Source organism: Pseudomonas sp. S30 (assembly GCF_016518545.1).
GTDB lineage: Bacteria > Pseudomonadota > Gammaproteobacteria > Pseudomonadales > Pseudomonadaceae > Aquipseudomonas.
This window is the reverse complement of sequence record NZ_JACVTO010000004.1, coordinates 173,014-230,684: the sequence shown is the minus strand read 5'-3', so window position 1 is coordinate 230,684 and position 57,671 is coordinate 173,014. Positions and strand designations below refer to the sequence as shown.

Genomic DNA, 57,671 nt, shown 5'->3' with positions numbered 1-57,671 from the left:
CGGATTCGAACCAGTGCATCATCCACGTCCAACTCCTCGTCTGAATATTTGAACCGCATGGGCTCAGGCCCTCGGGTCGAAGGCGTCGCGACACGCCTCGCCCATGAACACCAGCAGCGACAGGATCAACGCCAGTGAGAAGAACGCAGTGAGCGCCAGCCAGGGCGCTTGCAGATTGTTCTTGCCCTGACTGATCAGCTCGCCCAGCGAGGCCGTGCCCAAAGGCATGCCGAAACCCAGAAAATCCAGCGCCGTGAGCGTCGAGATCGCGCCGGTCACAATGAAGGGCAGATAGCTCAGGGTTGCGGTCATCGCGTTGGGCAGGATGTGGCGCAGCATGATCTGGAGGTTACCAACCCCCAGGGCCTTGGCCGCCTTGACATACTCCAGGTTACGCCCGCGCAGGAACTCGGCGCGCACGACATCGACCAGGGCCAGCCAGGAAAACAGTGCCATGATGCCCAGCAACCACCAGAAACCAGGCTCGACGAAGCCTGAAAGGATGATCAGCAGGTACAGCACTGGCAAGCCTGCCCAGACCTCTTGCAGTCGCTGCCCGAAGAGGTCGACGCAACCGGCGAAATAGCCCTGGAGGGCGCCTGCCAGGACACCGATCACGGTACTGATCGCAGTCAGTGCCAGGGCGAACAGCAACGACACCCGCGTTCCGAAGATCACCCTGGCCAGCACGTCACGCGCTTGATCGTCGGTGCCCAGCCAGTTCTGGGCCGAGGGTGGCGTGGGTGCTGGCGTGGTCAGATCGTAATTAACGGTGTCGTAGCTGAACGGCACTGGCGGGAACAGCATCCAGCCGCCCTGCCCTTCGATCAGCTCACGCACGTAGCTGTCGCGGTAATCCGGTTGAAATGGCAGCTCGCCGCCGAAATCCTGTTCGGTGTAGCGCTGCACGACCGGAAAGAACAGCGAGCCTTTGTAGGCGATCAGCAGCGGCTTGTCGTTGGCGATCAGCTCGCCCGCCAGACACACGACGAACAACCCGACGAACAGGCACATCGACCACCAGCCTCGGCGGTTGCGTCGAAAATGCAACCAGCGTCGGCGAGTGGGAGCGGACAATACGAACATCAGTGTTTCCTTGCCGAGAAGTCCAGACGGGGATCGAGCCACTGGTAGCAGAGGTCGCCGAGCAACTTGATCACCAGGCCGACCAGCGTGAAGATGAACAGCGTGCCGAACACCACCGGATAATCACGCGATACCGCGGCGTCGTAGCTCAGGCGCCCGAGGCCGTCGAGCGAAAAGATCACCTCGATGAGCAACGAGCCACCGAACAGCAGGTTGATCAGGGCCTGGGGCAAGCCTGCCACCACCATCAACATGGCGTTGCGCATCACGTGCCGGCGCAGCACCTGCCGCTCGCTGAACCCCTTGGCCCGTGCGGTGACCACGTACTGACGGCTGATTTCGTCGAGAACGCTGTTCTTGGTCAGAATGGTCAGGGTCGCGAAACTGCCGATCACCAGTGCCAGTACAGGCAGTACCAAGTGCCAGAAATAATCGACGACCTGCCCCGGCCATGACATCTGGGCGAAGTTCTCCGACACCAGACCTCGCACCGGAAACCAGTGCAACAGACTGCCGCCACCGAACACCACGATCAGCAACAGCGCGAACAGAAATGCCGGTATGGCGTGACCTATGATGATCGCCACACTGCTCCACACATCGAACCGGCTACCGTGGCGCACGGCCTTGCGAATGCCCAACGGAATCGAAATCAGGTAGCTCAGCGCAGTGGCCCAGAAGCCCAGGGAAAGCGTGACCGGCATTTTTTCAAGGATCAGGTCGGTGACCTTGGCGCCGCGAAAGAAGCTTTCACCGAAGTCCAGCTGCGCGTAGTTCTTCAGCATCAGCCACAGACGCTGCCCCAGCGGCTTGTCGAAGCCATACTGGCGCTCGATCTCGGCGATCAGCGCCGGATCCAGACCCCGGTCGGAACGCCCAGGCTGCCCCACCGACTCCACATGGCCGCCCCCCACCGACGCTTGGCTGCCAATGCCCTGAAGACGCGCAATGGCCTGCTCCACCGGCCCCCCGGGTGCCGCCTGCACAATGAAGAAATTGACCAGCAGGATGCACAGCAGCGTCGGCACGATCAATAGCAGGCGTCGCGCACTATAGGCCAGCATGACGGGACGCCTCGTGCTGCTCGCGCATCTGCGCGGTGGTCAGGGGGGTGGCGCTGACTTGCCACCAGGTGTCGATGCCCACATCGAAGAGCGGCGCGATCTTCGGCCGCCCGAAGCGGTTCCACCATACCGACGACGAGCCAGGCGGATAGTAATTGGAAATCCAGTAGTACCCCCATTGCAACACCCGATCCAGGGCATGGGCGTAGCGCACCATCGTCGGCCGGTCGCTGGCGTGCACCAGCCCGTCGAGCAGAATGTCGACCGCTGGGTCCTTGAGCGACATGTAGTTATTGGAGCCTGGATCGTCGGCGCTTTGCGAGCTGTAGTAGTTCAACAGCTCTGCGCCCGGTGACGGGCTGACGGGGTAACCGGTGACGATCATGTCGTAATCCCGGGCACGTACCCGGTTGGTGTATTGCGCCGAATCGACCATGCGAATGTCGAAACCGATACCGATCTGCGCCAGGTTGCGCTTGAAGGGCAGCAGCAGCCGCTCGAAACCTTTCTGATCGACCAGAAACGTGAAGTGCAGCGGTTCGCCCTCGGCATTGACCAACTGATCGCCTTGGGGCCGCCAGCCTGCCGCTTCGAGCAGTTCGAGCGCCTGCAGCTGTTGCGGCCGAATATGCCCGGAGCCACTGGTTACCGGAGGCTGGTACACCTGATCGAACACTTCAGGCGCAACCAAGCCCCGCAATGGCTGCAGAATCGAGCGTTCATCGGCGTCCGGCAGTTGCGTGGCCGCCAGCTCGCTGCGGGAAAAGAAGCTGCGTTGACGCAGGTACATCCCGTGCATGATCTGCCGATTGGTCCAGTCGAAATCCCACAACAGGCTCAGCGCCTGACGCACGCGACGGTCCTGGAACTTGGGCTTGTGCAGATTGAAGACGAAGCCTTGAGTGCCCTGCACGGCCTGGGGCGCCAGGTGCTCGCGCTGCAGACGCCCATCGGCCAGCGCCTGGCCCGCATACCCGGTCATGTAGTTGGTGGCGGAGAACTCGCGATTGAAGTCGTAGCCCTGCGCGCGAAGCAATTGCCGGGACACGTCCGTGTCGGCGAAAAACTCCAGGCGCAGGCTGTCGAAGTTGTACAGGCCGCGGCTGACCGGCAGATCGCGCGCCCACCAGTCCTTGACCCGCTCGAACGTCACGCTGCGGCCATTGTCGACCGCGCTGATGCGGTACGGACCGCTACCCAGCGGGGCTTCGAAGCCACCGCCGCTGGCGAAATCGCGCGTGCGCCACCAGTGTTCCGGCAGCACAGGCAGCGAAGCGATGTCCAGGGGCAAGGTGCGGTTGTCCGCGCTCTTGAAGGTGAAGCGCACCTGGGTCGGCGATTCGACGATCACCTGATCGACATCGGCAAAGCGCTGGCGGTAGCTCAGGCTCCCCTGCGTGTTGAGCAGCTCGAACGTGTACTTCACATCCTCGGCCGTAATGGCCGATCCGTCGTCGAAGCGGGCACGGGGGTCGAGGTTGAAGCGCAACCAGGTCCGGTCGGGGGCCAGTTCCATGGTCTGCGCCACCAGGCCATACACGGTGTAGGGCTCATCCAGGGAACGGTAGGCGAGCGGGCTGTACAACCAGCCTTGGATCTGGGCAACGCCAGTGCCTTTGTCTACGTAGGGAATCAGGTGATCGAACGAGCCGCTTTCCATCGATGAACGCCGGAAGCTGCCGCCCTTGGGGGCCGCGGGGTTGACGTAGTCGAAATAGCTGAAGGCCGCGCGGTACTTGGGTGGCTCGCCATAAACGGTCAGCGCGTGAACAGGTCGAGCGAATGACGGCGTCACCTGGGCCAGCAGGCAGGCGATCAGCAGGATGCATCGAAACAGCATGGAACGTAGCTCCTTGGCGGCAGCGACTCGCTTTGGATACATCAGCGCGCTTGCACGCGCTGACGCCGCGCGCATCAGAAGTTGTAGGACACGCGGGTGTACAGGGTGCGTCCGAACGGGTCCGAGTAACGGGGGTCGTATCCGCTCTGGAAGGTCGAAGTCTGGTTGCTGAACGGCGGCTCGCGGTCGAACAGGTTCTGTACGCCTACCGTCACTTGCGCGGTGTCGCGCCAGGTGTAGGTACCTGCCAGGTCCCAGACATTCCACGACCCCACCTTGCCGTGGGTGGAGCGATCGTCGTCGTTGTAGCCCGAGGAGAAGCGGTTGGTCAGCGTGGCGCCCAGGGGGCCCTTGCTCCAGGTGCCGTTGAGGCTGTGGCGCCAGCGAGTCGCTACCCCGGCCGAGGCGAAGGTGCCGCCGCGATAGTCGCCCAGCTTGTCGATGTACTGGCCGTCGAGGTCCTGCTGGTAATCGTACCGGGTGACATAAGTGCCTTGGAGGTTGGCGCCGAACTGGCCCCAAGGCGTTTGCGGGAAGCGGTAGTCGAAGCTCACGTCCACGCCGCTGGTTTTCACCTTGCCCAGGTTCGCCAGGCCCGTGACGATGTGGTCGATGGAGCCATCGGGCTTGCGCACGATACGCTCGGGGTAGAGATCAGGCTGGTCGAACACGGCGTTTTCGGGGAATTCGGAAATCTGGTTGGCGATCTTGATCCACCAGAAATCCAGGCCCAGCGACAGTGTGTCGACAGGTTGATAGACAACGCCGAGGGTGACGTTACGTGCGGTTTCCGGTTTCAGATCGGAATTGCCACCGGTCCGGTTGAAGAACTGCTGTGCGCAGTCACGATTGGCCAGGCCGCCGTTGGAAGGCGATCCCCCCGAGCACAGGCGAGGGTCGTTGTAGTTGGCCACGGTGTAGCCCGTGGATATCGGGTTGTACAGCTCGTACAGCGACGGTGCGCGGAACCCTTCGCTGTAGGCACCGCGAACCACCACCTGTTTGAAAGGCTGAAAGCGGAACGAGTACTTGGGGTTGGTGGTGCTGCCAAAGTCGCTGTACTTGTCATGGCGCACAGCGGCCGACAGTTCCAGGCTATCGAGCACCGGCACGTTCAGCTCCGCGTACTGGGCCTGCACCGACCGGTCACCGGAAACGGCCGCGTTGGGGTCCACGCCCAGGCTCTGGATGTTGGCGTCGAACGCCGAGAAATCCTGGTGAAATTCTTCCTTGCGGTATTCGCCCCCCAACGCCAGGGCGGCCGGTCCTGCCCCGAACCAGTCGCCGACATCCCGGCTGACGCGCCCATCGAGGCTCTTCACGCGGCCGACGGCGACGCCGTAGTCGCCATCGATGTTGTTCGCTGCCAGCAATGCCTGACCCGCCGCACTCTGCGGGCCGAAGGGGTTGACCACGCCGTTGGCGATGCCCTGCGCCACCGCGCGATCGTCCACATAGCCGCCGAGGATGGTATTGGTGACCTTGCTCTGGTTGTAGGCGGCACCCAGGTTGTAGTCCCATCCGCCGACGTTGCCATCGAAGGTCAACAGCAAGCGCTGATTGACGTTGTCATCGCGATGCCGACGTGCACCGATTTCGCTTTCGCGCCAGTTCACATCCACAGGTTGCGACGGATCGAGCGTGAAGTTCGTGGGCCCCGGGGTGATACCGTTGCCGGGGTAGAAGGTGGTCCCTGGGTTGACCTGCAGGCCGGTGAGCAAACCTGGGCCGATTTGCGTCCAGTTCCTGTTGCGCGCCCAGAAGTACTCCAGGCTCACGCTATGGTCATCCGAGAGTTTGCCCGTCGCCTTGCCGAAGAAGGCGTCCTTCTCGGTTTCCGGCACCAGGTCCAGATAGCTCCATACCGACTGACGACAGATCCCGTTGCGGGCGATCAGACCAGGACCGTTGCAGCCTGATGCCGCCAGCGGGTTGGTCGCATTGGCGCCCTGACTCCAGTTGGCCGGCGATGCGGTACCGGACGAATAATCCAGCCCCCTGCCCGGCTGGTAGTTGTAGGTGTAGTCCCGGTCCTTGGCTTCGAGGCTTTGTTGTTTGTCATGGCTGTACACGCCAAAGACGTTGAAGCGGTCGTCGTCCAGATCGCCGAATCCCCAACTGCCACTGAAATTGCGGGTATCGCCGCCGCCGGCGTGGGTCGGCGAACTGCCCCCGGCGGTCAACTGGCCCTGTGTCACGCTCTTTTTGGTGATGAAATTGATCACCCCCCCAATGGCGTCGGTGCCATACAGCGCCGAGGCGCCATCGCGCAGTACCTCGACCCGCTCGATCGCCGCGAAGGGAATGGTGTTCAGGTCGACGCCTGATCCGGCACTCGAACTGGTGGCGTTGTTGCTCAGCCGTCGCCCGTTCAGCAGTACCAGCGTCTTGTTGGCACCAATGCCGCGCAGATCGGCGAACGATGCCCCGCCGCTGCTGCTGCCCACCGAGCGGCCCGCGCCGACCGAAGACTGGTTGGCGGCGATCCGGTTCATGAGTTGCTCGGTCGTCGTCACGCCCTGTTTGCGCAGGTCCTCGGTACGCAGAATGGTGACCGGCACGGCGGTCTCCGCATCCACGCGGCGAATGGCGCTCCCGGTCACCTCTATTCGCGCCAGTTGCGGTGCGGCTGACGAAGACGGCACGGCCGGCTGGACTGCGCGGGTGGCAGGCGCCGCGCTCAGAACGATACCTTCGCCTTGGTCGGTCTCCTGCACCCCCGTGCCCTGGAGCGCAATCTCGAGCGCCTGTGCGGGGGTGAGTTCTCCCTTGATGGCCGGGGCCTGGTAACCGCGTACCAGGGACTGATCGAATGAGATGGCCTTGCTGCTTTGCCGGGAAATGCTCAGCAGCGTCTGATCCAGAGGACCGGGCGGGATGTCGAAAGTGGCGGCGTTGACGTTGCCGATGACGCTGGCAGCGAATGTCAGCGCGAACGGCGTTGAAAAGGTTCGGGTGGATCTCATCGGCTGCGGGCTCCCTGTCCTGCTCTGTTCGGGTTATGCAGGTTTGTGCAGCGAGAGCCGCTATTTTATAGAGCGTCGTTATATGGATTGGGCATGAGCTTATGCTGTTGCACCAGGTCGAAGGCCCGTCCGATGGACGAGCCGACAGCCCGGCCCCTCAGCTTCCGAAGTGATAGCTGACGTCCAGCCAGACTTGCCGACCGTAGGGGTCATAGTTGCCAGTTGGGTAATACGGCCAACCCGCCGAGTCGTCTTTCTTGATGCGATTGAGCAGGTTGTTGACCGTCACGCCCACGCTGGCCTTCTTGCTGACCTGGTAGCGCGCGCTGGCATTGAACGTGGTCCACGGCGACAGGCGACCATCGCCTGCGGCATTGGTGACGCTGCCATAGCGGATCCCGGCCAGCGTCGCGCTCAGACGGTCGTAGTCCCAGGTGATGCTGGCGTTGACCTTGCTGCGCCAGTCGTAATTGCTGTTGCTGCTGCGCAGGTTCTGCGTGTCGGCGCCTTCGGATTCCTTGTAATAGTGCGACAGCACGGCGCTGTACCCAAGCTGCGAACTGAATGCCCCATACTGGCCGGCTCCCCAGCGGATGTTGCTCTTGAGGTCCAGGCCACTGACCCGCTCACTGGCGGCGTTGATCGCATTGACCTGTACACGCTGCAACCTGTTCGGGTCTACGGCAGCATCACTGGTGTTGCGTTGCACGCGCGCGAGCACGTCCTCGCAAGTGGCCGCGTCGAGCTGTCCATTGCGGCACTGGTTCTCCTGCTGCAGCAATCGGTTGGCGTCGACGGTGGTCAGCAGGTCGGTGATTTCCACCCGCCAGAAATCTGCGGAGAAATCGAACTGGTTGGACGGTGACCAGACGAAGCCATAGGTCCACGACTTGCCCCGCTCCGATTGCAGGTCGGGGGTGCCACTCTGGGTGTAGTCCACCCGGCCACGATCGCATGCCCCTTCCACGCCCTTGCTGCAACCGTAGTAGTCGATCTGATCCGGGTAGTAGCCGTTGGTGTCCGCCTGGTACAGGTAATTCAGGTCAGGTGCCCTGAAACTCGTGCCGTAACTGCCGCGAATCAGCAGACTGTTGACCGGGCGCCATTCCAGACCCAGGTTGTAGGTGTTCTGCTGCTCGGTGCGCCCACTGAACTTGTATTGGTCCCAACGCCCTGCCGCAGAAGCGAGCAGCGTGTCGGTCAGCGGGATGCTGAGTTCACCTCCCACGGCATAACGGTCGCGGGAGCCACCTGAGTTGGAGCCCGGGGTGGTGTTGTAGAAGGTGCCGTCATTGAGGTGGTCGTCGACATCGATGTGATACGACTGCCTGCCCACCTCGGCAATGCCGGCGAAACCGACCGGCCCGGCCGGGAGATCGAACAGATCGCCGTTGATGCCGGCGCTGAAGGTTTGCGAAACCGACTTGCTGCGTTGCGTGAGGCTACCGCGAAATTGGCGCCACTGCTCCGGCGTGAGCGGCGTGTCGAGCCGCGACGGGTCGGGTGCGAACACCGGGTAACCGCCCTGGGTGCCCAGTTGTGGCCCTAGAAAATAATCCCTGATACTGCTCAGCGGCGTGTACCGAGTATCACGGGTGCTGGTGTACTCCGAGCGGTTGGCCGCCAGCTGATAGCCCCAGTCGCTGTTGGCGAAGGTGTCTTCGATCCCGAGCGTACCGGTCCAGGACACTTCTCGCCACTTGCTGTTGTTGCTGGTCTTGCCGCCTATTTCTTCACTGGCGAAGCTGCGATACCAGCGCTCCAGGTCACCGGTGTCCTGATTGATGAAGTCCGGGGAGGTAAAGCTGGGCCCACGGGTGTTGTTCTGCGTGTGATCGAATCCGAACATCAGGTCGGCGAACGCTTTGCCGGTGTCGCTGAAATGCCAGGTGCCGCGGGTGTAACCGTCGTAGTTCTCTTTTTGCGCCTGTACCGTCCAGTAGTCGTTGTAGTACTGGTGCGTGGTGCATCGGCCGTTGGCATTTTCGAGCTTGCCACCGTAGACGCCACCATAGGAGCTGCAGTCAGGGCCCAGGTAGTTGCCAGTGTCCAGGTTCCGTCGATAGCCCACGTTGGTCACTGGGCCGTCCTGCATGAAGCTGCGCTGGTTGGCCCAGATCGGCTGGCGCTGGCTCAATTCAAGCCCGAAGATCCCGTCGAAGTCGCCCCAGGTATCCCCGCCGGTGATCTGCACGCGCTGGTTGTCACCGCCCCCACGCTGCGTGTAGCCGCCTCGCACATTGACATCCACGCCCTGGGTCTTGTCCTTGAGAATGATGTTGACCACCCCCGCGATCGCATCCGAGCCATAGACGGCCGACGCACCGCTGCTGAGAATCTCGATGCGCTCGATCATCATCGACGGGATGTTGGCCAGGTTCGTGAAGTTGACGGTGCCGCCGTAGGCTGTGGGGTAATCGGCGATCCGGCGACCGTTGACCAGCACCAACGTGTGGTTCGGACCCAGGCCCCGCAGGTTCAAAGCACTGGCCGCAGGCTGGAAGGTATTGCCATAGTCTTCCCCCTGGGTCATGCCGGTGTTCTGAGTTTGGGAAGCCAGTGCATCGTACACATTGCGGTAGCCGCGCGCGGCGATCTCCTCGCTGGTGATCACGTTCACAGGCGAAGGCCCTTCCACTTGAGCGCGCGGAATGCGCGAGCCAGTGACAGTGACTTTCTCCAATGCGACATCGCCTGGCACGCCGGCGCGGGTGGCAGGATTGCCGACGGACTGGACGGCAGGTGCCACCGCTGCCGCGGGTACGGGCGCACGCTGCAGAGTCCACCCGCCATCACCGCTGGGCAACGCCTCAAGCCCCGAGCCTCGCAGCGCCGAGTGCAACGCCTCGGGGGTGGTCAGGGCACCCTGGATCGGACCACTGGTCAAGCCTTGCACAAGATCCTGCTGGAACGAAATGATGGTACCGCTGGTGCGGGAAATGCTCAGCAGCACGTCATCCAGCGCTGCGCGCTCTATCGCAAAGTCGAATGCGCGCGCCCCCGCGCCTGGCGCCTCCACGGACGGCTGCGCCTCGGCCTGGCGCACGCCTGCGGGTCCGAAGGCGAGGATGGCAGTGGCCAGCGCCAGCGTGCCGAATACGGGACGTTTCGAGTGAGTCAGTTGCATGCATTGGCCTCCCACCAACGGTTTCAGTTGATGGGAATGAGCAACTGATCGGGTGTTTTTATAGGCCGTGCTTAAACCATTGGGGTATTTGCTTATGCCGTGCGATAGCGGCCGCCTCCGGCTTTCCAGGCACCATCACTCTGTCAACTCGCTTTGATGATGTATAGAGCCCTGGGCATTTATTCTTTCATCCTCGCGCCGGTTTCGCGCAGATCGATGCTGACCCAGTAGGGACTGTGATAGTCGACGCGCAGCGGTAACGAGCTGGCCAGCAGTTGCAACGCGCGATCGGTGTCATCCAGCGGATAGCGCCCGCTGAGTCGCAACTGGGCGGCCTGCGGACTGACTCGAATGATTCCGCGGCGATAGCTGCGCAGGGTATCGATGACCTGTTCCAGTCGCTGGTTTCTCGCCTCCAGCATGCCTTGCATCCAGGCTGAATCGCCGTCTGTGCAGGGTTGCACGGCGAGTACGCGCTCGGCATCGAAGATCGCTCGCTCGCCGGCCTGAATCACGCGTGTCGAACCGCTGCCCGTGGTGATGCGGACCTGCGAGTGAAGCATCGAGACTCGCGTCTGCTCCGCGCCCTGCTCCACCAGAAAACGCGTGCCCAATGCGCGCATCCGGCCCTGGGAGGTCTGGACGATGAACGGCCTCGACGCGTCACGCGCCACATCGATCCAGAGCCGACCGTCCAGCAATTGCAGCAGGCGTTGCGCTCCATCGAAACGATCGAGTACCCGGGTGCGCGCATCGAGCATCAGCGCGCTGCCATCGTCCAGGCTCAGGCTCAGCCGCTCGCCCGTACCGGTGCTGATCACCCCGGACATCGGCCACCGCTGAGTCAGTTGGCCAATGAGTCCTGCCGTCGAGACCACACCGACCAATGACAGGACATTTCGCACGAAACGCCTGCGCCCCGACGGTGCGTTGATAGTGTGCAGCAAGCTCTCTCTGGGCATGTCGCGCAATGCGTCGCTGCCCAGGGTCCCGGCACTGGCCCCCATGGCTTCGAAGATGGCTGCCCGGCGTGGGTCGGTACTGCGCCACTGGCGAAATGCCTGATGCTCCTGCGCACTCGCGTGCCCGGAATGCAACACCGCCATCCACTGCGCGGCCTCGTCGATGATGGCCTCATCGGACACTGCGCCGCTCATGGCTGGGCGATCGCCAGATAACAGCGCTTGAACCCATCGACCATGTATTGCTGGACACGGCTGACCGAGACCTCCAGGTGCGCGGCGATCTGCGCATAGGTCAGGCCATCGATCTGGTGATACAGAAATGCAGCCTTGGCTTTGGTAGACAGGCCATCGAGCAGGCGATCGACCTGTATCAGCGTTTCGATCACGAGCAGCCGCTCCTCGGGCGACGGATGTGCCGCCAGGGGCGCCTGTGCGAGGGTCTCCAGATAGGCGCGTTCCAGGTCCTGACGCCGCCAGCCCTCGTACACCAGGCGTTTGGCAATCGTGGTCAACAGCGCCCGAGGCTCGCGAATCGCCGAGGGATCCGGAAGTGCCAACACTCGCAGAAACGTCTCCGACGCGATGTCTTGCGCACTGTGGGGGCACCCCAATGCTTGGCTCACGCGCGTGCAGAGCCAGGCGTAATCGCTTTTGAAGATTTGACCGATCAGACCGAACTGCAGGTTCTGACTCACGCTCACCCCATGCCTCGCGCCAAGTCCATCTTGAGCTCCCTAGTGAAAGAACCCTCCGTTGGTGGCGACTGTGCCTTAGTCTCCTCAAGTCTAGGAAAGAATAAAAAAATACAAATTACAGTCCGAATGGAATATGAACCCGTTCCATGGATCGTCAATGGCATCGATGATGCAACGTGCGCTTCTTCGGGCTGAACGTTGGATGCTGAAGCGACCGCCTTCCCCTCGCCCCGTCTGCCCTTAAAACGGGCCGCAATGAATCCGCGGACACCCCAGGGCACTGACGCTCCCAGCGACCCGCCAGGCGTCCAGCTCGAACGCCTCGGCGCCGATAAGCAGCACCGTTTCGGCGATACCGGCAGCGATCAGGCCGGTGGCTGTCGCCAGCCCGTAGACGAAGCCGCAGCAGGCGGTGGTCATGTTGCAGGCGGCGATGTCACCGAGCTCCAGCGCAGTGGCAACTTCCGGCGCTACGGCCCGGCAGATCCGTTCCGGCGAAGTGGTCGCGACCACCAGCGCATCGATGCGCCGGCCTCCGGAAGAGGCGATGGCACGCGCACCTGCTTTGATAGCCAGCTCTCGCACGCCGATGCCGGCACTGACCCTGCGTCGCTCACGAATGCCGGTCCGCGATTCGATCCACTCGGGAGTCGTATCCAGCCCGCTCGAAATCTGCTGATTGTCTACGGCCTGCGGCGGCAGTCAGCCCCCAGACCACACAGGATCACAGCCACGATCAACCCCCGTGCTTAGATGATGGACTGCCCAGCCCGGTGCCAGTGCGCCGTAGCGTCCAGCCGAAGTTCATGCCTGCCGCGGCCAGCAGGATCGCCGCCGCGCCGGTCAGTTGCAGGAGCCCCAGGGGGTGGCCGAAGGCGATCCAGTCGACGAGAATGGCGACGATCGGATAGATGTAGGAAAGAGCGCCGACCAGTGCCGTGGGGATCTTCTGAATGGCGCTGTAGAGCAAGGTGGACATGATGCCGGTATGGACCACCCCGATGATCACCAGGTAGCTCCAGGTGTCGACGGCCATATCAGCGGTGGCCACGTCCACGAAGGGCGTGAGCAGCAGCACGCCGACCACCATCTGGATCAGCACGATCAGGTGAGCGGGCACTGCCTTCAGGCGCTTGGTGATGGCCGCGGCCACGGCGTAGAAGAAGGCCGAGGCGAGCGCCAGACCGATACCGAGCAGGTAATCCGAACCTGTTGCCTGCCCGCCATGTCGGGCGAGAACGATCAGCACCAGGCCGGCAAAGGCCGTCAGCAGCCAGCCCACCTTGGTCGCGCTCAGCCGTTCGGCGAAAAAGACCACCCCCAACCCCACCAGCATGAACGGCTGGACGTGGTAGACAACCGTGGCGATGGCAATCGAGGCATGGTTATAGGCGCTGAACAACAGCACCCAGTTGAGCATCAGCGCCACGCCGCCGACGCAGACCAGCATGAACTGGCGCACGTCCAGTCGCGAACGCTTGAAGATACCCAGGGCCAGGCAGGCCACCAACATTGCCAGGGCCCCGAACAGGCAGCGCCAGAACACGACGCTGCGCGGCGCCTGTCCGGACATGACGACGAACCAGCCTACCGTGCCGGAGATCATCATGGCCGTTATCATTTCTAGAGTCCCACGGGCTTCTGGCTTCATCAGTACAGCTTCCTTGCTTCATGCAATGACGCGGCCTGCGTCATTTTCGAACCGGCCCCAGGGCGGGTAGAAATGTTTATATAATGAACGAACGATCAGCATACTGAACAGACTAGATTTGATCATCAACCTTTTTGGGGATGATTTAAGGAACGAATGAACCCTATAACGAACAGCTCAACTGCAGCCCCGGTGAGTCGCATCGATCTTCTGGCCCTGGCCATCAAGCGCGAGCGTCAGCTTGCAGGCCTGTCGGTCACCGAGTTGGCCAAACGGGCCGGCGTGGCGAAGTCCACGCTTTCCCAGCTCGAATCCGGCATTGGCAACCCCAGCATCGAAACCCTGTGGTCACTGGCCATGGCCATGGGGCTGCAGGTCACCCGCTTTTTCGAACAACCCCAGCAGCACCTGCGGGTCATTCGGGCGAACGAGGGCATGACCGCCTATGCCGAGGCGTCCAACTATGCCGCCACCCTGCTCGCCGACTGCCCGGCTGGCGTGCAGCGCGATATCTATCGCCTGAAGGTTCAGCCCGGAGAGGCACGGCTCTCGCAGCCGCATCTGCCAGGCACGGTGGAACATGTGGTGCTGTGCACGGGCAGCGCCAATGTCGGCCCCGCCAGCGACCCCATCCTGCTGCAGGCCGGCGACTACATCAGCTACTCGGCCCACCTGCCGCACGTGTTCGAAGCGTTAGAGGCCAATACCACGGCGGTCATGGTGATCGAACATCCCTAGGGTCGCCGAGCTGGCCGCGCAGCCCTGCATCTTCCCGATGGCGGGAAAACCGCTATCCTCGCGTTGACCACTTTCGAGATCGGCCTGAACCGCCGGTCAGCAAGGACCTGAACGATGAATTGGAAAGCCTTGGAACAGGCGTTGTTCGATGCCGCCAGCCAGGCACTGCAAAGGCTGCTCGACGAGAGCGGCAGCCCTGTGTACGCCGCAGCGTTTCATGCCAGCTACCGGGAAGAAGAGGCGCATCTGTCTCTCCCCAGCTTCGCCGCGAACAGCCTGGAGGCACTCAGCGAAGACTCCCCCGACCCCACCGATGAAAGCTTCGATTCGGTGAAGTGGAATCCGGCTGACTGGCGCTGGGACTGGGAGATCTGCGCGCAGGCGCCCTTCCTCCGGCTCGAGGATGAACTGCAAGCCCATGCCAACCGGCTGGGCCCTCGCCAGTGGCGAGCGGCGGAGCGAAGGTTGCTTGTTACCGTCAGCCGGGCCGCCCGCACGCTGGGCCGGCACTTCGCTGGTCACCCCAGTGTGACACCTGGTTTCGTGGTGTTTTTTCACGACTTCGCTGGCGCCATCGCCTTGGCCAAGCGCAGCATGACCCGTCGGCAGTTCGAAGATAATTTTCCGGTCGAGCGGGCCATCGAAAACACCGTGCGCGAGATCGCGCGCCTCCCACTCGCCGAACAGGTCGCGTACTACGTCGGTCGTTTGTCGTGCTTCGACGGGATCACCGGAGAAGAGGCGGAGCGTTGGCTGATTGCCAATGGACTCGCGGCGCAGGAGGTCCTCCTCGAACGCCTCGAAGATTCTGGCAACCCGGCTACCATTGCGCGCATCCTCGGACTGGCCGGCCTGGCTGACGTGCGCGTGATCCAGGCCCTGCGCCGTCAGGCCATCGAGGCCGGTGAGCAGTCGACTCGCCGGTGGTGCAGCACTGCCTTGGGTTACCTTGGCGACCATGACTGGCTCGGGCAGCAAGCGCCCGCCATGGCAGTCAAGGGGACTTGCGCGAACTTCGATGGCTTTCGCTGGCGAGGCAAGCAGCCACCGGTGCTGGACTACCGACCCGTCGAGCGCCTGCTCGAGCGACGGCCGCAGCTTCAGGCCGCGACCGAAGAGGTGCTGGGCAGCGTCTACAGCCAGATCGACACCACCCAGGCCGATGTCACCGAGGCCCTGCGCGGCCTGGCTTCGACTCACGCCATCATTCGCCGTCACGCTGCCGCTGCGCTGAACAACCGCGGGCTCTTGCCCGATGACGCCCAGCGAGCCATCGACGCACTGCGCCTGGCCTCGCAGGATGCCGATGAACAGGTTCGACTGGCCGCGGACCTTGGCCTGAAGGCATTGCAGCGGCGCTAGAAATCCACCCTTCCCCGGCCGGCCTTGACCGTGCCACGCCTGGTCTTGCCGTCCAGGCGGCGGGTCTTGGACCCTAGGGTCGGCTTGGTGGGGCGACGTTTCTTCTCGGTCTTGCCCACCGACACGATCAGCTCGGCCAGACGCATGAGCGCATCCGTGCGGTTCTGTTCCTGGGTCCGGTATCGCTGGGCCTTGATGACCAGCACGCCATCGGCGGTGATGCGACTGTCACGCAACGCCAGCAAGCGCTGCTTGTAGAACTCGGGCAAGGAGCATGCACGGATGTCGAAGCGCAGGTGCACGGCGCTGGACACCTTGTTGACGTTCTGTCCGCCGGCGCCCTGCGCCCGAATGTAGGTGAGTTCGATGTCGGCATCGGGTAGATGCACGGTGTCGGAGATGGTCAGCATCGCAGTGTCCTCATGGCTGCCGGCATTATCGCAGCCACTGGGAGATCTCCAATAGCAGACTTTCCAATCGCCGGCACAGCAGAGCGCATGGCGAAGCTGCAAGCTGGCCCCCCGGTCGACGCCCAGCCCTCTTTTGACTGTGAGCGGCCCGCTCATTGTTGTGCGACTCGCTCGACCCGGCTGCCTGCTCCCCGACTCCATGCGTTAATCGATGCATCCTCCTGCACTCATTCGTCCGACCATGCGCTATCTCCTCGCCCTGCTGACCTGCCTGACCCTTCCCGCCGTCTACGCCGATGATACCCCGCCACTGTCCCGCGACATCAAGGACTGGAACGTCACCTGCGATAATGTACGCACCTGTACCGCCGTATCCACCCGGCCTGCCAGTGCCGAACTCGGTGAGTTGTATTTCCCATTGCGTATCGTGCGCAAGGCCGGGCCCGACGGCGACCTGCGCATCAGTGTCTTCAGCTACAACGACCTGCATGGCGATCCGCTGATCGACGGCAACCCGCTGCGCATGCCCTTGGTCGAACGCAAACGCGCCGAGTTCGACGTTTCCGAAGTGCCCGAACTGCGCAGTGCGACGAATGCGGATGCACTGACGTTCATCCGCGCGCTGCGCGACGCCAACCAGCTGGCGTTCAGCACCTCGGACGGTCCCTCCAGCGCCTCGCTGATCGGCATGGCCGGTGCGCTGTTGCTGATGGATGACGTCCAAGGCCGGGTTGGCACCGTCACCGCACTCGCAAGACCCGCAAACGCCCCGGCCAGCGATGTCCCGCCGGCCCCTCCCGCGCCCACCCTGCCCGCCTGGCGCACGCCGCCGCCTCTGGGCGAGATGCAAAGGCAACAGGTGCTGGACGCCGCCATGGCCGCCAGTCGCTCCGACTGGCAACAGGACGTCATCGAAGGCGACGAGCCCACTGGCGAAGTCCACGCACTGACCGGCGAGCAGGCGCTGTTGATCGTGCGCACTGGGTGCAGCGCCTACAACTGCAGCTATCGCTTGTACCTGGTGCCCCTGGCGCACCCGGAACGCCCACATCCCGCCCCGTTCCAGACGTTCACTCGCTTATCCGACCTCACGCCCGATGGCAGCGTGGAATTCGATGCCACCACGGGCGAGTTGAAAAGCCTGGCATTGGCCAACGGCATGGGCGGCTGCGGCGCCGCCGCGCGCTGGCGCTACGACGGTGAGCGTTTCGTGCTCAGCCACGCGGCGCAGATGACCGCCTGCATGGGTTTGAGCGCCGCCGACTGGCCGGTGCTGTGGGAGACCGCAGTGCAGCCCTGATCGGTCCAACGCCAGGCTGATGGCGAGCGGGGCTGGCGTCGAGTGTGAACAGGCATTCTAAACTTTTCCCCCTCTTCACCACTCAATCGGGCATAGCCTGGGCTCGATGGCCTAGCGCTCCCCTCTCCCTGGTCAGGTAGCCGAATGATCGCTCGCTGGCGCTGGGCCCTGGGTCAGATGACCAAGCGGCTCTGGTTTCGCGCAACACTGTTCTCCGTGGTCGGGGTGCTCACCGCCCTGCTGGCCATCGCCCTGCGCGACTTCGTCCCGCCTGCCCTCCCGGCCAGGATCGGCGCGGACTCGGTCGACAAGATCCTCGGGATCATCGCTTCCAGCATGCTGGCGGTGACGACCTTCTCCCTGAGCACCATCGTGTCGGCCTACGGCGCCGCCAGCAATAGCGCCACCCCCAGGGCGACCACCTTGGTGATGGAAGACACCACCACCCAGAACGCACTGGCCACATTCATCGGCTCGTTCCTGTTCAGTCTGGTGGGCATCATCGCGCTAAGCACCGGTGCCTACGGTGCCCAGGGACGGGTAGTGTTGTTCGCGGTAACCTTGGTGATGATCGTGCTGATCGTCTACACCTTGCTGCGCTGGATCGATCACCTGTCCACGCTGGGCAGGGTCGGTGAGACCATCGACCGGGTCGAGGTCGCCACCCTCACCGCGCTGGCGCGACGTGCCCGCTGGCCCTGCCTGGGTGGCGCACCCTACCCGCTGCACTTCGTGCTGCCTGAGCACGCGATGACATTCCTCAGCCGCGACACGGGCTATGTGCAGCACATCGACGTCAGCGCGCTGGCCGTCGTAGCCAAACGACAGCGGGCGATGATCTACCTGGAGGTGCTGCCGGGCAGCTTCGTGCACCTGGGAGCGCCTCTGGCACGCGTGGTCCTGGAAGACCACACCAGGACGGCTGACGAAACACTCTCCCGCGAGCTGCTCCACGCCTTCACCCTGGGTCTGCGCCGCACCTTCGAGCAGGATCCGCGCTTTGGTCTGTCCGTGCTGGCGGAGGTCGCTTCGCGGGCCTTGTCGCCAGCGACCAACGATTCGGGCACCGCCATCGATGTGATCGGACGGGGCGTTCGGTGTTTCACACAATGGGCGACGCAGGAACCGACCGCCGAGGAGCTGGACGAAGACTGCCGTCGCGTACACGTCCGCTGCCTGGATGTGAACGACCTGTTCGACGACTTCTTCACTTTGATCGCCCGTGATGGGGCAGGATTGCTGGAAATCGACCTGCGCATGGTCAAGGCGCTGATCAGCTTGTCCGACATCGCCCCCGCCCAGTTCGGCGAGCAATGCCGACTGCACGCGGCCCTGCTGGTCAAGCGTGCCGAAACGGCGCTCGTTCTGGAAGAGGAAAAACAACGATTGCGGGCCGTGGCCAGGCCCTTGCTGGAAGGTCAGTGCCGTACGGCGCCCTCTAACCCGATGATCGTCAGCCAGCTCCCCCACCATCCGTAGGGGCAGGTCAGGCTTTCACGACGGACGGCTTGAATCCCAGACTACGCGTCAGGTCATCGACCGCCTCGAAGACCTCTTGTTTGCGGGTTCCAGCCCCACGCGCGGGGCATCGGCCGAGGCCCGCACCGCCCATGCGGGCGGGCCTCGACACTCAGGGCTGCGCCGTGGCCCGCGCCCGTACGGCCATCTGCCGATACAGGATCAGGGTCGCACCGAGCGCGCACACCGCAGCGAAACTTACCCAATAGGCCGGCGCGGCCTTGTCGCCGGTCTCGTGGATCAACCAGGTCGACATGGCCGGCGTGAAGCCACCGAACAACGCAGTCGCCAGACTGTAGGCCAGGGAGAACCCCGCCACCTTCACTTCGGCCGGCATGATTTCGGTGAGTGCCGGAATCATCGCGCCGTTGTACATCGCGTACAGGAACGAGAACCACAGCAGCACTTCGAGCATGTGCGCGAAACTGGCCGCCTGGGCCAGGTACGACAGCGCCGGATAAGCGGTGAAGATGGTCAAGGTGGTCATGGCGATCAACATCGGCTTGCGGCCGATGCGGTCGCTGAGGGTGCCGCCGATGGGCAGCCAGATGAAGTTCGACACCCCGACCAGCAGCGTGACCAGCAAGGCATCGGTGGTACTCAGGTTGAGCACGCTCTTGCCGAAGGTGGGGGCGTAGACCGTGATCAGGTAGAACGCGCTGGTGGTCATCGCCACCATCATCATGCCAGCGATCACGGTGCTCCAGTTCTGCGCCAGCGTGGCCAGCACTTGCTTCATGGTCGGACGATGGGTGCGCTGCTCGAAGGCCTCGGTTTCCTGAAGGTTGCGCCGCAGGAAGAAGATGAACGGGATGATCAGGCAGGCCACGGCGAACGGAATGCGCCAGCCCCACTCGCTGATCTGCAGCGGTTGCAGCGACTGGTTCAGGGCATAGCCCAGTGCAGCGGCGACGATGATCGCCACCTGCTGACTGCCGGACTGCCAGCTGGTATAGAAGCCTTTCTTGCCCGGGGTGGCCATTTCAGCCAGATACACCGAGACGCCTCCCAGCTCGGCGCCGGCCGAGAAGCCCTGGAGCAGTCGGCCGATCAGCACCAGCACGGGCGCCCAATAGCCAATGGTGGCGAAGCCCGGCACCAGTACGATCAGCAGCGTACCGCTGGCCATGATCGACAGGGTGACGATGAGCCCCTTGCGCCGGCCGACATCGTCGATGTACGCGCCCAGCACGATGGCGCCCAACGGGCGCATGAGAAAGCCCGCACCGAACACGGCGAAGGTCATCATCAACGAGGCAAATTCGCTGGAGGCCGGGAAGAAGGCGCCCGCGATCTGGGTGGCATAGAAGCCGAACAGGAAGAAGTCGAATTGTTCGAGGAAGTTACCCGAGGTGACGCGGAACACCGCACCGGCCTTGGACCGGGGGGCGTTAGGTGAAGCAGGCATAGACGGTTCTCCAGCGTGAATCTTCTTGATGTTGTGCGCTTCGGCCATTCGAGTATGCCGGACACATCCTGAAACGATTAGTGAAATATCCTCATGTTGCGGCCGTCCCGCCAGACGGATGTCGAGGCCAGCGAGCTGTCTGGCGCAAGGGTTGCAGGCTCAGCCTCAGGAGAGCGGCGCCCAGGCCCACGCGCTGCGGATCGAATGCCCGCGCCCGCCCTCATCCGACCCTGTGCATCGACGGCGCGACGCCCAACATCGATTGACTCCCCAGGCCATAAAGTGCTCAGATGCGCCCCTTGTTTCAGGTGTCCGCGACCGCCGCGTCGAGGATTAAACGGGAAGCCGGTGCCTCGTTCCCTCGAGCAGTCCGGCGCTGCCCCCGCAACGGTAGGCGAGCGAGCCCTTCGACACACCACTGTGCCCCGGCATGGGAAGGTGAAGGCCTCATGCCCCTCGCAAGCCCGGAGACCGGCCTGACACAGCCCTAGGCAACTCCCGCGGCGGGCGGGCGCTGGCCGGTTTTCGCGAGCGAGCTGCGCGCGGCACCAGCGCGCACCCGAGCACGGGGTTTCATTCCCTGCGACGGTCGGTTTCTGCATGCCCTGCCCCACCCTGCACCTTCACCGCCTGTCCTGGTCGCCCCAGGGCCTGTCCCGGCCCCTGCTCGAAGGCATCGACCTGCACGTCGGCGCGGGCGAATCGGTCGGCCTGATCGGTCCCAACGGCAGCGGCAAGACCAGCCTGCTGCGTTGCGCGTATCGCTACAACCGTCCGGACACCGGGCAGGTGCTGCTCGAAGGCGACGACCTGTGGCAGCACACGCCGCGCTGGGCCGCGCAGCGCATCGCGGTCATGCTGCAAGAATTTCCGGAAGAATTCGGCCTGAGCGTACGCGATGTCGTGGCCATGGGTCGCACGCCGCACCTGGGCTGGTTCGACGCCCACGGCGATGCCGACCTGATCGACCTCACCCTGGAGCGCCTGGACCTGCTCACCCGCGCCCAGGATGCCTTCACCTGCCTCTCCGGCGGCGAGAAGCAGCGGGTACTGCTGGCCCGCGCCCTGGTCCAGCAGCCACGGTTGCTGGTGCTCGACGAGCCGACCAACCATCTCGACCCACGCTTCCAGCTCGCTCTGCTGCAGCAGTTGCGCGACACCGGCCTGAGCCTGCTGGCCAGCTTCCACGACCTGAACCTGGCTGCGGCATTCTGCGATCGCCTCTACGTGCTCGACGCCGGCCGAATAGTCGCCCACGGCACGCCCGAGCAGGTGCTCACCGAACAGCGACTGGCCGAGGTGTTCGGCGTTCATGCGCTGGTCGACACCCACCCGCGCGCCTGCCACCCCCGCATCACCTGGATCAGTCCCGCATGAAAGCGCTGCTCGTCTGTCTTGCCTTGTCGACCGCCCTGCCGCAGATTGTGCAGGCAGCCTCCTACCCGGTCACCGTCCGCAGTTGCGAGCGCGACGTGACCTTCGACCGCGCGCCCCGGCGCGCGGTCAGTCATGACATCAACCTGACCGGCATGCTCCTGGCGCTGGGCTTGCGCGACCACATGGTCGGCTACACCGGCATCAGTGGCTGGAAGACACTGGACCCGAGCCTGCGCGAAGCCTTGAAAGGCTTGCCAGAGCTGGCGGCGCGCTACGCCTCGGTCGAAAACCTGGTGGAGGTGGATGCCGATCTGTTCTTCGCGGGCTGGAACTACGGGATGCGCGTCGGCGGCCCGGTCACGCCCCAGACCCTGGCCCCCTTCGGCATCCCCGTCTACGAGCTGAGCGAGTCCTGCTCGTGGATCATGCCCCAGCGTACAGCCAGCCTGGAAGACCTCTACCGCGACCTGGACAACCTGGGGCGGATCTTCGACGTGCGCGATCGGGCCACCGCGCTGATCGGCCAGCTGCGCGAGCGCATCGCGCGGGTGGCCGAACGCACCGCCCAGGCCGCTCAGCGCCCTCGGGTGTTTCTCTACGACAGCGGCGAGGACCGCCCGACCACTTCCGGGCGACTTGGCATGCCGCAGGTGCTGATCGGGCTGGCCGGAGGCGACAACATCATGGCCGACGTCGCTGCCAGCTGGACGCAAGTCAGTTGGGAAAGTGTGGTGGAGCGGGACCCCGAGGTGATCGTCATCGTCGACTACGGCCCGACCCGCTGGCAGGAAAAACGTGATTTTCTGCTTCGCCAACCGGCACTGCAAAGCGTCGAGGCGATCCGCGAGCGACGCTTCGTGGTGCTGTCGTACCTGCAGGTCACGCCGTCGGTGGAGAACGCCGCTGCAATCGAAACGCTGGCCAAGGCGCTGCACCCGCAACGGGTCGGCCAGGTGCAGCCATGATGCCCGTGCGCAGTCAGGCAGGTTATCGCTGCCTGATGGTGGGGCTGGTGGCCGTGCTGTCGCTGTCCTGCGCGCTGTCGCTGGGCTTTGGTTCGGCCCAGGTGGCGCTGGGCAAGGTGCTGGGGATCCTGAGCCAGCAGCTGGGGCTGGGAGGGCCGGGTGACTGGAGTCATGGCCAGGCGCAGATCGTCTGGCAGATCCGTGCACCGCGGGTGCTGCTGGGGGCCCTGGTCGGCATGGGCTTGGCACTGGTCGGCGCCGCACTGCAGGCGGTGACGCGTAACCCGCTGGCCGATCCGCACCTGCTGGGCGTGAGCGCCGGCGCGGTATTCGGTGCAGTGTCCGTGGTGCTGTTCCTGGGCCCGTTCGCAGGTGCCTTCAGCCTACCGCTGGCTGCCTTCATCGGCGCCCTGGGCAGCATGCTCCTGGTACTGGGCGTGGCCAGCCGAGGCGGCCGACTGGAAAGCGACCGACTGCTGCTGGCCGGCGTCGCGGTCTCGTTCGTGGTCATGGCAGCGGCCAATCTGCTGCTTTATACCGGGGATCCCCACGCGGCAGCCTCGGTCATGTTCTGGATGCTCGGCGGCCTGGGCCTGGCGCAGTGGTCGTTGCTGTGGCTGCCGGTACTGTGCGTGCTGGCAGGCTTGGTCCTGTTGATGAGTCAGGCGCGTGCACTCAATGCCTTGATGAGTGGCGAACAGACTGCGGTGAGCCTGGGTTTCGAGCCCAGGGCGGTCAGGGCCAGGGTCTTCGTCGCCACGGCGCTGCTGACCGGCGTGCTGGTCTCGCTATCCGGCGCCATAGGGTTCGTCGGCCTGATGGTGCCGCACATGGCGCGGCGTCTGGTGGGGGCCGAACACCGTCGGCTGCTGCCAGTCTGCGCCTTGTCAGGCGCGCTGTTCATGGTCTGGGTGGATGTGGGTGCACGAACGCTGATCGCCCCACAGGACCTGCCCATCGGTATCGCCACGGCGGCGCTGGGCGGCCTGTTCTTCATCGTGCTGCTGCGGCGCAAGGCCTGAGCTGCCGCGCCTGATGCACCGCCGCCGCGGCGATGCATCGTCCCGCGGCGGTACTAGAATGCCGCGCTGTAGAACAGAGCGTACGACTCGATACCGTCGTTCGGCTCCTTGATCCCGGCGTTGGAGTAGTGGGTGGCACGGATGCCGACCTTCTGCTGGCCTGGCAGCTTCACGCCGAAGCCGATGCGGTCTTCGAAGTTGAAGGCCGAACCCAGTTTCTGATCGCCCACATCGGTCTTGGAGAACACGGCGATACCGATGCCCGCCTCGATGAACGGCACGTAGCCCGAGTCGCCGAATTCGTAGGTGAACACCGGGCTGAACGAAAGCGAGTGGGCGCCGCTGTAGTCGCCACCTTCCCAGTAGGTGTATCCGGCGTCCCAGTAACCGCTGACGTGGCCGACGCTGCTCTGCAGCCACTTCTTGTCCCAGTCGAAGGACATGCCCAGGCGGTAGGTCATGTCGCCCTGGCTGGTGACGCCGACGGCGCCCGAGACCTGAGCGGCCTGAGCCAGGTTGGTGCCGGCCAAGGCCAGCATTGCCACGGCGAGCGAGGCGGCGAGACGGATCTTCATCAATGACTACTCCAGATGGACTTCACGGACAGGCAGTCGATGGCAGGCGGCCTGCGGCAATGGGGTCCTACCCCTTTTATGTGCCTGTGCCCATCACATCCCATCTGGGCACACGCCGTATACGCTCGGGATTATCATCAGACATCTGCCAATAGGAAAGGCATTTGTCATGAATGCGTGAAAAAAATGTTAGCAAGACATCTATCTGCTCAGTTATCGCTCATTTCTGACTGCCCGGTCTGCTCCTGAAGCAAGCGGATGAACATGCTCAAGCTGCGTGAAACCGTGCCGCGGCGCCACACCAGCCAGGTTCTGAGGTAACGAAAATCCTCGCACAGCGGCCACACGCTGACGGTACTGGCGCCTGGCATGCTGTCGAGCATGCTGCGTGGCATCAGCGCCAATCCGGCACCGGCGCTGACGCAGGCGAGCATGCCGTGGTAAGACTCCATCTCGTGGATCTTGCCGGGCACCGCCTGGTCCTGGACGAACCAGTTCTCGAAATGATGACGATAGGAACAGTTGGCGCGAAACGCGTAGATGCCCTCCCCGTTCACATCCTGAGCCCGGCTGACCGGGGCGTGATTCAGCGGGGCGATCACCACCATCTCCTCTTCGAACACCGCGACGCCCTCGAGGGTCGGGTGCAGCACTGGTCCATCGACGAACGCCGCCACCAGACGCCCGGACAGCACCCCTTCGAGCATGGTCCCCGAAGGCCCGGTGGACAGGTCCAGGTCCACCTTGGGGTAACGCTGGTTGTAGGCGGCCAGCAGTGCCGGAATGCGCACCGCCGCCGTACTCTCCAGTGAGCCCAGGGCGAAGGTGCCCTGAGGATCTTCGCCGGCCACCGTGGCGCGTGCTTCCTGCACCAGGTCGAGGATGCGCCGCGTGTATTCCAGGAAATTCCAGCCTGCCGGGGACAGCCGTAAGCGGCTCTTCTCGCGGATGAACAACTCGACACCCAGGTCTTCCTCGAGCTGCTTGATTCGCGTGGTGAGGTTCGAAGGCACACGGTGGATCTGCTGTGCCGCCGCGCTGATGCTGCCGTGCTCTGCGACGGCCTTGAACATCTCCAGCTGGACCAGATCCATGCCTTTCTCCATTCGTGAACGTTTCGCTCATTATTATTCAGTTTTCATTAAAGCGGTGCACCTTTAGTCTAGCCTCACGCAAAACGCCACCGTCCATCCCTGGAGGAACCGTCATGAGTTCGATCAGCCCTCTGACCCACGCCATTTCCATCGACCCCTACACCGCCGAGCAGATCGCCGCCTACCCCTACGAAACCGAAGCGGCACTAGACGCCGCGCTGCAACGGGCCAAGGGTGGATACGAGCAATGGCGCCGGGTTTCCCTCGCCCAGCGCAGCCAGTACCTGTCGGCACTGGCCGAGGCCCTGCAGAGCCGTCATGAAACCTTCGCGCAGATGATCGCCCGTGAAATCGGCAAGCCGATCGTCCAAGCCCGTGGCGAGGTGAGCAAATGTGTCAATCTGTGCCAGTGGTACGCCGAGCACGGCCCGGCGATGCTCGCCCCGGAGCCCACTCAAGTGGCCAAGGCGCGTATCGAGTATCGCCCGCTCGGTCCGATCCTGGCGGTCATGCCGTGGAATTTCCCCATCTGGCAAGTGCTGCGTGGCGCAGTGCCGGCGCTGCTCGCCGGTAATACCTACGTGCTCAAGCACGCGCCGAACGTGATGGGTAGCGCCTACCTGCTGGCCGATCTGTTCGACCAGGCCGGGCTGCCAGCGGGCGTATTCGAGGTGATCAACGTCACACCCGAAGGTGTGACCCGCGCCATCAACGACTCTCGGGTCGCCGCCGTCACCCTCACCGGCAGCGTGCGCGCCGGGATGGCCATTGGCGCTCAGGCCGGGGCTGCGCTGAAGAAGTGCGTACTCGAACTCGGCGGCTCCGATCCCTTCATCGTTCTGGCCGACGCCGATCTGGACGCGGCCGTGAAGGCCGCGGTGATCGGTCGCTATCAGAATACCGGTCAGGTGTGCGCGGCAGCCAAGCGCTTCATCATCGAAGACAGCATCGTCCAGGCGTTCACCGACAAGTTCGTGGAGGCGACCCGCGCGCTGCAACTGGGCAACCCGCTGGAGGACGCCACCTACATTGGCCCGATGGCCCGTTTCGACCTGCGCGACGAGCTCGACGGCCAGGTCCAGGCGAGCCTGGCCGAAGGCGCCACGCTACTATTGGGCGGTCACAAGATCGAGGGCACGGCCAACTTCTATGCGCCGACCGTGCTGGGCGATGTGACCCCGGACATGACCGCCTTCAAGCAGGAACTCTTCGGCCCGGTAGCTGCGATCATCGCGGCACGCGACGCCGAACACGCGGTGGCATTGGCCAACGACAGCGAGTTCGGCCTCGCCTCGACCCTCTACACCGCCGACCTGGCCTTGGCCGAGCGCATGACCGATGCCCTCGATACCGGCGCGGTGTTCATCAACGGCTACTGCGCCTCGGACCCTCGCGTGGCCTTCGGTGGTGTGAAGAAGAGTGGGTTCGGCCGCGAACTCTCGCACTTTGGCGTGCGCGAGTTCTGCAACGTGCAGACGGTCTGGTCGGACCGTAACTAGACGCCCTGCTGCCTGATCTCTGGCGTCGATTCCCCCACGGCGGTGCAACGCCGCTGTGGGCCTGCCAACCATCTACACTGCTCGTTGTCCAACCACTTGCCCGCCTGTCGCAAAAATGCACGCACGGCGTGCAGATTTGTCGATTGTGCCGGGTAAATACGCATGTCAGGATCCCTCGACCCTCAAGCGTATTTCCAGAATGCTATGGAAAATCAATAACAAAGCAGGGAGAACGCGATGAACGCGCATGCTCGAACCGATGTCGACGACCACGTGCTGACCCACGTCAGCAACCATATCGGCTACCTCACGCTCAACCGCCCTAGTGGCCTCAATGCCCTGACGCTGGACATGGTCCGCAGCCTTCGCCGTCAGCTCGACGCCTGGGCCCAGGATGCGCGGATCAAGGTCGTGGTGCTGCGTGGCAACGGCCCGAAGGGTTTCTGCGCAGGCGGCGACATCCGCGCGCTGCACGACAGCTTCAAGGCCGGCAGCGACCTGCACGAGCAGTTCTTCGTCGAAGAATATGCACTGGACCTGTGCATCCATCATTATCGCAAGCCGATTCTGGCGGTAATGGACGGCTTCACCTTGGGCGGGGGCATGGGCCTGGCCCAGGGTGCCGACCTGCGCCTCGTCACCGAGCGCAGCCGCCTGGGCATGCCGGAAGTGGGTATCGGCTACTTTCCAGACGTAGGCGGCAGCTACTTTCTTTCCCGCCTCCCAGGCGAAATCGGCACCTACCTGGGTGTGAGCGGCACCCAAATCCAGGCCGCCGATGCTTTGTACTGCGGCCTGGCGAACTGGTACATGGCCAGCGACAGGCTGGATTCGCTCCAGCAGGGGCTGGACGACCTGAGCTTCGGCCACAACCCGCTCAAGGATCTGCAGGGGCTGCTCGCCAGGCTGGGCACCCAGGCGCTGGAGGATGCGCCACTGGCGCGGTTACGTCCCGTGATCGACCACTATTTCAGCCAGCCCGACGTGGCCAGCATCGCCGAGCAGCTGCGCGCAGTGCGCATTGGTGACAGCCAGCAATGGGCCCTGAGCACTGCCGATCAACTGGACAGCCGTTCGCCGCTGGCCATGGCGGTGACCCTGGAAATGCTGCGCCGCGGCCGTCACCTGAGCCTGGAAGACTGCTTCGCCATGGAACTGCACCTGGATCGCCAGTGGTTCGCCCATGGCGACATCGTCGAAGGCGTACGCGCCTTGATCGTCGACAAGGACAAACAGCCGCGCTGGAATCCACCCACGCTGGCGGCCCTGCCGCGCGAGCGTGTCGAGCAATTCTTCGAAGGCCTCTGAGCCGGGAGTCGCCCCATGCAAGACCTGGAATTGAGCGAAGAACAGATCATGATCCGCGACATGGCGCGGGATTTCGCCCGAGGCGAAATCGCACCCCATGCACAGGCCTGGGAAAAGGCCGGCTGGATCGATGACACGGTGGTGCGGGCCATGGGTGAGCTGGGCCTGCTGGGCATGGTGGTACCTGACACCTTCGGCGGCAGCTACACCGATTACGTCGCCTATGCCCTGGCGGTGGAGGAGATCTCGGCCGGTGACGGCGCCGCTGGCGCGCTGATGAGCATTCACAACTCAGTAGGCTGCGGGCCGCTGCTGGCCTATGGCACGGACGAGCAACAGCAACGCTGGCTGCCTTGCCTGGCCAGCGGCGAGGTGATCGGCTGCTTCTGCCTGACCGAACCTCAGGCCGGGTCAGAGGCGCACAACCTGCGCACCCGCGCCGAGCTGATCGACGGCCACTGGGTGCTCAACGGTGCCAAGCAGTTCGTCAGCAATGGCCGTCGCGCCGGCCTGGCCATCGTCTTCGCGGTGACCGATCCGGCGCTGGGCAAGAAAGGACTCTCGGCGTTTCTGGTGCAGACCGACAACCCCGGCTTCAAGGTCGATCGCAGCGAGCACAAGATGGGCATTCGTGCCTCGGACACCTGCGCGGTCACCCTGGAACACTGTCGCATCCCCGAGGCCAATCTGCTGGGCGAACGCGGCAAGGGCCTGGCCATCGCCCTGTCCAATCTCGAAGGCGGGCGGATCGGCATTGCCGCCCAGGCCCTGGGCATCGCGCGCGCCGCCTTCGAAGCGGCCCTGGGCTATTCGCGCGATCGCCTGCAATTCGGCAAGCCGATCGGCGAGCACCAGAGCATCGCCAACCTGCTGGCCGACATGCACGTCCAGCTCAATGCCGCGCGCCTGTTGATTCTGCATGCGGCGCGTTTGCGCAGTGCCGGACGCCCCTGCCTGTCGGAAGCCTCCCAGGCCAAGCTGTTCGCCTCGGAAATGGCCGAGCGAGTGTGTTCGATGGCCATTCAGGTGCACGGTGGCTACGGCTATCTGGAGGACTATCCGGTGGAAAAATACTATCGCGATGCGCGCATCACCCAGATCTACGAAGGGTCCAGCGAAATCCAGCGCATGCTCATCGCGCGCGAGCTCAAGCACTATTCGATTTGATCTGCACAAAGGCGTGGGCCCTGTGCGCCGCGCCTGCCGCTGCCCTGACGCACCGACGGTAATCGCTTCAATAGCATTTAACCATTGAACAGCCCATGTGCCGTGCAGTAAGCTCGACCCACTCACTGGAGAACAGCATGTCGAACATCCCCTGCAACCCTGCCCTCGCCACTGGCCGCCCAGCGCGTCCTGTGCTGGCCGTTGCTGGTGAAGAACTGCTGTGCCTCTCCTATTTTGGGTATTGGTTTAGCCACTAGGCGCCGATATCCACACGGCGCCCACCTTCGAGGGGCCGCCGAACATGAGAATACTCAAACCCCCGGTCGGCTCCTCGACCGGGGGTTTTGCATTTCAGGGCTCTCGATTTCACCTATTGCTTCCGAGGACAGCGTCATGAACCACACCTATTACCGCAGCGCCTTCACCTACGCCTGGCGATTTAGCCAATTCCGTTCGGGCCAGCCTGCCGCCTCCGTACGGTCGATCCCCGGTGGCGATGCTGCACACAGTCAATCGACGACCTGTCGAACACCTCGATAGGGCCGGCGCTGCGCGAGCCTCTCGCACCGTCCGCCCAAGGAAAACCATGCCATGCCTTCTTCGAATCTCGCTCTGCCGCTCACCCAGCCCGTCGCTGCCAACGCACCCGTCAGCCAGCGCCTGCCCAGCCCTCATCTGCTCAAGCAGCAGATGCCGCTCTCCAGCGAACTCGCGCAACAGGTCCACACGCATCGTCAGGCCATTCGCGCCATTCTCGAAGGCCGCGATTCGCGCCTGCTGGTAATCGTCGGCCCCTGTTCGATCCACGACCCACGCTCGGCGCTCGAGTATGCCGACCGTCTGGCCGCCTTGAGCCATGAGGTCAACGATCGACTGCTGCTGGTCATGCGCGCCTACGTGGAAAAGCCGCGCACCACGGTAGGCTGGAAAGGCCTGGCCTACGATCCGCATCTGGATGGCAGCGATGACATGCACGCCGGCCTGGGCCTGTCTCGCGGCCTGATGCTGGGCATGCTCGAGCGCGGTCTGCCGATCGCCACCGAGCTGTTGCAGCCCATGGCGGCCGGTTACTTCGACGACGTGCTGAGCTGGGCGGCCATCGGCGCCCGTACCACCGAGTCACAGATCCACCGGGAGATGGTCAGTGGCCTGGAACTGCCGGTCGGGTTCAAGAACGGCACCGACGGCGGCGTGACCATCGCCACCGATGCCATGCGCAGTGCCAGCGCCGGCCATCGCCATTTCGGCATGGATGCCCAGGGCTATCCGGCGATCATCGAGACGTTCGGCAACTCTGATACCCATCTGGTGCTGCGCGGCGGCCATACAGGCCCAAACTACGATGCCGACAGTCTCGCCCTGGCCCGCCAGGGCCTGGCAAAGGCCGGTCTGCCGGCCCGGGTCATGGTCGACTGCAGCCACGCCAACAGCGGCAAGGATCCTGCACGGCAGCCCAGGGTCTTCGAGGACGTGCTCCGGCAACGCCTGGCCGGCGACACGTCGATCATCGGCATGATGATCGAGGGACATCTGTTCGAGGGCTGCCAGTCGCTGGGCAAGGGCGCACTGAAGTACGGCGTGTCCATCACCGATGGTTGCCTGGGATGGGGTAGCACCGAGCAGCTGCTGCAGGCAGCCGCGCAGGACCTTCGCCGGTAATCCTCCAGCAGACATGACGCGCACCCGTGATCTGCCGCAGGTGCGCCCGATCGCCTCGGGTTGCCGGGCCGAACCCGGCAGCCCAGGCCTATGCTCGATTGCCCCGACGCTACACCAGGCTCACTCCACCCGCTGATCATCGAGGTTGTAGGTCACCAGTCGATTCGGCGGGGCCGCGGCATTCAGGTACAGCACTGGCAGGTAGCTGCCCTGGGTGTACTGGACGTACTCGCGCTGGAAGGTCTGCGCGCCGATCCGGTTGGCCGACACCGTGTAGATGAAGGCTTCCAGAGGCAGTTGCGCCGGGACATTCTGCGGCCAGGCGGCGATCATGATCTCGTTCCATACGCCCATGTCGACGCCGGTCGTACGGTTGCGCAGGTTCACCATCGTGGAAAAGGCCGCAGCGCCAGGGCCGAAGGCACAGCCGGGTTCGTTGGTCCCTCGACCATAACGCGCGAACCAGGCCGCCGTGGTGTTGATGCCCAGCGCTTCGCAGCGGTTGCGGAACGTGCACGGATCGTTTGCGGTCCCGGTACCGGCATCGCGTGGATAGCCGCACCGCACCGTCAGGGGCTGGACCACGGGATAACCTGACTCACGCATGATGAACCCTTGGCCGTGGTAGGTCCTGCTGACCGAGGCATCGGCCGAGAACCAGCTGAACGATACGCCGTTCAAGCGTACCGAATTGGGGCTCGGATTCCAGGGCCGGTGTTTGCCGACATCGGCAATATTGATGGTCCTGACCCACACCCCTTGGCAGTAGAAGCGCGCGCGCCCGTCAGGACAGGTAGCCGAGACCGTGGTGTATCGGGAGTTGATCCGCTCGGCGATCTGATAGCCCTCGTAAAGCTGCTCACCTTGATCGAACCCGAACGTCGCACCTGGCCCGCCCTGGTAACGCAGAATAGGCAGCCAGGCGCCGGTAGCCTTGAACCATTGCAGTTGCGAGCGTTGCGCGCGGAACAGGTCATTGCTTGCGGCCGGGTTGTAGTAGAGCGCCTCTATGGCGACGTTGGTGGGCTGCCTTGCGTCCCAGTTGCCGACCTGGACCTGGGCAGGATTGGGCCTTGCTTTCACCTCATAGGCCTTGCCCGCGGCCATGGCTTCCAGGCGCGCCATCAGGATGTAGCCACCGCGCCCGGACAGCGGCCCCTGGTCGAGGTCGCTGCGCAGGTAGACGAACGCCTCGCTGCCACGCGCCGTGGCCTCGGCGTCATGCTCCCAGAACCTGGCCGCATGGTTGGCCGCCATTGGCCGCGCCAACACGCCGCTGCACGTGTAGTCGGGCTGGTTGCGCACACAGGCGGCAGGCGTACTGAGCAGGCGCTGATTGAGGGCCGAAGCGATGACGACCCCCTGGGCCACTGCGTCGGCAGCAGCGGCCAGGTTGTTCTGGTTCAGCACCTCGATCGAATCCGGTGCGGCGACCAGGGCGTGGCCAGACGGGGCGTGCAGGCACGCGGTGGCGAACAGCAGGCAGCACGACAGCATGCCGGCTCGTGGCAGCATCATTCGAAACATCTCGGCGACCCTCGGGTGGATAGGCGGGACCTGCTCAAGCGATGGCGCGATCTCAGTCGATGCCGATGACCTGTCGCAGCTTGTTGGGCTGAACGGCCTCCGACGTCACCGTCAGCTTGATGGGGTCGAGGGTCAGCGCGGTATTGCCCCCGACCGATGCGCCCCATAGCGGCGCGCGTGCGTCCAACACCCGTGACAGCTCAACCCCGTAGGCGTCGATGATGAATCGGAAGTCCCTTTCCTGCGGCATGGCCATGCCCATGGCATCGCACAGATTCTTGGCGCTCTGCCAGTCGACCGGCTGGGCAGACAGCACTTCGAGGCCGCTGATCCCGCTCACGGTCAGCACATAGGACTGAGGTCCGCCCGGCAGATCCGCCGTGATGGTGCTCTGACCGTTGCGCATCAGTGTCACCCGCCCTTTCCCATCGACGGTCGCGACACTTGGGTCGCTGCTGCGGTACGCGCTGGCCCCTGGCAAGGCGCGGTCGTAGAAGGCGTAGGATGGCAGCGACTTGGGCAGGCGCACCTGGCCATTGACGTACAGCGGTTTGTACAGGTGCTTGCTCAGGTCGATCCGCTGCTCGCCGCTGAACCCTTGGTCCACGTCGAACGTCAGCGCCGCACTGGTGCCAACCGATGAGACGCTGTAGAGCACCTGCAGCGCTTCGCCCAGGTGGTCGACGAAATGCTGCCGGGGGATGCGCAGGGTGATCGGTCGACCGCTGGCGCCAATCGGCAGACTGGGGCTGGTGTACAACGGCTGCGCGGTGCGCTGCGCCTGCAGCATGAGGTTCAGCCTGCTTCCGGCGTGGGCGCCGGGTATGGTCATGATCACCGGTGCACCGGAGCTTGGGATCTTCGAGGGATCGAGCTTGCCATCGTCCACGATGGACATCGCAGGCAGGGTCAGGTCGTTCATGAAAGCACTCCTGGTCCGCAGCCCGTCAGGGCTGCGAATCGTCAAAGGACAATGTTCAGGTACGCGAGCGCAGGTCGTTGTCCGCAGCTACGGGGACCAGCCCGCTGGAATCGGGGCGCCCATAGCGAAGCCCTTTACGCAGTTCTGCCTGCACCGATGCGCTGTTGCCACCACCGGATTGATGACCCCAGGTCACGGTACGCCCATCGGCGGTAAGCGCCGTGAAGCTGTTGCTGTTGGCGTAGATGGCGCGAACATCGATCAAGCGCGCCTTGACGTCTGCCGGGATCGTACCGCCCGACTTGGCACTCCCCCAGGCGACCACCGAGCCATCGCTGCACAATGCTGCGAAGCTCCAGGCGCTGCCGACCACCTGGACAACGTTGGACAGGCTCGCAACGGAGGCGGGCAGTGATCCCCCACTGGGCTGATCACCCCACGCCACCACATGGCCATTTCGCCGCCGAGCGCAGAATGCGTACCAGGTGCTGGTGACTTCGAGGATGTCATCGAGCAGCGCAACGGCCGGCGGTACGGTACCGCCGTGGGTATCCGCCCCCCAGGCGAGAACTTGCCCTTTGCTCGTCAGCACGGTGAAGGCTCGGGCAGTTGCGCTTTCCAGGGACTCGATGTCCCGACGGCTGGCGATCGCCGCCGGAAGCGTACCGCCGTAGCCCACGCTGCCCCAGGCGACAAGGCTTTTGTCGGTCAGGCGAGCGACGAACGCCGAGAAATTACCCTTGACATGGATAACCTTTTTCTCCGGGCTCGCAGGGGGGGCGGCGAGAGCTGCTGGTAATGTGGCCCCCCCCGTGGCGTCCCCCCAAGCAATCAGCCGTCCGTCCTCACGCTTGACGATGAAAACTCTGGCGTTGAAGAACAGCGCATCGATATCGGTCAAGCTGGCGACGCTGGCTGGCACTGCCCCACCATAACTGGCGTGCCCCCATGCGCTGACGCCTCCGGAGGCCTTGCCAGGCGTGACTTGAGTCCGACCGGCGAAAGCATGCCGGGTGCTGCGAACTTCGGTGAAGATCTTGCCCTGCAGCGCAACCGGAAAAGCTCCACCTTCAGCGGTGTTACCCCAGCAAATCACGCTGCCATTGTTCAGGCGTGCAGCGAACGCACTGCAGGTCGCGCTGACCTCCGCTACATTATTGTGTCCAAGCATGGTGGCCGGTAACGCTCCACCTGCCGCCGGAGAGCCCCAACCGCAGAGACGGTAAGCGCCAGCGATGGAAGTGTCGAGCATGGCTGTGAAAGCGGCTTTGCCATCCACCGTGTCGCTTTGTCCGGTTCCGATGACGTTGGCAGGGTTGAGCCACAGCGCATCGGTACCCGAGCGCACCCGCAGAGGACGCTCGGGCTGGCGGTCGAGCCACGTGTAACTGATGTGGCCCTGCGCATCGCCCTCATAGCGCCACTCGGCCAGAATCGGCTTACGGGTGATGGCGTCGAAAGCGCCCATCAACCTGGATGTGCTTGAGGCGCGATAGCAGGCGGCACTGTAGCGGGCGCCGAACACACTCAGTGTGCCATTATCGACTTGGCGCTTGATGGCGTAGCGTTGTCCGGGGCCGGACTCGATACTGGCCGGACTGCCTCGCTCGATGTCGTAGTGCAGATTCACCACCGTCCCCTCCAACGCCTGGATCGCGGTCGCCGGGATGCTGACGGTAAGCGCCTTGCCAGCCTCATCAGAGCTGATGGTCACATCGAAATGCTGACGCGCATTGGACGTCTCGTCGTCGAGCCATACCCGAACATTGTCTGCCGCGTTGAGCCGGGCATCGGCACCGATGCGAACAGACGCGCTCTGCAGTACGGCACTGGGATTGAGATTACCTTCCACGGCTTCCACGAAATACGCCTGCGGCAGCCCGCCACGGTTGACGAAGAAAGTGGCAAGCGTCGACGAGTCGGTCAGGCCGCTAAGCCGCGTAACGTCGTAATGGACGTTCACGCTGCCGCCCAGATTCGCCACCACGAAATTGTGGTCGATCACCAACGTGTCGGGTGACACGCCATCTTCGAGGACATATTCGAAGACAGAGGTGACACCATCCGCCTCGGAGCCGTTCCAGAACACCTCCACCCCATCCCCTGCCTGCAACTGCGCCGATGCCGGTATGAGGATCAGTGCGCCCTCGGTGACGGCGCTCGGATCCAGCTCATCGCCTTCGGCCGCGGCGATTTCCGGCGGATCCAGGTCAGTCAGCTGGCTCTGGCCGATCGCGAACTCCAGATAGTCCGAGTAGCGCTCGGGCTGCCCTGGCTCCACCACGAAATATCGCACCTGTACCGTCCCGCCATAGTTGGCAAGCAACTGATCGTGCGGGATCTCGAACTCCAGGGGTTCGCCCGGCCACACCACCGCGTCGTCCTCCCAGGGCTGGCCGAACTCCGGTTGCCACTGCAGGTAGACGTCCTGCGCCTCGTTCATGTTGAAGAACGGCTCGATGAGCACTTTGACGTCGTGGTCGAACTGTTTGGGGTCCAGCTTGCCATTGGCCAGCTCGGTATCCAGGTGGGCCGCCGGCAGCGCCACGTGAGGCTGCCCGACCTGAAGGTTGGTGTGCAGCGAATAGATGGGCAACGGCACGTTGCGCCGTTGGACCTGAAAGCCCAGGTCGAGGATGCCGCCGTCCAGTGGTGCGAGATAGCGAGGACCGTCGCTAATCGTGAACACCAGCGGCTGCCCAGCCTCCTTGGCACTGACCACCTTGGTGAATTGCTCGTACACCGGACCGCCGCCACTGCGGGTTCCCAGCCAGGTGAGGATCACCTTGTCACCGCGCTGCAACTGCGCAGCGGCTGGTATCTGCACCGAGACGCTGGCCAGCGACGGCTCGACGCTGTTATCGGCAGCAGCCTCCAGCAGCAGCGGACGCACACCCACTTCCTGCGCGCCGGCGAAGCTGGCGAAGTCGCGGCTGGCAACCTGGCCTGGGCGGGTCAGGTTGGCATAGGAGGCAGTCGCGCGGCCGCCACGCAGGCTTTGCAGCGCCGCATTGTCGATGTCGAAGAACAGGGTACGACCCAGGCGCCGGATCGGCTGGGCCGGCGGCGAGACGCTGACCTGCGCGCCCTGTGACGGAATGCCGATGAGCGTGACCTCAATGGCATCGTTGAGTTTGAAGCTGGGATCGAAGGTGTCGACCTCTACTTGCAAGTCCTCGCCCCCTAGCACATCCAGATCGATGACCTCGCGGGCGGCGGCATCCGGATCCGGATTGGCGATGTAGGGCGCGCGCAACAGGTCGTCCTGCAACCGTACTGGCACTACGGCCCGCTGCGACCAGCCCTCGGAAGCGTTGTTCAGTTCATCGGTGACGCGGTAGGCGAGCGCCAGACTGTCGCTGCTGCCAGCGCTGAGGATGGTGTTTTCGTCGACGGTCAGCTTGACGCCAGCAGTGACCTCGGCCTGCGTGACGATGTGCTCGAGGCTTTCCTGGCCCCAGACCACTTCCAGTCGATCGTACTGGTGGATGCCCGGATAGGCAGGGATACGCACGGTCACCCCATTGCTGGCCTCGTCGGAGCCGATGAACCCGGCAGCAGGCAGGTCGGCCACCGGTGGCGGAAGGTCGCGCAGCAAGGTGACGCGGCTGACCACCGTAAGGCGCATCGACTCTTCCTCGATGCCCCCCACCCGCTTGATCCGGTACCACAGTTGCGACTGGCCTTCCGGCACCCGGCTAGCCGCGATGAACAGCGGATTGTTCTTGCCGATGCGCCCCTCGCCTACCAGCATCGAGGCGACCGAGACCCCAGGATCGTTCCAGAAGACTTCGATCCAGTCACCGACGCGCATGTTGTTGTAGGCCTGCACCAGAATCAGAAGACCACTGGGGTTATAGCTGATCATCTTGTGGTTGATGCCTACCGCAGACGGCGGAGCGGACTTCACCGGGGCGATGTAGCCTGGAATGTAGATCGGGCTCAACGACTGGAACATGGCGCCCGCCGGACCGGCAGACATGGAGCTGACAGACATGGGGCTGGCCACCATGCGGCTAGACATCATGGGGCTGGCCGACGGCCTGCCGGTGGGTAGCGAATCGTCTGGGGCACCCTGGTCGTCCATTGGGCTGCCGAGCATGGACAAGTCCGATGAATGGTCCGATGGCGCCTGGGGCGGCAGGGGACTGGCGAGGCCAGACGGATCGGAGGGCGCCTGCGGTGCCATGGGCGTGCCGGGATACGACGGGGCTGAGGGCGCCTCGGGCGACATCGGGCTGGACGGCGAACCATACTCTGCTGGAGCACCCAGCATCGGCACCGAGTCGGAAGGCTCCGGCACTGCCTCGAAGCGTTGGTTGTAGAGGGCGAGATCGCGATCGAGGCTGCTGGCCTGGTCGGTATCGGTACCGGTGTCGATGTCGTCGTTCATGGGGGCTCCTGGAATGCGCCGGACCATCTGCGGGAAGGTCCGTCGATTTCAGAGCAGCGGCGTCACTGGCACAACTGGCAGAATTGTCAGGTGCAGCGCATGCCCCGGATACGCCCGCGCGGATCACCATGGCCAGGCACAGACAAGCGGCCACGCTTTGCGGTAGGCTTGTCCCTTTACCTCTCCAAGGAAGCTTCACCATGCCACGTGCTACCGCCCGTCACATCCTCGTCAGCAGCGAAGACAAGTGCAACGAACTCAAGGCCCAGATCGAAGCCGGCGCCGACTTCGGCGAAGTGGCCCAGGCCAACTCCAGCTGCCCCTCCAGCCGCCAGGGCGGCGACCTGGGCTCGTTCGGCCCGGGCCAGATGGTCAAGGAATTCGACACGGTGGTGTTCAGTGCGCCAGTCAACGTCGTCCAGGGCCCGGTGAAGACCCAATTCGGCTATCACCTGCTGGAAGTGACTAGCCGCCAGGACTGACCCGTCCTTGTTAGCCCGCACCTGCAGCACCCTTGTGGGAGCGGGCATCGCCGCTCTTCGCCCAGGCCTTATGCGACCGATCCTGGCGCTGCTGGGCGGTTGCCTGAGCCTCACCGCCCAGGCTGGCGCAACGCATGCGCTGACCGTCTACGACGAGCTTCCACGCTACCCGGCCGGTTTCCAGCACTTCGACTACGTCAATCCCGAGGCACCAAAAGGTGGCTCTCTGCGTCGCTCGGCCATCGAAATCGGTCAGTACGACCACGTGCTGCCCTACATCGACCAGGGTACCGGCATCAGTCAGGTCGATGGCTGGCTGTACGCGCCGCTGGCGGTGCGCTCGCTGGATGAGCCCTATACGGTCTACGGCCTGATTGCCCAAACCCTCGAGCGGGGGCCGGGGGATGCCTGGCTGCGCGTGGAAATCGATCCCAGGGCGCGTTTCGCCGACGGTCAGCCCGTGCGTGGCGAAGATGTACGCTTCACCTTCGAGCAATTGATGAGCAAGGGCAGCTTGAAGTATCGCACCCAGTTCGCCGATGTGACGGGCGTCACCGTGGAAGGGCCGCGCAGCGTGCGCTTCGATTTTCGTGTTCCCCACGGCCGTGCCCTGGCGCTGGACGTGGCGAGCCTGCCGGTGCTGCCTGAACATGACTGGAAGCAGCGGGATTTCGCCAACGGTGGCGGCTTCGACAGGCCCGTGGGCAGCGGCCCCTATCGCATCGCGCGGCTGGACAATGGCCGCAGCGTCACGTTCGAGCGCGACGCCGACTGGTGGGCCCGTGATCTGCCAGTCAATCGCGGACGCTACAATTTCCAACGTTTGCGCGTGGAGTTCTTCGGCGACACCGAAGTGGCCCGCCAGGTACTCAAGGGCGGCGGCTACGACTATAACCGTGAATTCTCGGCCACCGCCTATACCCAGGGCTATGCAGGTGCAGCCTTGGACGATGGGCGCCTGCGCAAGGCCCAACTGGCCCCGAACAAGCCCCAGAGCGCCCAGGGCTTCGTCTTCAACCTGTCGCGCCCGATGTTCGCCGATCGCCGCGTGCGCCAGGCCCTGGGGCTGCTCTGGGATTTCGAGTGGAGCAACCGGCAAATGATGCGCAATCTGTACGTGCGCCAGCAGAGCCTCTATGCCAACACTCCGCTCGCCGCGCGGGCCCTGCCCGACCCGGGCGAACTCGAACTGCTCGAAACCTTGCGGGGGCAGATCCCGGACGAAGTGTTCGACCAGGTTTTCCAGGCACCGCGAACCGACGGTTCGGGAATCGTGCGGCCCCAACAGTTGCAGGCCTTGCAACTGCTACGGGCCGCCGGTTGGCATCCCGAAGGGGATCGGCTGGTCAATGCCGAAGGCACGCCTCTGAGCTTCACCTTCCTCAATGGCCAGTCCGGTCTTGAACGGCTGCTGCTGCCGTGGAAGCGCAACCTGGCGCAGATCGGTATCGAGCTGACCATCCGCAACGTCGACTCGGCGCAGTACATCAATCGACTCATGGCGCGCGACTATGACATGGTGGTCACCGGCTACCCCGTGACCTTGTCGCCAGGCGCCGAGCAATACAGCTACTTCGGCTCCGCCGCCGCCCACGACCCTGGCTCGAACAACCTGATGGTGCTGCAGGATCCAGCCGTGGACCGCCTGCTCGATGGGCTGGTGCAGGCCTCGACCCAGGCTGACATGCAGCGTCACGCCCGTGCGCTCGATCGAGTGCTGCAATGGAATTACTACTGGATCCCAAACTACTATCCTCCGGGCACCTCCACCGTGTGGTGGAACCGCTTCGGCCTGCCGAAGGTGCAACCTGCCTACGATGAAGGCCTGGACAGCTGGTGGGAAGTCAGCCCTACCCCGCTGACAGAGCGGCAGATGGCCGAACGACTGAAGGCCGCACCGTGACCGCTTACCTGCTGCGACGTCTACTGTTGATCGTCCCTACCCTGCTGGCGATCCTGCTGGTGAATTTCGCCATCATCCAGGCCGCGCCGGGCGGCCCGGTGGAGCAAGCCGTGGCGCGCCTGCAGGGCCTGGGGGGTGGCGCACCAGGTGCGCGCGTCGAAGTCGCTCAGGCGGACTCGCGCGCCAGCCGTGGCCTGGACCCCAAGCTGCTGGAGCAGATCAAGCAGCAGTATGGTTTCGACAAGAGCGCCTGCGAACGGCTGTGGCTGATGCTCGGGCAGTACGCCCGGCTGGATTTTGGCCAGAGCTTCTTTCGCGGCGCCAAGGTCAGCGACCTGATTCTCGACAAGCTGCCGGTCACCCTGTCGCTGGGCCTTTGGGCGACCCTGATCACCTACCTCGTGTCGATTCCACTGGGCATCCGCAAGGCCGTGCGACATGGCAGCCGCTTCGATGCCTGGAGCAGCGTGCTGATCGTGGTCGGCTACGCCCTGCCCGCCTTCCTCTTCGCCCTGCTGCTGATCGTGGTGTTCGCCGGCGGCACATCGCTGAACTGGTTCCCAGTGCGCGGCCTGGTGTCCGAAGACTTCGATCAACTGAGCCTGCTGGGCAAGGTCGCCGACTATTTCTGGCACCTGGTGTTGCCGGTCGGGGCCCTGGTCATCGGCGGCTTTGCCACCTTGACCTTGCTCACCAAGAATGCGTTTCTGGAAGAAATGTCCCGCCAATACGTGGTCACCGCCAAAGCCAAGGGCCTGAGCGCAGGACGGGTGCTGTACGGCCATGTGCTGCGCAATGCCATGCTGCTGGTGGTGGCCGGCGTGCCCCAGGCGCTCATCAGCGTGTTCTTCGCCGGCTCGCTGCTGATCGAGGTGATTTTCTCGCTCGATGGGCTGGGACGCATGAGTTATGACGCGGCGGTCTCGCGAGACTACCCGGTGGTGTTCGGCACCTTGTTCATCTTCACCCTGGGCGGGCTGCTGATTCGCCTGATCGGCGACCTGTGCTACACCCTGCTCGACCCGCGCATCGACTTCGACACGAGGGCGCACTGATGCGCGCCCTGCGCTCGCCCCTGGCCCGCCGTCGCCTGCACCGGATGCGCAGCCACCGCCTGGGCTGGTGGTCGCTGTGGCTGTTCGGCGCGGTCCTGCTCACCAGCCTGTGCGCCGAACTGGTGGCCAACGACAAACCCTTGCTGCTGGGCTATCAAGGTGAACTCTACAGCCCGGCGCTCATTCGCTACAGCGAACGGCAGTTCGGCGGCGAATTGCCGTTCCAACCCGATTACCGCAGCGCCTACGTGCGCCAACTGATCGAGGACCAGGGCGGGTGGATGCTGTTCGCCCCGATTCCCTTCAGCGCCGACACCCCGAACTACGACCTGCAGGTGCCCACCCCTAGCCCACCGAGCACCGAGAACTGGCTGGGCACCGATGACCAGGGCCGGGACGTACTGGCCCGGGTGCTGTACGGCACGCGCGTCTCGCTGCTGTTCGCCTTCGCGCTGACCCTGATCAGCGTGCTGATCGGTGTCGCCGCCGGCGCCGTGCAGGGCTACCACGGCGGCTGGGTCGACCTGATCGGCCAGCGCTTGCTGGAGGTCTGGTCGGGGCTGCCGGTGCTGTACCTGCTGATCATCCTGTCCGGCTTCGTGGAGCCGAGTTTCGGCTGGCTGCTGGGCATCATGGCGCTGTTTTCCTGGCTGACCCTGGTGGACGTGGTGCGGGCGGAGTTTCTCCGGGGACGCAACCTGGAGTACGTGAGAGCGGCGCGGGCGCTGGGCCTGAGCGATACTCAGGTGATGCTGCGGCATATCCTGCCCAACGCCCTGAGTGCGACCCTGACCTACATTCCATTCATGCTCACCGGCGCCATCAGCACCTTGACCGCCCTCGATTTCCTCGGCTTCGGTCTACCGGTGGGCAGCGCCTCGCTGGGCGAGCTGGTCACCCAGGGCAAGCAGCACCTGAAGGCACCGTGGCTGGGTTTCACGGCATTCTTCGCGCTGGCCACTATCCTGTCGTTGCTGGTATTCATCGGCGATGCGCTGCGTGAGGCCTTCGACCCGCGGCGCTGAATGCTCATCATCGTTCGTACAAGGAGTTCGCACATGACGCTCGCAGGCAAGACCGCCCTGGTCACAGGCTCCACCAGCGGTATCGGCCTGGGCATCGCCCAGGTACTGGCAGGTGCCGGTGCCAATATCCTGCTCAACGGCTTCGGCGCCCCCCAGGCGGCCATCGCGCAGATCGCCGCGCACGGGGTGAAGGTGGATCATCATGCGGCCGACCTCTGCGACGTGGCGCAGATCGAAGCGCTGTTCCAGTGGGCCACCGAGCGCTTCGGCGGCGTCGACATTCTCGTCAATAACGCTGGCATCCAGCACGTGGCACCCGTGGACAGCTTCCCGGTCGAGCGCTGGGACCAGATCATCGCCCTGAACCTGTCGGCGGTGTTCCACTGCACACGCCTGGCACTGCCGGGCATGCAGGCGCGTGGCTGGGGTCGGATCGTCAATGTCGCTTCGGTACACGGGCTGGTCGGCTCGACCGGCAAGAGCGCCTATGTCGCCGCCAAGCATGGCGTCATCGGCCTGACCAAGGTGGTGGCGCTGGAGACGGCGACCACCGCGATCACCTGCAACGCCGTGTGTCCGGGCTTCGTGCTGACGCCACTGGTCCAGCAGCAGATTCAAGCACGCGCGCAGGGCGGCGATCTACGCCAGGCCGAGCACGCGCTCCTGGCCGAGAAGCAACCCTCGCTGAGCTTCGTCGCGCCGCAGCACCTGGGTGAGTTGGTGCTGTTCCTGTGCAGTGAGGCTGGCAGCCAGGTGCGCGGTGCGGCCTGGAACATGGATGGCGGTTGGCTGGCGCAGTGACAGCGGCTGGTTTTTCCTTGCGCCATGCGCCGTTGAGGCATAATGGCGCCCTTTTCCGCTGCAAGCACAGGTGTCAGATGAAAGCCCAAGCCCGCCATATCCTGGTCAAGACCGCCGAGCAGGCCGAGGAGCTGAAGCAGCGTCTGGCCAAAGGCGAGGCCTTCGACGTTTTGGCGAAGAAGTTCTCCACCTGCCCCTCGGGCAAACGGGGCGGCGACCTGGGCGAGGTGCGCCCTGGCCAGATGGTGGGTGCCATCGACCAGGTGATCTTCAAGAAGCCGTTACGGGTGGTGCACGGCCCGATCAAGAGCAAGTTCGGCTATCACCTGGTGCAGGTGTTCTACCGCGACTAGAGGCATCGCCCCCGGTGCTAACGCGGCCTTGCGACCAGCAAGCCAAGCCCGGCACAGCCCAGCAATGCGCCGCTGAGCCGATTGAACAGTCGCCGCGCCCGCGGACGGGTGAACCAGCGTTGCAGGTACACCCCAAGCCCGGCATACAGCGCGATGGCCAGCCACTCCAGCACCAGGAACCACAGCCCCAGCCGCAGGAACTGCTCACTGAACGGCACCGCACTGTTGACGGACACGAACTGCGGCAGGAAGGCGGTGAACAGCAGGATGGCCTTCGGATTACCGGCCGCGACCCAGAATTCCTGCCGCGCCAGCCGCCACAGGCTGCCATTTTGACCATCGACCACCGCTGCCTGCGCCACGGGCGCGTGCCAGAGCTGCCAGGCGATGTAGAACAGGTAGCCCGCGCCGGCCAGCTTGATGCCCACGAACACGTACTCGCTGGTGTGCAGTACCGCCGACAGGCCCATCGCCGCCAGTCCGATCATCACGGCGAAGGCCAGCAGCCGGCCGCCACCGGCCAGACACGCCGTCAACAAGCCGTAGCGACTGGCATTGTGCAATGACAGCAGATTGTTCGGTCCAGGGGCCATGTTCAGGGCGAAGCAGGCGGGGATGAACAGCAACAGGCTCGACAGGTCCATGGGAGTTCTCCGTGGCGACGCTGCACAGCCTCGCCCCCAGCCCCGCCCCGGTCAAGCACAGTCAGCTGCGAAGAGGCCGGCACAGTCTGCCGGCCCGAACGTCAGAGCCTGCGCCGCGCCTTAAGCCCTGGAATGGTGGTCGCCGCGATCTGCACGGCGGCCTGCGCCTGACCGGTGCTGGCCGCCAGACCGGACAAGGTCGGCTCGCGGAACAGCATCCGGGCATCGGCCTGCAAACCTGCCTGACGCATGCGCGACACCAGGTTCACCGCCAGCAGCGAATGGCCGCCGAGCTCGAAGAAGTTGTCGTCGCGCCCCACTTGCTCGACCTTGAGCACCTCGCTCCAGATCTGCGCCAGGGTCTGCTCCAGTTCGCCGCGAGGCGCTTCGTAGCTGCGACCGATCAAGGCCTGCGGGTCCGGTTCGGGCAAGGCCTTGCGATCGATCTTGCCATTGGGGCTCAGCGGCATCTCGGCCAGGGCGACGAATGCCGACGGCACCATGTACGCAGGCAGCCGTGCCAGCAGATGGTTGCGCAGCGCCTGGGCACTCGGCGCGGGTCCTGCGTGCCGGCAAGTGAAATACGCCACCAGGCGCTCGTCGTGAACCCCCACCACGCTCTGGCCGAGTGCCGGATGGTCGGCCAGCAGTACTTCGATCTCACCCAGTTCCACCCGCAGGCCGCGCAACTTGACCTGAAAATCGTTGCGGCCAATGAACTCCAGTTCGCCGTCGTCACGCCATCGCACCAGATCACCGGTGCGGTACAGCCGATCCGACTCGACGAAGGGGCTGTCCACGAAGCGCTCGGCCTGGAGCTCAGGCAGCCCGAAATAGCCCCTGGCTACGCCGATCCCGCCTATCACCAGCTCGCCCGTCACGCCTCTGGGCACGGGCCGACCATGGGGATCGAGCACATACAACCGTGTATTGGCAATGGCTCGGCCAATCGGTGGCGGCGTGGCAGGCAGCGTTTGATCGGGTTCCAGGGTCCAGACCGTGCTGTCCACCGTCGCCTCGGTGGGGCCGTAGACGTTGTGCAGCCGTACCCGCGGCAGGCGTTCGCGCAGCCGGGCAACGAGCGCCAGGGTCAGCTCGCCGCCGCCGCAGAGGATGTCCCGCAGACTGTCGCAGCCCTCGACATCCGGTTGCTCGAGGAAGGCGTGCAGCAGCGCTGGAACGAACTTGACCGTGGTCACACCCCGAGCCTGGATCAACCGGACCAGGTACTCCGGATCGCGGTGCCCATCGGGCCGCGGCAGTACCAGTCGCAGCCCGGCACACAGTGGCCAGAACAGCTCCCAGACCGAGCCGTCGAAGCTGAACGGCGCCCGTTGCAGCAGGGCATCACCGGGCTGGGGCGGACACAGCGTGGAACTCCAGTGCATCAGGTTGCCCAACCCCCGGTGCTCGACCATGACCCCCTTGGGCGTGCCGGTCGAGCCCGAGGTGTACATCACGTAGGCCAGGTTCGACGGCGTCAGGTCAACCTGCGGAGCACGGCTGGAGCATTGCTGCCAGGCGGGCTGGTCGAGGTTGACCTGCGCGACTGGCTGCGCGTCGAACAGCCCTCGGGTAACGTCCTGGACCACCAGCGCCACGGGCTGGCAGTCCTGCACCAGGTAGCGCAAGCGCTCATCCGGGTACTCGGGATCCAGCGGCACGTAAGCCGCGCCGGCCTTGAGACAGCCCAACAGCCCCACCAGCAGCGACAGCCCACGCTCCAGGCATACGCCTACCCGGGTATCGGGTCGCACGCCCAGCGCTATCAGGTGATGGGCCAGCCGATTGGCTCGCTCATCGAGCTCGCGGTAGCTGAGGATGCCCTCCTCGGCCTGCAGCGCGATGGCGGCAGGCGTGCGTCGCACCTGGGCCTCGAACAGCGCGGGCAATGTCTGGCCGAGTAGCGGATGCTGCTCGGCCGTGTCGTTGCAGCTCACCAGCAGGTGCTGCAGCTCCTCCTGCGGCACGCAGCACAGGCGCTCGATCGGCTGCGAGCCGCCCGCCTCCAGGGCGTCGACCAAGGCATGCAAGGCGCGCTGCATGAACCCCAGCATTCGCGCAGCCCCCAGCGTCTCGGGCGCGCGAACGCTGAGCTGCAAGGCATCGCCCCGGTCATCGACCGACAGCACCAGGGCGTGGCTCTGCACTTCGCTCGCTTCAAGCAGGCGAGTACCCGGCAGCGTCGACTGCGCGTCGCTAAGGTCATGGCGGAAGTTGATCAGACTGTTGAACAACGGCACCCCGACAGGCAATCCACTGCAACGTTGGGCCAGTAGCAAGGGTGCATCTTCGTGCTCGAGCAACGCGGCGAGGCCCGCTTGGGTGTCCTTCAGCGCCTGCACCACGGGGCGACCGCTCACTCGCAAACGCAGGGGCAGGCTGTTGACGAACATTCCCAGCGCGCGGTCGGCGCCTTCGCCCGCCATCATCCGCCCCAGCAGCACGGTGCCGATCACCACGTCGTCTTGCCCCCCCAGGGCGCCGAGCACCTGGGCCCAGGCCAGATGGACCAGGCTCGGCAGGCCCACGTCGTAGCGCCGGGCAAGTCGGCGCAGGGCGTCGTTCAGGTCGGCCGAGACCGGCTGGTCGAGACGCTCCAGCACCTGCCCTTCACACTCGAACGAGGCCATGCCAGGCAAGGACGGCGGCGCCTCGACCCCTGCCAGCCATTCACGCAGGAAGGCCTCGTGCTGCGCCTGCCGGCCTTCACTGGTACTCAATGCCACGTACCGACGATAGGGTACGGGCGGCGGCAAGGCGGGCGCCGCATCGCTCATCAACGCCCGCAGTTCGCCCAGCAGGCAGTGCACCGAGACGGCGTCGTTCACCAGGTGATGGAAGCGCAGCAGCCCCATCCAGCGGCCTTGGCCTGTGTCCTGTGCGGCCACCAAAGCCATCAGCGGAGCCTGGCGCAGGTCCAGCCGAGCCGATGCGGCGGTCAACCGGGCGGCTGTGTCCACGGCGGTACCGTCGAGAATTTCGACCGGCAAGCGAGCTACGCGCCGCACCACCTGCTGCGGTCGCTCAAGCCCCTCCCAGGCCAGGCTGGTACGCAGGATGTCATGACGCTCGATCACCCGCTGCAAGGCCACGGCGAAGGCCTCGAACGCCGCGCGGTCGACGAAGGCGAACAGCGCCTGCTGCTGATAAGGGTCTTCGCCATCACGCAGGTGGTGATAGAGCAGACCCTGTTGCAGCGGTGCCAGGGGGTAGATTTCCTGGACGTTGGCCGCGCCCCCCGGCACCTGGCCGACGATGCGGTCGATCTGCGCCTGCTCCAGGTCGGTCAGGCTCAGCAGCGAGGGGGTGATGTGCTGGCAGCCGTCGGCAATCCGGTTCTCCGGCACCGCCGCCAAAGGCCCCTGGCTGGCGGCGGCCAGGGTGGCCAGGGTCGGCTGGCCGAACAGTACCTGCACGTCGGCGCGCAGGCCTTGCTGGCGCATGCGCTCCACCAGTTGCACCGCCAGCAGCGAGTGACCGCCGAGTTCGAAGAAGTGATCATGCCTGCCGATATTCTCGACGCCCAGCAGCTCGCTCCACAGCGCCGCAAGACGCACCTCCACCTCCCCGCGCGGGGGCTCGTGGGCGCCGCGCACCAAGGCCTCAGCGTGCAAGGCAGGCAAGGCGCGACGGTCGAGCTTGCCGTTGGCGGTCAACGGCCATCGCTCGACACGCTCATAGCCGACCGGCATCAGGGCCGCTGGCAGCCTGTGGCGCAGGTGATCATGCAGCTCGCCGGGCGTAACCGCGGCGCCGATGAACCAGGCCTGCAGTTGCCCATCGCGCAGCAGCACCACCGCTTCGCGCACCTGCTCATGGCTGGCCAGCGCGGCTTCTATTTCACCCAGTTCGACGCGCACGCCACGGATCTTCACCTGGTCGTCGTTGCGCCCCAGGTACTCCAGGGTTCCGTCAGGCCGCCAGCGCACCAGGTCGCCCGTGCGGTACAGACGGGCGCCGGGCACACCCAAGAACGGATCTTCGACGAACCGCTCGGCGCTCAGTTGCGCCCGCCCCAGATAGCCACGGGCGACACCTAGGCCACCGATGTAGAGCTCGCCGGGCACACCGATCGGCAGCAGACGGCGTTGCGCGTCGAGCACATGCAACTGGGCGTTCGCCACCGGTCCGCCGATGTGCGGCACCGCGCCGGGCATTACTCGTCCGGAACTGGCGACTACCGTCGCCTCGGTAGGCCCATAGTTGTTGATCACCTGGAATCGCCGCTCACCGGTGAGGTTTTTCAGGCGATCGCCGCCAATCAGCAGGGTGCGCAAGGTGGGATGGTCTTGCTGGCTCAAGGCGTATTCAGCCACCGGCGTAGGCAGGAAGCTGACCTGCAACGGCTGGGCCCGCCACCAGCGCAGCAACGCGTCGAGGTCCTCGCCCTGCGCGCCGACCGGTGCCAGGTGCAGCATGGCGCCGGCGCACAATGACGGCCAGATCTCCCAGGCCATGGCGTCGAAACCGAACCCGGCCAGACTGGACGTGGCAACGCCTGCACCGAGTTCGAAGGTCTGGCAATGCCAGTCGACCAGATTGGCCAGCATGCGGTGCTCGATCATCACGCCCTTGGGCTGGCCGGTCGAGCCCGAGGTGTAGATCACATACACCAGGCTCGCCGCGTCCAGGCCTGCGATCTGCGGGTTATCTTGACGATCCTCGGCCAGCCCGCAGCCATCCAACTCGATCACTGGCACGGTCTGATGCGCCAGGCGTTCGAGCAGCCGACGCTGGGTCAACAGCGCGACCGGCGCGCTGTCTTCGAGCAGATAGGCCAGGCGTTGCGGCGGGTGAGCGGGATCGATCGGCACGTAGGCGGCCCCGGCCTTGAGCACGGCCAGCAATCCCACCAGCGTGTCCAGCCCACGCTGGGCCAGCACGGCCACCCGCTGCTCGGGCCGCACACCCCGCTCGATCAGGTGCCAGGCCAGGCTATTGGCGCGCTGGTTCAGTTGAGCGTAGGTCAGGCTGTCGGCACCTTGTCGCGCCGCTATCGCCGCAGGGCGCAGAAGCGCCTGCGCCTCGATACGTCGATGCACCAGCGGCTCGCCAGCGCGGCACGACGTGGCATTCCACCGCCGCAGCCGCTGGTGCTCGTGCGCCGTGAGCAGGTCGAATTGCGCCACAGGCAGGTCCGGCGCCGACAGCCCCTGGTCCAGCACGTGGACCAGCCGCTGCGCGAGCGCCTCGGCCTCCTCGCCAGACAACCACGCACGGTGGTGCACCAGATGCAGCCAGGCCTTGTCGGTGTGGCGATTGCTGCGCAGATGAATGGCCAGCGGCGTGGACTCGTGACGGTTGGAGACCTTGATCGTATGCGCACGGGCAGCGCCATACTGATAATCGTGGTCGTCCTGCTCGTAGGACACCGAGACCTCGAACAGCTGTCGGCGCTCCTCGCCCAGCAGTCCCAACGACCGATTCAGCTCACTGGCTGCAAAGCGTTGGTGGCGAAAATCCCGGCGCAGGGTATCGCGTATGCAACCGATCAACTCGCTGAACGACTGCGCCGAAGGGAATGCCAGAGGCACCGCGCTGACCTGCACGAAGGTGCCGAGCGTGGTCTTGAAGCGTCCGCCGCCACGGTTGAGCAGCGGCAATCCCACCACCCAGTCCTCACGTTGCGCGCTGCGGGTGAAGAGCACATGCAGCGCCGCCAACAGCACATGAAATGCCGAGGCCTGATGACGGTGAGCCAGGGCCTTCATCCGCTCGTGCAACACCTCGGGAAATGCCTGGACCCAAGTGCATGATGGCGCTTGATCGGTAGCGCGCCGATGGTGATGACGGGCAGCCAGCAGTGGCTCCGGCACAGAGGCGAAGCGCGACAGCCAGTATTCCCGGTCGCGGGCCTGGCGCGCCGAATGTCGGTACTGCCGGTCCTCGTGGATGAATGCGCCGTAGTCCGGCCCGTTTAGCGGGGGCGCAGCGCCTGCGAGCAGCGCGGTGTAGTGGTCGCCGAGCGCCTTGATCATCTGGCCGAAGCCCCAGCCATCCAGCACCAGGTGATGCGCATGCAGGGCCAGCCAGTGATGATCGGGACTCAAGCGGACCAGGGTGAAGCTGGTCAGCGGGCTGCCGTCGAAATGGTAGGTATGCTGCAGATAGGACTCGACCCAGCTCTGCGCCGCAGCGTGCGGATCCGCTTCGCCGGACACATCCAGCAGCGGCAGCGAGACAACGCCTGCCGCAGCGAAGCGTTGCAGGGGCAACCCATCGACGTCGGCACCAGGCAGCAGCTCGGTGCGCAACACCGGATGGGCCTCCAGCAGGGCCTGGAGGGCGCGCTCGAGATCGCCATGCAGCAGCGCTCCGTTCAGGTCGACGTACCCGCCTATGGTGTAGAGCGGCGAATCGCCACGGCTCAGCTGGTCCAACCAGATATCGCGTTGGGCGCTGGTCAGCGGGTAGGTGTCGGCGGCAGGCATGGGTGAACAGGTCCTTCTGCGTTGAATTCGGCGGATTCAAGCACTCACGGGCATGGACGTATGGCCCCCGAAACCCGGACAGCGGTCGATTGAGCGTCATTAGCGGAACCTTCTGTAAGAGATCGGCTACAGCGCTACCGGATCAATCACCTACCCCAGCGAGCAGTACCGTGAAACATGGCGGCATCATCGGCATTTTGACGCCAAATCGCTGACCATCTTCCCTCAATACGTTTTACCGCCTTGAGTGCGCCCCGCCCAGAGCGACGAAACAGTGTCATTTTTGTCCCCGGTTTCCATTACAGACGGTGTCGCAGCTGCCGGTTTGAATGGCTCCGCCCTGCCTGGGGCCACGGTGCCGTAACTGAATCAAGGATGATTGTTCATGAAGCTCGAACGCAACCTGCTCGAACCCCACGATGCGCGGATGTACCGCCAGTTGGGCGCGCTGATCGCCAGTGCCAGCGGCTCCGACTTCGCCGCTCGAATGTTGCGCTTCGTCGATGATCTGGTGCCAGTTCAGCGTCTGGACCTCAGCGAATGGACGGTCGACGGTCGCCAGGCCAGGGTGGAGCGAGTCAGGCAGCTGGGCAGCGCTGGCGTGGAGCGGCCATGCGCCAGTGGCGAGCCCGGCACCCACCCGCTGCTGCGCGACATCCTGCAGATGAAGGACCCCTTGCTGATCCAGCACAGACCGCCTCAGCAAGGCGGCGACCTGCGCCACCACCTGCACCAGTGCAAACTGGTGTCGTGCAACGGCGACCGTCGCTGGGTGATCGGCTTTCATCGCTTGCCCAGCCAGTGCGCTTTCGCGCTGGGCGAACTGTCGCTGCTCAAGAGCCTTGCCGACACCCTGTTACCGCTGCTGGAGTATCACGCCCAGCGCCTGGGGCCAGACGCCGAACAGGGCGCCGACCACGCCGATGCGCTGCGCCTGGGCTTCGACGAGCGCCTGGCCCAGGAGGCGGTGCAGCTGTCCAGCCGCGAACAGCAGGTCTGTATCGGGCTGCTCACCGGCGGTACGGTTCCGGAAATGGCCCAGCGCCTGAACGTCAAGAGCAGCTCGGTGGAAACCTATCTCAAGCGCGCCACGGCGAAGCTCGGTGTCAGCGGGCGTAACGGCCTGACTCGCTGGATGGCCGGCGCGTGAGGGGTATCGGCTCGGTGTAGGCACAGCCTCGCCAGCGCCCGGCTGAATCGCCACTGAGTGATTCCGGGCGCAGGCCCGGGTCTAGGCGAAGCGGACCGCCGGTCGGACGTTCGTGCATCCCATGGATCGGGTATCCAGCCCCTGGCTCATACACATTGAGGGTTGTCGTTCGGCAGCCCCTCACTCCTGTGTTGGCCTGCCTGTAGGCAGGCCTTTTTTTCAGGTTCCTGGCACACGACAGCGAGGTGAGAGCATGAATGGCAAGCACTGGTTCGGCGGTGGCGATGCCCAGACCGAATGGCCCGAGCTGGAACCCGATCAGCGCAATGACAAGGTCGATGACCCTGATGCCACGCCGGATCTTCAGGATGACGAGCAGGAGAAACGGCCGACGATACCGCGCGCCGACCCTGAACCACGCACGTAATAGACGCCTACCGGTTATCCGTGCCCTGCTGCGCTCATCATCAGCAATGACTTGATCGCCAGCAGGTGCAACGGATAGAACCCATAGGCCCAGCGACCCACGGGTAGCACCGTGATGCCCCTCACATCCACCATGCGCCAGCCCAAGGGAATGGCCAGGAATGCGCTGGCCATCACCAGCCAGGTAATCGGTTGCGTCAGGTGCGAGGCCAGCCAGCCGTTGGTCAGGTTAGCCACGACAGCCAGGCATCCACTGAGCACGAGCCCACAGCCTGGCCTACGCCAGCTCAGCAGACAGGCAGAGGGCAACAGCACGCCTGGCAGGCCGTACATCAGGTGCTGATGAGCACCTGCAGCCACCACCCCTGCACTGAGCCCTGCCACGCGTGCCAGTAACTGCGGGTGATGGACACCCCAGGCGCAGAGCAGACCCAGGGTGAGGGTCGGCATCACGCTGAATGTGGCCGAGTCGCCGTCCAACAAGTGGTAGGGCCATTCGGAGAGCACGCTGAACGCCAGCATCCAGGTCAGGTGACGCGCGTTGCTGGAGGTATACAGCTCCCCTGCCCGGCTCCTGGCCACATGGCAGGCGATGACCAGACAGAACAGTGGAAAAGCCAGCCGCCCAATCACGAACAGCCCTTGCGCGCTGGGCCAGAGATAGCGCAAGTGATCGGCCACCATGCTCAGGATGGCCAGCCACTTGACCAGGTCCAGACCTGCCGATCGACCTTTCAGGGTATGGCCTGGCTGGCGGGTGGCGACGCTTGCGCTCGGGCGGCCCAGGCTTGCAGCGGCAGGTGCACGGTAGGGTCGAAGATGCGCCGCCACAGAAGTCCCAGGTCCCCCCCATCGAACATCGACCGGGCGCCCATGTCGCGCCAACGTGACGGAGTGTCCACGCGCCATTGACCCAGCGCGTCCCGATGCGCCATGGCGAAGCGGAAGTTGTAGCTGCCGGGCAGGCCCATGCGCAGGTCGGTCACGATCAACGCGCCGTCGATGACGTCGTAGCGTAGCCAATCGTCGGTGAACCAGCGCAGACGCTGGTGCAAGGGGGCGTCGCGCAATGCTTCTGCCAGCTCCGGGTGACGCGGCAGGGATTGCAGAGGTGCGGGCTGGCGATCGAACAGGCTGGCGATCCCTTCGTAATAGCCACCCTCGGGTGTTTTCACCAGCACCCGCCACAACAGGCTATTGAACGCCACGGGAACGGCTCGCACCTGGCTCGAGGCGATGCCCTGCGCGTGCAGGGCCTGCTCGAAGCGTCGCTCGACAGTCATGCGCGCCCCGAGACCGAAGGCCAGATAGGCGGTGCCGAAGATCAACGCCACCGCCATGGCGCGACGAGCGCCAGTCCCGGTGCCGCGCCAGGCTGCATACCCCACCGTTGCCAGCAACGGCAAGGTGTAGATCGGGTCGATGATGAACACGGCGGCCCAGCTGAGGGGTGTCGAGGTCAGCGGCCAGAACAGCTGGGTGCCGTAGACCGTGAAGGCGTCGAGCAGTGGATGGGTGACCAGGACCAGCCAGAAGGCAATGAACAGCCTTGGCCACGAGTAGCCCTCGGGGCGTCTTCGCCGGGTCAGCCAGCCTACGCCCCAGGCCAGCAGCAGCGCCAGGCCCGTCAGCACGAAAATGGAGTGGGAGAAGCCACGATGGTAGGTCATCTGCGAGACAGGGTCGGCATACTGGATCACCACATCCAGATCCGGCACCGTGGCCAGCGCGGCGCCATAGGCCAGCGCGCGCCGCCCTTGCAGGCGTCCGAGCAGTGTGCCTTGCAGTGCCGCGCCAAGCACGGCCTGAGTAATCGAGTCCAAGATAGCCTGTTCCATTGCAAAGGTGCGCCAAACGCTAACCCTGCGCGTCTGCCCGGGCAAGCGTCAACCACGAAACCGGCGAAGAAACACTTTGCAACGCCGTGACCGCACCGCTCGGTAACAATCTCCAGCGACCAAGCTTCGGCTTCTGGTAAAACACATCGACATCCTGCCTTGTGACTGTAACTGTGAACGTGATGCACAAACCCTCAAGACGCCGTTGGCTCATGCGACTGGCGATGATCCTGCTGGTCGTCGGCCTGCCAGCCAGCTGCGCCGTACTCCAGCATAAAGAGCGTGAGCTGGTGTTTCGCATCGAGCCCGGACCGGCCAGCTGGTTTCATGGTTTGCCCGCGGGGGTACAGGAGCTGGAGCTGCGCCCGCGCTCCTTCGCGCAGGATCAGAGCCTGCACGCCTGGTGGTGGCCGGCCGAACGCGCCGATGCACCGGCGGTGCTCTACCTGCACGGCGTGCGCTGGAACCTCACGGGCCAGTTGTTCCGAATCCAGCAACTGCACGCCATGGGCTACTCGGTCCTGGCGGTGGACTACCGCGGCTTCGGCCAGAGCCGCGGCGGCTTGCCGTCGGAGTCGACGGTCTATGAAGACGCACGCATCGCCTGGACACGTTTTGCCCAGTTGCAACCCTTGGCGAGCAAGCGCCTGATCTTCGGCCATTCCCTGGGCGGCGCGGTCGCGGTGGAACTGGCGAGCGAACTGAGCCGGCAGGCCCGCGCCGACCAAACGCCCATGGCCGCCCGTGGCCTGATCCTGGAATCCACCTTCACGTCGCTGGGCGACGCGGCCGCCGCAGTGGCCAACACCTCGTTGCCGGTGCGCTGGTTGATGTCGCAGAAGTTCGACTCGCTCGGCAAGATCGCCGAGGTCGGCATGCCCGTGCTGCTGGTCCACGGCCTGGATGACCGCTTCGTGCCGGCGCGCTTCAGCCAGACCCTGTTCGATGCCGCCCGTGAGCCGAAGAAGCTGCTGCTGGTGCCCGGCGCCACCCACAACAACAGCATGCACCTGGCTGGCCCGCGCTATCGCCAGGCCATCCAGGCCCTGTTGCAGGCAGGCTGAACGTCATTGCACCGGCAGGAAGTTCATCAGCAACAGGCTCTGGGCGTAGTTCAAGCCAATGCGCCGGTAGCGCTCGTCCAGCATCTGCGCCAGCAAGTCCAGACGCGCCACGATCTTGCCGAACTCCACGGCGAAGCTGAGATTGCTTCCTTCCTCGGAAATTTCGTTGGAAAACAGCAGGAGCACGCCGTTGGCATCCTGGCGCTGACCCAGCATCCAGGTGGCCTTCTCGATGTTGCGCGCCGCATTGTTGACGAACAGCGGATCGATGGCATCGGTCATGTAGAACTCGGTGCGCCCGCCATGGGCGGTCACCAGCATGCTGCCGATGGCATAGATGAAGGCGCCGACGCGATCGCCGCGAAACTCAGGGCTCAGCGCATAGCTCAGCGCCGCCAGGTCCCGCCGCTGGCCCAGTTGCGGCAGCGGCTGACGCTGCTCGATGGCCTGGCGAATCTGCCGTTCGGCAGTGGCGGCATCCAGATAACCCGATTGCCGCCATTGATTGGGGTTGCGCAGGTACAGCTTGCTCATCAGCAGGTAGAGACTCTGCAGGTTGTCACGCATCGACAGCGTCGCCATGCGGTCGACGCTGGTCTGGAACAATTCGCTGGGATGACCCTCGCCTAGCTGAGTGATGACCGCCTGGCCATCCTGCCGAGTGCAGGCGCACAGCGCGATCATCAGGCCTGCCAGCAACAGGCGGGCACCATAGCGAAGAACAGGAGCGGGCATCGGCAGTTGCGGGTCCGGGTCGATGGCCGGGCCGGGGATCGGCGCAGCCTGGCCATGCATAGAGCACACGAATGTAAAAAAGTGCGAAGCCCTCGCGCACCGGCGGGCGTCCGCGGCCTATTTGGTAACAAGAATTGACGGGCTGTACAGGAGCATGATCTGCTTACGCCCTTACGTTGGGTGCCCCATGCAGGGGTGAAACGGGAAACCGGTGCATCGAGGCCACGAGGCCGAGACCAGTCCGGTGCTGCCCCCGCAACGGTAAGCGAGTGTGCGTCGGGTCCACTGTGCCCTGTGGCATGGGAAGGTGACGCCCTGTCGGAAGGCTGTGCCCTCCCTCGCAAGCCCGGAGACCGGCCCGACGTTTCGTCATCACACCCCCGCGGAGGGCGGGCGCTGTCGTCGACTCCCGGCTATGAAGGCCCGGGGGCGCTGCGCTTGCTGTCGCCGTGAACTTTGCAGAGGAATGCATCATGTCCGTCACCAGCGCCGATCGCAGCGTCGTCACTCCTGTCAGCCTCAGCCAGCGCCTGGTGGTCGCCATCGGCGCCAGCCTGCTGGGCTTGTCTCTGGTCTACTTCGCCGGTTTCTCGCATCTGGAGGCGGTGCACAACGCCGCCCACGACACCCGCCACAGCGCCGCCTTCCCTTGCCATTGAGGCCTCTGCCATGATCACCCGTATCGCCCGCACCGCAGGCTTCAGTGGTCTGCTCGCCGCGCTGCTGCTGACCCTGTTGCAGAGCTTCTGGGTCGCACCGCTGATTCTCCAGGCCGAAACCTATGAAAACGCAGCGCCTGCCGAACAGCACGAACACACCACTGACGCGGCTCAGGGGCATGCGCATGATGCCCAGGCCTGGTCGCCGGAAGACGGTTGGCAGCGGGTGCTGTCCACCACCGGCGGCAACCTGGTGGTGGCAGTCGGCTTTGCTCTGATACTGGCGGCGCTGTACAGCCTGCGCGAACCTGGACGCATCGGCGCTGGCGCGCTGTGGGGCCTGGGCGGCTTTGCCGTGTTCTGCCTTGCACCGACCTTGGGCCTGCCGCCAGAGCTGCCTGGTACGGCAGCCGCAGACCTGGTTCAACGCCAGACCTGGTGGGTCGGCACGGCGGCCGCCACGGCAGCAGGCCTGGCGCTGCTGGTGTTCGCTCGACACTGGGCACTCAAGCTGCTCGGTGCCCTGCTGTTGCTGGTGCCTCATCTGATCGGCGCGCCTCAACCCGAGGTGCACGAAAGCCTGGCGCCGCAGGCATTGCAGACGCAGTTCGAGATCGCGTCCTGGCTGACCAACGCGGTGTTCTGGGTGGCCCTGGGTGTGCTGAGCGCCTGGCTCTACCGTCGTCACCAACCGGGTCGATGAGCACGCTGTACGCAGGCTTCGGCTGCCGTCGAGGCTGCCCGGCACAGACCCTGCAACGCCTGCTCAGGCAAACGCTGGCGGCCAACGGACTGGCTCTGGCCAACGTGCAGGGCATCGCCAGCCTCGAGCACAAGATCGAGGAGCCCGGGCTGAGGCAACTAGCCCGGCAACTCGACCTGCCACTGACCGGCTATGGCGCGCCAGGATTGCTCGAATTCGCCTCCTTCCTGAGCCACAGATCGGCTGTTGCCTATCGCTCGACCGGCTGCTGGGGCGTGGCCGAGAGTACCGCGCTGGCCCTGGCCAGCGACCGGGGCGCGAACGCTTACCTGCGCGTCACACGCCAGGCCTGCGCTGACGCGACAGTCGCCCTCGCCTGCTTCGACTCCCCGAGTCGAACCCTCTGAAGGATTCGCCATGACAGTGTATTTCATCGGCGCGGGCCCCGGCGATCCGGAGCTGATCACGGTCAAGGGCCAGCGCCTGATCCGCCAGTGCCCCGTGATCGTCTACGCAGGCTCGCTGGTGCCCGCAGCGGTGCTCGAAGGTCACCGCGCCGAGGTCGTGATCAACAGTGCCGAACTGCATCTCGAGCAGATCATTGGCGTCCTGCACGACGCCCATCTGCGCGGCAAGGATGTCGCTCGAGTGCACAGTGGGGACCCCAGCCTCTACGGCGCCATCGGCGAGCAGATCCGCCATCTGCGCGAGCGGGGCATCGACTACCAGATCGTCCCGGGCGTCACCGCAACAGCCGCAAG

General features: G+C 64.6%; 46 protein-coding genes and 2 riboswitches (2 of these 48 only partly in view). Of the genes, 24 read left to right on the top strand and 22 right to left on the bottom strand.

All coding sequences use genetic code 11. The features are described 5' to 3' along the window. From IAE34_RS06860 to IAE34_RS06815, 10 genes are all read right to left on the bottom strand, one after another. Window positions 1–26 carry the start of an ABC transporter ATP-binding protein gene (locus IAE34_RS06860; protein WP_200138114.1) on the bottom strand. 1,567 nt of this gene lie to the left of the window's left edge, so 26 of the gene's 1,593 nt are visible here — the first part of the coding sequence; the start codon lies at window positions 24–26; its stop codon lies off the left edge, out of view. A gap of 37 nt (window positions 27–63) precedes the next feature. Further along, the gene (locus tag IAE34_RS06855) at window positions 64–1,086 is read right to left on the bottom strand and encodes an ABC transporter permease (RefSeq protein ID WP_200138113.1); all 1,023 of its coding nucleotides are present in this window, start codon (window positions 1,084–1,086) and stop codon (window positions 64–66) included. Further along, window positions 1,086–2,150 (bottom strand): microcin C ABC transporter permease YejB, encoded by a 1,065-nt coding sequence (locus IAE34_RS06850; protein WP_200138112.1) that lies wholly within the window; start codon window positions 2,148–2,150, stop codon window positions 1,086–1,088. Before IAE34_RS06850 ends, IAE34_RS06855 begins: the two co-directional genes overlap by 1 nt. After that, the gene (locus IAE34_RS06845) at window positions 2,137–3,990 is read right to left on the bottom strand and encodes an extracellular solute-binding protein (RefSeq protein ID WP_200138111.1); all 1,854 of its coding nucleotides are present in this window, start codon (window positions 3,988–3,990) and stop codon (window positions 2,137–2,139) included. Before IAE34_RS06845 ends, IAE34_RS06850 begins: the two co-directional genes overlap by 14 nt. A 74-nt stretch (window positions 3,991–4,064) precedes the next feature. Next, window positions 4,065–6,956, bottom strand: a complete 2,892-nt coding sequence (locus IAE34_RS06840) for a TonB-dependent receptor (protein WP_233630984.1) — start codon at window positions 6,954–6,956, stop codon at window positions 4,065–4,067. A gap of 157 nt (window positions 6,957–7,113) precedes the next feature. Next, entirely contained in the window at window positions 7,114–10,083 is a 2,970-nt protein-coding gene (locus IAE34_RS06835) for a TonB-dependent receptor (protein WP_200138110.1), read from the bottom strand. Window positions 10,084–10,262: 179 nt separating this feature from the next. Beyond that, entirely contained in the window at window positions 10,263–11,240 is a 978-nt protein-coding gene (locus tag IAE34_RS06830) for a FecR domain-containing protein (RefSeq protein WP_200138109.1), read from the bottom strand. Further along, on the bottom strand, window positions 11,237–11,749 hold the full coding sequence (locus IAE34_RS06825; RefSeq protein ID WP_200138108.1) for a sigma-70 family RNA polymerase sigma factor: 513 nt from the start codon (window positions 11,747–11,749) through the stop codon (window positions 11,237–11,239). The genes IAE34_RS06830 and IAE34_RS06825 overlap by 4 nt, the downstream gene beginning before the upstream one ends. 234 nt (window positions 11,750–11,983) lie before the next feature. Continuing rightward, window positions 11,984–12,328 carry a hypothetical protein gene (locus tag IAE34_RS06820; RefSeq protein ID WP_325100973.1) on the bottom strand — a complete coding sequence of 115 codons (345 nt, stop codon included), beginning with the start codon at window positions 12,326–12,328 and terminating at the stop codon, window positions 11,984–11,986. A gap of 151 nt (window positions 12,329–12,479) precedes the next feature. Beyond that, entirely contained in the window at window positions 12,480–13,394 is a 915-nt protein-coding gene (locus tag IAE34_RS06815; protein ID WP_200138107.1) for a DMT family transporter, read from the bottom strand. 156 nt (window positions 13,395–13,550) lie between these two features. Here IAE34_RS06815 and IAE34_RS06810 point away from each other — a divergent pair, with 156 nt between their 5' ends. Then, complete coding sequence (locus IAE34_RS06810) at window positions 13,551–14,132, top strand: helix-turn-helix domain-containing protein (protein ID WP_200138106.1); 582 nt, start codon at window positions 13,551–13,553, stop codon at window positions 14,130–14,132. 114 nt (window positions 14,133–14,246) lie between these two features. Next, window positions 14,247–15,494: a DUF4303 domain-containing protein gene (locus IAE34_RS06805; RefSeq protein ID WP_200138105.1), complete on the top strand. Its 1,248-nt coding sequence runs from the start codon at window positions 14,247–14,249 to the stop codon at window positions 15,492–15,494. On the opposite strand, the gene arfB is transcribed toward IAE34_RS06805, so the two are convergent. Continuing rightward, the gene (gene arfB, locus IAE34_RS06800; protein WP_200138104.1) at window positions 15,491–15,904 is read right to left on the bottom strand and encodes an alternative ribosome rescue aminoacyl-tRNA hydrolase ArfB; all 414 of its coding nucleotides are present in this window, start codon (window positions 15,902–15,904) and stop codon (window positions 15,491–15,493) included. The genes IAE34_RS06805 and arfB overlap by 4 nt on opposite strands. Before the next feature lie 241 nt (window positions 15,905–16,145). On the opposite strand from arfB, the gene IAE34_RS06795 reads away from it, so the two are divergent. After that, complete coding sequence (locus IAE34_RS06795) at window positions 16,146–17,204, top strand: DUF1176 domain-containing protein (RefSeq protein WP_233630983.1); 1,059 nt, start codon at window positions 16,146–16,148, stop codon at window positions 17,202–17,204. Window positions 17,205–17,348: 144 nt separating this feature from the next. Further along, the gene (locus tag IAE34_RS06790; RefSeq protein ID WP_200138102.1) at window positions 17,349–18,683 is read left to right on the top strand and encodes a DUF2254 domain-containing protein; all 1,335 of its coding nucleotides are present in this window, start codon (window positions 17,349–17,351) and stop codon (window positions 18,681–18,683) included. A gap of 151 nt (window positions 18,684–18,834) precedes the next feature. Here the strand turns inward: IAE34_RS06790 and IAE34_RS06785 are convergent, their stop codons facing one another. Then, window positions 18,835–20,130 (bottom strand): MFS transporter, encoded by a 1,296-nt coding sequence (locus tag IAE34_RS06785; RefSeq protein WP_200138101.1) that lies wholly within the window; start codon window positions 20,128–20,130, stop codon window positions 18,835–18,837. Window positions 20,131–20,419: 289 nt separating this feature from the next. Continuing rightward, a riboswitch (cobalamin riboswitch) is annotated at window positions 20,420–20,624 on the top strand. A gap of 106 nt (window positions 20,625–20,730) precedes the next feature. Here IAE34_RS06785 and IAE34_RS06780 point away from each other — a divergent pair. Genes IAE34_RS06780 through IAE34_RS06770 form a run of 3 tightly spaced genes read left to right on the top strand, consistent with a single transcriptional unit; the run spans window position 20,731 to window position 23,494 of the window. Further along, the gene (locus tag IAE34_RS06780) at window positions 20,731–21,507 is read left to right on the top strand and encodes an ABC transporter ATP-binding protein (RefSeq protein ID WP_200138100.1); all 777 of its coding nucleotides are present in this window, start codon (window positions 20,731–20,733) and stop codon (window positions 21,505–21,507) included. Then, a complete protein-coding gene (locus IAE34_RS06775; RefSeq protein ID WP_200138099.1) occupies window positions 21,504–22,472 on the top strand; it encodes an ABC transporter substrate-binding protein in 969 nt (322 codons plus the stop codon). Before IAE34_RS06780 ends, IAE34_RS06775 begins: the two co-directional genes overlap by 4 nt. Beyond that, the gene (locus tag IAE34_RS06770; RefSeq protein WP_200138098.1) at window positions 22,472–23,494 is read left to right on the top strand and encodes a FecCD family ABC transporter permease; all 1,023 of its coding nucleotides are present in this window, start codon (window positions 22,472–22,474) and stop codon (window positions 23,492–23,494) included. The genes IAE34_RS06775 and IAE34_RS06770 overlap by 1 nt, the downstream gene beginning before the upstream one ends. A 53-nt stretch (window positions 23,495–23,547) precedes the next feature. Here IAE34_RS06770 and IAE34_RS06765 read toward each other — a convergent pair whose 3' ends face one another. Both IAE34_RS06765 and ptrR read right to left on the bottom strand, forming a co-directional pair. Then, window positions 23,548–24,069 (bottom strand): acyloxyacyl hydrolase, encoded by a 522-nt coding sequence (locus IAE34_RS06765; protein ID WP_200138097.1) that lies wholly within the window; start codon window positions 24,067–24,069, stop codon window positions 23,548–23,550. A gap of 209 nt (window positions 24,070–24,278) precedes the next feature. Then, window positions 24,279–25,163 carry a putrescine utilization regulator PtrR gene (ptrR, locus tag IAE34_RS06760; RefSeq protein ID WP_200138096.1) on the bottom strand — a complete coding sequence of 295 codons (885 nt, stop codon included), beginning with the start codon at window positions 25,161–25,163 and terminating at the stop codon, window positions 24,279–24,281. A gap of 113 nt (window positions 25,164–25,276) precedes the next feature. Here ptrR and IAE34_RS06755 point away from each other — a divergent pair, with 113 nt between their 5' ends. The 4 genes from IAE34_RS06755 (at window position 25,277) to IAE34_RS06740 (ending at window position 30,796) form a co-directional block, all read left to right on the top strand. Next, a complete protein-coding gene (locus IAE34_RS06755) occupies window positions 25,277–26,662 on the top strand; it encodes an aldehyde dehydrogenase family protein (RefSeq protein ID WP_200138095.1) in 1,386 nt (461 codons plus the stop codon). Between the two features lie 237 nt (window positions 26,663–26,899). Further along, entirely contained in the window at window positions 26,900–27,970 is a 1,071-nt protein-coding gene (locus IAE34_RS06750; RefSeq protein WP_200138094.1) for an enoyl-CoA hydratase/isomerase family protein, read from the top strand. A 15-nt stretch (window positions 27,971–27,985) separates the two neighbouring features. Continuing rightward, window positions 27,986–29,137, top strand: coding sequence for an acyl-CoA dehydrogenase family protein (locus tag IAE34_RS06745; protein ID WP_200138093.1), 1,152 nt, complete (start codon window positions 27,986–27,988; stop codon window positions 29,135–29,137). Window positions 29,138–29,728: 591 nt separating this feature from the next. Beyond that, complete coding sequence (locus IAE34_RS06740) at window positions 29,729–30,796, top strand: 3-deoxy-7-phosphoheptulonate synthase (protein ID WP_200138092.1); 1,068 nt, start codon at window positions 29,729–29,731, stop codon at window positions 30,794–30,796. A 120-nt stretch (window positions 30,797–30,916) separates the two neighbouring features. Here the strand turns inward: IAE34_RS06740 and IAE34_RS06735 are convergent, their stop codons facing one another. From IAE34_RS06735 to IAE34_RS06725, 3 genes are all read right to left on the bottom strand, one after another. Next, window positions 30,917–32,314, bottom strand: a complete 1,398-nt coding sequence (locus IAE34_RS06735) for a hypothetical protein (RefSeq protein ID WP_200138091.1) — start codon at window positions 32,312–32,314, stop codon at window positions 30,917–30,919. A 61-nt stretch (window positions 32,315–32,375) separates the two neighbouring features. Further along, window positions 32,376–33,245: an Ig-like domain-containing protein gene (locus IAE34_RS06730; protein WP_200138090.1), complete on the bottom strand. Its 870-nt coding sequence runs from the start codon at window positions 33,243–33,245 to the stop codon at window positions 32,376–32,378. A 55-nt stretch (window positions 33,246–33,300) separates the two neighbouring features. Then, window positions 33,301–37,638: a hypothetical protein gene (locus tag IAE34_RS06725; RefSeq protein WP_200138089.1), complete on the bottom strand. Its 4,338-nt coding sequence runs from the start codon at window positions 37,636–37,638 to the stop codon at window positions 33,301–33,303. Between the two features lie 200 nt (window positions 37,639–37,838). Here IAE34_RS06725 and IAE34_RS06720 point away from each other — a divergent pair, with 200 nt between their 5' ends. From IAE34_RS06720 to IAE34_RS06695, 6 genes are all read left to right on the top strand, one after another. Beyond that, window positions 37,839–38,120 (top strand): peptidylprolyl isomerase, encoded by a 282-nt coding sequence (locus tag IAE34_RS06720; RefSeq protein ID WP_200138088.1) that lies wholly within the window; start codon window positions 37,839–37,841, stop codon window positions 38,118–38,120. 70 nt (window positions 38,121–38,190) lie between these two features. Next, the gene (locus IAE34_RS06715) at window positions 38,191–40,023 is read left to right on the top strand and encodes an extracellular solute-binding protein (RefSeq protein WP_200138087.1); all 1,833 of its coding nucleotides are present in this window, start codon (window positions 38,191–38,193) and stop codon (window positions 40,021–40,023) included. Further along, entirely contained in the window at window positions 40,020–41,078 is a 1,059-nt protein-coding gene (locus tag IAE34_RS06710) for a microcin C ABC transporter permease YejB (RefSeq protein ID WP_200138086.1), read from the top strand. The genes IAE34_RS06715 and IAE34_RS06710 overlap by 4 nt, the downstream gene beginning before the upstream one ends. Before the next feature lie 8 nt (window positions 41,079–41,086). Next, the gene (locus IAE34_RS06705) at window positions 41,087–42,103 is read left to right on the top strand and encodes an ABC transporter permease (RefSeq protein WP_200138176.1); all 1,017 of its coding nucleotides are present in this window, start codon (window positions 41,087–41,089) and stop codon (window positions 42,101–42,103) included. 33 nt (window positions 42,104–42,136) lie between these two features. Next, window positions 42,137–42,904, top strand: a complete 768-nt coding sequence (gene hbdH, locus IAE34_RS06700) for a 3-hydroxybutyrate dehydrogenase (protein ID WP_200138085.1) — start codon at window positions 42,137–42,139, stop codon at window positions 42,902–42,904. 77 nt (window positions 42,905–42,981) lie between these two features. Further along, complete coding sequence (locus tag IAE34_RS06695) at window positions 42,982–43,257, top strand: peptidylprolyl isomerase (RefSeq protein WP_200138084.1); 276 nt, start codon at window positions 42,982–42,984, stop codon at window positions 43,255–43,257. A 17-nt stretch (window positions 43,258–43,274) separates the two neighbouring features. Here the strand turns inward: IAE34_RS06695 and IAE34_RS06690 are convergent, their stop codons facing one another. Both IAE34_RS06690 and IAE34_RS06685 read right to left on the bottom strand, forming a co-directional pair. Continuing rightward, entirely contained in the window at window positions 43,275–43,901 is a 627-nt protein-coding gene (locus IAE34_RS06690; protein ID WP_200138083.1) for a LysE family translocator, read from the bottom strand. Window positions 43,902–44,002: 101 nt separating this feature from the next. After that, entirely contained in the window at window positions 44,003–50,335 is a 6,333-nt protein-coding gene (locus IAE34_RS06685) for a non-ribosomal peptide synthetase (protein ID WP_200138082.1), read from the bottom strand. A 385-nt stretch (window positions 50,336–50,720) separates the two neighbouring features. Between IAE34_RS06685 and IAE34_RS06680 the strand changes: the two genes are divergently transcribed. Then, window positions 50,721–51,485: a helix-turn-helix transcriptional regulator gene (locus IAE34_RS06680; protein ID WP_200138081.1), complete on the top strand. Its 765-nt coding sequence runs from the start codon at window positions 50,721–50,723 to the stop codon at window positions 51,483–51,485. A 253-nt stretch (window positions 51,486–51,738) separates the two neighbouring features. After that, entirely contained in the window at window positions 51,739–51,912 is a 174-nt protein-coding gene (locus IAE34_RS06675) for a hypothetical protein (RefSeq protein WP_200138080.1), read from the top strand. Window positions 51,913–51,926: 14 nt separating this feature from the next. On the opposite strand, the gene IAE34_RS06670 is transcribed toward IAE34_RS06675, so the two are convergent. Together IAE34_RS06670 and IAE34_RS06665 are read right to left on the bottom strand one after the other, a co-directional pair. Further along, a complete protein-coding gene (locus IAE34_RS06670) occupies window positions 51,927–52,622 on the bottom strand; it encodes a TraX family protein (RefSeq protein WP_325100976.1) in 696 nt (231 codons plus the stop codon). Window positions 52,623–52,645: 23 nt separating this feature from the next. Then, complete coding sequence (locus IAE34_RS06665; RefSeq protein ID WP_200138079.1) at window positions 52,646–53,734, bottom strand: metal-dependent hydrolase; 1,089 nt, start codon at window positions 53,732–53,734, stop codon at window positions 52,646–52,648. 227 nt (window positions 53,735–53,961) lie between these two features. Here IAE34_RS06665 and IAE34_RS06660 point away from each other — a divergent pair, with 227 nt between their 5' ends. Further along, window positions 53,962–54,813 (top strand): alpha/beta hydrolase, encoded by an 852-nt coding sequence (locus tag IAE34_RS06660; RefSeq protein ID WP_233630981.1) that lies wholly within the window; start codon window positions 53,962–53,964, stop codon window positions 54,811–54,813. Window positions 54,814–54,816: 3 nt separating this feature from the next. On the opposite strand, the gene IAE34_RS06655 is transcribed toward IAE34_RS06660, so the two are convergent. Further along, window positions 54,817–55,548, bottom strand: coding sequence for a hypothetical protein (locus IAE34_RS06655; RefSeq protein WP_200138174.1), 732 nt, complete (start codon window positions 55,546–55,548; stop codon window positions 54,817–54,819). Window positions 55,549–55,709: 161 nt separating this feature from the next. Then, window positions 55,710–55,924, top strand: a riboswitch (cobalamin riboswitch). Window positions 55,925–56,021: 97 nt separating this feature from the next. Here IAE34_RS06655 and IAE34_RS06650 point away from each other — a divergent pair. The 4 genes in view from IAE34_RS06650 to cobM are tightly spaced (at most 10 nt apart) and all read left to right on the top strand, a layout consistent with a single transcriptional unit that may run on beyond the window. Continuing rightward, window positions 56,022–56,207, top strand: a complete 186-nt coding sequence (locus tag IAE34_RS06650) for a CbtB domain-containing protein (protein WP_200138077.1) — start codon at window positions 56,022–56,024, stop codon at window positions 56,205–56,207. Window positions 56,208–56,217: 10 nt separating this feature from the next. Further along, the gene (locus IAE34_RS06645) at window positions 56,218–56,910 is read left to right on the top strand and encodes a CbtA family protein (protein WP_200138076.1); all 693 of its coding nucleotides are present in this window, start codon (window positions 56,218–56,220) and stop codon (window positions 56,908–56,910) included. Next, window positions 56,907–57,317 (top strand): cobalamin biosynthesis protein, encoded by a 411-nt coding sequence (locus tag IAE34_RS06640; RefSeq protein WP_200138075.1) that lies wholly within the window; start codon window positions 56,907–56,909, stop codon window positions 57,315–57,317. The genes IAE34_RS06645 and IAE34_RS06640 overlap by 4 nt, the downstream gene beginning before the upstream one ends. Window positions 57,318–57,327: 10 nt before the next feature. Then, window positions 57,328–57,671, top strand: partial view of a precorrin-4 C(11)-methyltransferase gene (cobM, locus tag IAE34_RS06635; protein WP_200138074.1) — the 5' portion only. Its footprint extends 409 nt past the window's final position; the window shows 344 of its 753 coding nt (coding positions 1–344); the start codon lies at window positions 57,328–57,330; the stop codon falls past the right edge of the window.

What these genes read in the sequence shown, in the direction of transcription:
- IAE34_RS06855 (WP_200138113.1), bottom strand. Translation starts at nt 1,086, where the DNA reads ATGTTCGTATTGTCCGCTCCCACTCGCCGACGCTGGTTGCATTTTCGA.
- IAE34_RS06850 (WP_200138112.1), bottom strand. Translation starts at nt 2,150, where the DNA reads ATGCTGGCCTATAGTGCGCGACGCCTGCTATTGATCGTGCCGACGCTG.
- IAE34_RS06845 (WP_200138111.1), bottom strand. Translation starts at nt 3,990, where the DNA reads ATGCTGTTTCGATGCATCCTGCTGATCGCCTGCCTGCTGGCCCAGGTG.
- IAE34_RS06840 (WP_233630984.1), bottom strand. Translation starts at nt 6,956, where the DNA reads ATGAGATCCACCCGAACCTTTTCAACGCCGTTCGCGCTGACATTCGCT.
- IAE34_RS06835 (WP_200138110.1), bottom strand. Translation starts at nt 10,083, where the DNA reads ATGCAACTGACTCACTCGAAACGTCCCGTATTCGGCACGCTGGCGCTG.
- IAE34_RS06830 (WP_200138109.1), bottom strand. Translation starts at nt 11,240, where the DNA reads ATGAGCGGCGCAGTGTCCGATGAGGCCATCATCGACGAGGCCGCGCAG.
- IAE34_RS06815 (WP_200138107.1), bottom strand. Translation starts at nt 13,394, where the DNA reads ATGAAGCCAGAAGCCCGTGGGACTCTAGAAATGATAACGGCCATGATG.
- IAE34_RS06810 (WP_200138106.1), top strand. Translation starts at nt 13,551, where the DNA reads ATGAACCCTATAACGAACAGCTCAACTGCAGCCCCGGTGAGTCGCATC.
- IAE34_RS06805 (WP_200138105.1), top strand. Translation starts at nt 14,247, where the DNA reads ATGAATTGGAAAGCCTTGGAACAGGCGTTGTTCGATGCCGCCAGCCAG.
- arfB (WP_200138104.1), bottom strand. Translation starts at nt 15,904, where the DNA reads ATGCTGACCATCTCCGACACCGTGCATCTACCCGATGCCGACATCGAA.
- IAE34_RS06795 (WP_233630983.1), top strand. Translation starts at nt 16,146, where the DNA reads ATGCGCTATCTCCTCGCCCTGCTGACCTGCCTGACCCTTCCCGCCGTC.
- IAE34_RS06790 (WP_200138102.1), top strand. Translation starts at nt 17,349, where the DNA reads ATGATCGCTCGCTGGCGCTGGGCCCTGGGTCAGATGACCAAGCGGCTC.
- IAE34_RS06785 (WP_200138101.1), bottom strand. Translation starts at nt 20,130, where the DNA reads ATGCCTGCTTCACCTAACGCCCCCCGGTCCAAGGCCGGTGCGGTGTTC.
- IAE34_RS06780 (WP_200138100.1), top strand. Translation starts at nt 20,731, where the DNA reads ATGCCCTGCCCCACCCTGCACCTTCACCGCCTGTCCTGGTCGCCCCAG.
- IAE34_RS06775 (WP_200138099.1), top strand. Translation starts at nt 21,504, where the DNA reads ATGAAAGCGCTGCTCGTCTGTCTTGCCTTGTCGACCGCCCTGCCGCAG.
- IAE34_RS06770 (WP_200138098.1), top strand. Translation starts at nt 22,472, where the DNA reads ATGCCCGTGCGCAGTCAGGCAGGTTATCGCTGCCTGATGGTGGGGCTG.
- IAE34_RS06765 (WP_200138097.1), bottom strand. Translation starts at nt 24,069, where the DNA reads ATGAAGATCCGTCTCGCCGCCTCGCTCGCCGTGGCAATGCTGGCCTTG.
- ptrR (WP_200138096.1), bottom strand. Translation starts at nt 25,163, where the DNA reads ATGGATCTGGTCCAGCTGGAGATGTTCAAGGCCGTCGCAGAGCACGGC.
- IAE34_RS06755 (WP_200138095.1), top strand. Translation starts at nt 25,277, where the DNA reads ATGAGTTCGATCAGCCCTCTGACCCACGCCATTTCCATCGACCCCTAC.
- IAE34_RS06750 (WP_200138094.1), top strand. Translation starts at nt 26,900, where the DNA reads ATGAACGCGCATGCTCGAACCGATGTCGACGACCACGTGCTGACCCAC.
- IAE34_RS06745 (WP_200138093.1), top strand. Translation starts at nt 27,986, where the DNA reads ATGCAAGACCTGGAATTGAGCGAAGAACAGATCATGATCCGCGACATG.
- IAE34_RS06740 (WP_200138092.1), top strand. Translation starts at nt 29,729, where the DNA reads ATGCCTTCTTCGAATCTCGCTCTGCCGCTCACCCAGCCCGTCGCTGCC.
- IAE34_RS06735 (WP_200138091.1), bottom strand. Translation starts at nt 32,314, where the DNA reads ATGATGCTGCCACGAGCCGGCATGCTGTCGTGCTGCCTGCTGTTCGCC.
- IAE34_RS06730 (WP_200138090.1), bottom strand. Translation starts at nt 33,245, where the DNA reads ATGAACGACCTGACCCTGCCTGCGATGTCCATCGTGGACGATGGCAAG.
- IAE34_RS06725 (WP_200138089.1), bottom strand. Translation starts at nt 37,638, where the DNA reads ATGAACGACGACATCGACACCGGTACCGATACCGACCAGGCCAGCAGC.
- IAE34_RS06720 (WP_200138088.1), top strand. Translation starts at nt 37,839, where the DNA reads ATGCCACGTGCTACCGCCCGTCACATCCTCGTCAGCAGCGAAGACAAG.
- IAE34_RS06715 (WP_200138087.1), top strand. Translation starts at nt 38,191, where the DNA reads ATGCGACCGATCCTGGCGCTGCTGGGCGGTTGCCTGAGCCTCACCGCC.
- hbdH (WP_200138085.1), top strand. Translation starts at nt 42,137, where the DNA reads ATGACGCTCGCAGGCAAGACCGCCCTGGTCACAGGCTCCACCAGCGGT.
- IAE34_RS06695 (WP_200138084.1), top strand. Translation starts at nt 42,982, where the DNA reads ATGAAAGCCCAAGCCCGCCATATCCTGGTCAAGACCGCCGAGCAGGCC.
- IAE34_RS06690 (WP_200138083.1), bottom strand. Translation starts at nt 43,901, where the DNA reads ATGGACCTGTCGAGCCTGTTGCTGTTCATCCCCGCCTGCTTCGCCCTG.
- IAE34_RS06685 (WP_200138082.1), bottom strand. Translation starts at nt 50,335, where the DNA reads ATGCCTGCCGCCGACACCTACCCGCTGACCAGCGCCCAACGCGATATC.
- IAE34_RS06680 (WP_200138081.1), top strand. Translation starts at nt 50,721, where the DNA reads ATGAAGCTCGAACGCAACCTGCTCGAACCCCACGATGCGCGGATGTAC.
- IAE34_RS06675 (WP_200138080.1), top strand. Translation starts at nt 51,739, where the DNA reads ATGAATGGCAAGCACTGGTTCGGCGGTGGCGATGCCCAGACCGAATGG.
- IAE34_RS06660 (WP_233630981.1), top strand. Translation starts at nt 53,962, where the DNA reads ATGCGACTGGCGATGATCCTGCTGGTCGTCGGCCTGCCAGCCAGCTGC.
- IAE34_RS06655 (WP_200138174.1), bottom strand. Translation starts at nt 55,548, where the DNA reads ATGCCCGCTCCTGTTCTTCGCTATGGTGCCCGCCTGTTGCTGGCAGGC.
- IAE34_RS06650 (WP_200138077.1), top strand. Translation starts at nt 56,022, where the DNA reads ATGTCCGTCACCAGCGCCGATCGCAGCGTCGTCACTCCTGTCAGCCTC.
- IAE34_RS06645 (WP_200138076.1), top strand. Translation starts at nt 56,218, where the DNA reads ATGATCACCCGTATCGCCCGCACCGCAGGCTTCAGTGGTCTGCTCGCC.
- IAE34_RS06640 (WP_200138075.1), top strand. Translation starts at nt 56,907, where the DNA reads ATGAGCACGCTGTACGCAGGCTTCGGCTGCCGTCGAGGCTGCCCGGCA.